We start from the raw sequence: 57,671 nt of genomic DNA, 5'->3' as shown, positions 1-57,671 counted from the left end.
AGCCGGACGAGCGGGTGAGGCCGGCCATGAAGCCGAACAGGGCCATCCACGCCCACTGGCGGCGTACGCACATCAGCACCGCCGCCACGCTGAGGCCGGTGAACAGCGACTCCGTCAGCCCCGCCTGCAGCAGGAACGCCGTCGGCGCGGCCAGCGTCAGCACGACCGCCATCCGGCCGGTCTCGGCGTCCCACAGCTCCTCGGCGAGCGCGGAGGTGGCCCACAGCAGCCCGACCAGCGCCAGGTTCGCCACGACCAGGACGGCGACGCGCGCGTCCCCCACCAGCGGCAGGAACACCTTGGCCAGCAGCGGCAGCATCGGGGTGAAGCTGAACCGGCTGACGGGCGGCTCGACCGACCCGTGGCCCTGCGGGCCGAGCATCATCCGCTCGTAGTCGTTGAGCGGCGCGAGGTAGTCGGTCTCGGTGAGCCATTGGTAGTGGAACGCGTCGTAGCGGAACCACATCACCACCGGGTCGAAGTCGGACAGCGAGCTCAGCGGGTGGCCGGCGGCCTTGCGCTGGCCCTCGTTGGCCAGCTCCGGCGAGAACGCGGCGAACGCGGTGATGACGGTGAAGCCGAGCAGCGTCAGGGCGAGCTTGGCGACGGTGTAGGAGCCGAGCACCAGCCACAGGCGGGACGGGACTCGGGCGAGCAGGTTCTTCACAGTGGGCGTCCCCAGACGTAGCGCGGCAGGTCGCGGCCGATGTCGCCCTCGTAGACCTGCATCTCGGTGAACTGGTCGATCATGATGGTCTTGACCCTCCGGTCGCTCGGCACGAGCTGGGCGAAGCAGGCCATGTCGAACCCGCTGTGGTCGGGGCCGCGGTCGCGCTCGAGCAGCAGGAACGTCCGCTTGGCCGGCCTGTCGAAGTCGGCGGAGTTGATCAGCCAGTCGTAGCGGGAGATGCGCGTCGGGAACCCGTCGGCCGCCTGGACGGGCTGGCAGGCCAGCGGCAGGCCGATGACCTCGCGGTTGGAGTACCAGCTGACCGGGTTCGCCGACCAGTACTGCAGGTAGCCCTTCGTCGCCCCCTCGGCGCGGGCCGCCGCCACGACCGCGCGGGTGGTCGCGTCGCTGGTCCGGGGGCCGTCGATGGCGGCCTTCGTCGCCGGCGCGTTGAGGGCGACGACCGCGGCCAGCCCCAGGCACAGCAGCGCGGCCAGGCGCGGGGCGCCGGCCAGCGTACGGACCAGCATCCACCCCGCCAGCGGCACCATGGCGACGGCGCCGACGTAGAGGTAGCGCGCGTTCACCGGCGCCCCGCCGGCCGGGGTGAGGGTCAGCGCGAGCGCGCTGAGCGGCACCAGCGCGGCCAGGTGCAGCTCCAGGACGCCGTGGTGGCGGAAGAACCGGCGTACGCCGAACACCGCCGCCGCGAGCAGGACCAGCGCGAAGACCGCGTTGACCCCCAGCGGGACGAGCTCGGGGTCGTGGATCAGCACGCCGCCCATGTCGCCGTGGGTCTGGGTGAACCAGCCGTTGACGGTGTGGTTGAGGTTGCCACCCAGCCGCTCGCGGGTGATGACCTGCTCCTCCACGATCGACACCGGCAGCAGCCCCCACGCCTTGACCAGCGGGGTGACGACCTTCATGGTCGCCATCGCCACCCCGAGGACGGCCAGCGCGGCCGCGGTGACGCCGTGACCGATGCGGCCGAGCGCCCACGCCAGCACGACCGCCAGCGCGTACGCCCCGCCGCCGATGTAGACGAACAGCGGGTCGGAGAAGAACAGCAGCCCCAGCGCGACGCCGACGCCGAGCAGCCCGGCGCCGCGCGCGGCGAGGGCGGCGTACGCGGGCCTGCCCTGCCCGCGGCGCGTCAAGAGGACGTGGACGGCGACGACGAGCACCAGCCAGAGCCCCGTCTCGAGGTGGCGCAGGTTGACGTTGAGCTGGTTCATGCTGCGGAAGTAGTCGCCGTGGAGCGGGTCGTTGACGCCGAACGGGACGAGGGTGAGCGCAGACCAGGCCAGGACGGGCGCATAGCCGGCCACGAGGCGCGCCACCGGCGTGCGGGCGTCGAAGCGAGCGAGGTGGCGCAGGGCGACGACCATGCCGACGATGACGACGAGGTTGCACACCACGGCCTGCCAGGCCACCCGCCGCCAAGGGTCGTCGATGCCGGCGGTCGCCCAGTACAGCGGGAAGTGCAGCAGGAAGTTGTCGCTGCCGACGTACGCCGCGTGCGGCTCACCGGCCGCCCACGAGGCGAGGACCCCCTGCAGGGCCACGTCGTCGGCATTGATGATCCGCGTACGCAGCCCGCCGACCATCGAGAACGCGCACAGCGCCAGTGCGAGCGCGGCGAGCACGAGCTCGAGCGGGCCCGGCAACCAGCGGGGCCAGGCGTCGAGCACGGGGGCGACGCCCGATGACCGCCTCTTCGACCCGCCCGCCCCCTCCGGGGGCGGGTCCGTGACGGGTACGTCCGGCGGGGTGGCGGCCTCGGCCTCCCTCATCGCACGGCGCGGGCCGGCCCCGTCGTCAGACGTGGACCGGCCCGCAGGGACCTGCTGACTCACTTCTCCTCGTGGTATTCCTGCTCGACGTTGACGTCCCACACGTTCGCCTTCTCGGAGCTGCCCGCGGCGATGTTGTCGACCGCGACCATGGCCGTCAGCATCGAGTGGTCGGCGTTGTTGTAGCGGTGCTGGCCGTTGCGGCCCAGCAGCCACAGGTTCGAGAAACGATCAGTGAAGTCCCGGATCTTGTCGAACTGGTTGTAGGTGCCGAAGTAGGCCGGGTAGGTCTTCTTCACCCGAATGACGCAGGAGTCGAGCACGTCGTCGGTGTCGACGATGCCGATCTTGGCGAGTTCATCGACGCCGAACTTCGCCATCTCCTCGTCGGGCTTGTTCCACAGCTCGTCGCCCTCGTCGACGAAGTACTCCATGCCCATCCAGACGTTGCGCTCGTCGGCGACCATCCACGGCGACCAGTTGTTGAAGATCTGCAGGCGGCCGACCTTCACGTCGGGCTCCTGGATGTAGATCCAGTTGTCGGGGACGATGTGGAAGCGCGTCTGGCGGTCGGTGGTGTTGCGGATCTTCAGTTGCTTGGCGAGGACGCCGACGGTGATGAAGTCGCGGTAGGGCAGGTTGGTCGCGGTCTCGACGACGTCGGCCGGGACGTCGACACCATCGAAGGCGGCGATGAGCTCGTTGATCGGCATCGTCGAGAAGAAGTGATCGGCCTCGACGCGTTCGGTGTTGCCCTCCCAGTCGGTGACGTCGACGGCGACGATGCGATCGCCCTCGGCGTGGATCTTGGTGATGCCCTTGCGCATGTGGACCTCGCCGCCGCGCTCGGTGATCTTGCGCGCCACGATCTCCCACATCTGGCCGGGGCCGAGCTTCGGGTAGAGGAACGCCTCGATCAGCGAGGTCTCGGTGCCCTTCTGGGCGAGGTCCTTCTCGATCTCGCGTCCCAGCTTCGGGGCCACCTTGTCCTCGTAGAGCTTTTTGCCCGCGTGCTTGAGCGTGCCGGTGATCGACAGGCCCTTGACGCGCTGTGCACCCCAGTCTGGGGCGATCTTGTTGACCTTCACGCCCCACACCTTCTCGGTGTAGTCGCGGAAGAACGTGTTGTAGAGCTCACGGCCGAATCGGTTGACGTAGAACTCCTCGAGCGACTTCTCGTCGAGCGGCTGGACGCGCGCACGAAGGTAGGAGAAGCCGATCTTGGCCATCTTGGTCAGGCCGAGGTTTTTGATGGTGTCGGCCTCGAGGGTGACCGGATAGTTGAAGAACTTGCGGTCGTAGTAGATGCGCGAAAGGCGGCTGCGCACCAGCATGACCTCGTCAGTCTTGTTGGGGTCGGCACCGCCCTCGGGCAGGTCGCGCTCCTGGCCCCGGTACTTCAGCGTGAACTTCTTGCCCTCGGCCGTCTGCTCGATCGGCATGATGGAGGTCCACCACTCCATGACACGGTCGGACTTCGAGAAGAAGCGGTGGCCGCCGATGTCGATGCGGTTGCCCTTGTAGTTCACCGTCTTGGAGATGCCGCCGATCTCGTCGGACACCTCGTAGACGATCGGCTTGATGTCTGTCTGCTCGAGGAGCTGGTAGGCGGCGGTGAGGCCGGCCGGACCGGCTCCGATGATGACGGCGGTCTTGTCAGACATTCTCTTCCTTGGGGTTGTAGATCAGGTGGCGGCGGAGCAGGAAGTTCCAGAAGAACACGATTGCGGTCGAGATCATCTTGGACACCATCGCCCAGATTCCCAACTTCTCGTGACAGAACCACACGATGAGGTCATTGAGCAGCAGCCCGGTGACCCCCACGAGCAGGAACAGGCCGACCTCGACGCTACGCCTTCGGGGGCTCTCTGGGAACACCCACAGGCTGCTGGTGATGAAGTTCACCACGATGCCGAGCGCGAAGCCGATCGTCGTCGACCACAGCACGGGCAGGTGGAAGCCGTGGATGCAGACGTACATCGTCCCGAAGTCGACCACCAGCGCCAGACCCGAGACGAACCCGTAACGGATCATCTGGGCCAGCACACTGTGATTGTCCGCGCGCATCGCGGAGCGGGCTTTGTCGGCCAAGCCCGTGGTCTGTGCGGTGGTCTTCATACGGCGGTCACACGATCATCCTTGTCCATGCAGACGTCCATGCCAACAGCAACACGCCCTGGAGCGCCGCCGACACGGTCATCGCGATCTGGCGTACGCGGTCGCGCAGCCAGTGGGCCGCGATCCAGGCCACGGGGAAGACCTCCACCGCGTACCTCCAGATCGACTGCTGCCAGTTGTCGCCGATCATCAGGGGCACGACCAGCAAGATCCAGCCGAGCACCTGATAGGAGGCCGGCAGGAGGCGTACGCCGGCCAGCAGGATGGCCGCCATCAGGACCACCGACCACGCCTTGACGAACGGGCGCCCGTAGTCGAAGAGCCCGTCGACGAGCCCGAGCGGCGGCCCGCTCGTCACGCCCCACCCGGCGTGCTGGAGATGGGGGTAGGCGAACCAGTCACCCGTCATCGCGAAGCAGTAGGCCATGAAGCCGCCCCAGGCGATCGCGGGTGCGGCCACGCCGGGGACCGCACGCAGAGTCAGCGCCCACTGCTCGCGCGACGTGGGCCACCAGCCGACCTGCCGGGCCCACACGAGCAGCAGCGGCAGGCACATGAGGAAGCCCGACGACCTCGTCAGCCCCAGCATCAGGCCGGGGATGATCGCCCACAACCACTGGCGGCGCTCGGCCAGCACGAAGGCACCCAGCACGCAGGCGACGAACAACGACTCCGTCAGCACGGCCTGCAGCAGGAACCCGCTGGGCAGGACGACCAACCACGTGATCGCCTCGGTGGGATCGAGCCCTTCGCCGAAGACCAGACGGGTCAGGTCGTACATCAGGGCGAGCGCCACGATCATCGCGGCCTGGGCGACAAGCCAGAGCGCGAGCGGGGCCCCGAGGACGGGCGCGAGGACCTTGCCGAGCAGCGGATACATCGGGCCGAAGGTGAACCGGTGCAGCGTCGAGCTGACGGAGAACTCCTCGCCCGCGCGGGCGCGCTCGATCGCCTGCCTCTCGTCGTCGTCGAGCGGCGCGAGGTAGTCCCGGTCGACCAAGGCGATGTAGTGCTCGGAATCGAAGTGGGTGACCGCGGTGACGGGGTTGAAGTTCTCCTCGTGGGTCTCGTCGGGCCACACCGAGCTGCCGAGCTGTTGCCGCGGGAGCTCCATGACAGGCACGGCCACTGCTGCGACCAGGAGCGCCGCCACCTTGGCGACCAGGAAGATCGCCAGGACACGACGCCACTTGACCCGGTCGAGACCCCTCACCCGTGCTCCCTCCACATTCGCGAGCCCGGGGAAGACTACTGCACCGAGGCGGTAGATTTGACCGCACCGACGTCCCAAGGAGCACCAGTGACCAATCCGAACGCCGAGCTCAGCAGCGCGTACCAGACGATCCTCAAGGTGATCGAGGGCGTAGAGCCCCGGATCGCCGACGCGACCCGACAGGAGCTGACCGACCAGCGCGCCTCGCTGAAGCTCATCGCGTCCGAGAACTACGCGTCGCTGCCCGTGCTCGCCACCATGGGAACCTGGTTCTCCGACAAGTACGCCGAGGGCACCGTCGGCCACCGCTTCTACGCCGGCTGCCAGAACGTCGACACCGTCGAGTCCGTCGCCGCCGAGCACGCCCGCGAGCTGTTCGGTGCCGAGTACGCGTACGTCCAGCCCCACTCGGGCATCGACGCCAACCTGACCGCGTTCTGGGCCATCCTCGCCCACCGCGTCGAGCAGCCGAAGCTCGCCGAGCTCGGCAAGAAGCAGGTCAACGAGCTCTCCGAGGACGAGTGGGAGACCCTCCGCAAGAGCTTCGGCGAGCAGCGCCTCATGGGCATGTCGCTCGACGCCGGCGGCCACTTGACCCACGGCTTCCGCCCGAACATCTCCGGCAAGATGTTCCACCAGCGCTCCTACGGCACCGACCCCAAGACCCAGCTGCTCGACTACGACCTCGTGCGTGAGCAGGTCAAGGAGTTCAAGCCGCTCGTGCTCGTGGCTGGCTACTCGGCGTACCCGCGTCGGGTGAACTTCGCGAAGATGCGCGAGATCGCCGACGAAGTCGGCGCGACCCTCATGGTCGACATGGCCCACTTCGCCGGTCTGGTGGCGGGCAAGGTCTTCACCGGCGACGAGGACCCCGTCCCCCACGCCCACGTCGTGACGACCACGACCCACAAGTCGCTGCGCGGCCCGCGCGGCGGCATGGTGCTGGCCACCGAGGAATACGCCCCCTCGGTCGACCGCGGCTGTCCGCTGGTCCTCGGCGGCCCGCTGTCGCACATGGTGGCGGCGAAGGCCGTGGCGCTGGCCGAGGCCCGCACCACGGAGTTCCAGGCATACGCCCAGAAGGTCGCCGACAACGCGAAGGCGCTGGCCGAGGGCCTGATGAAGCGTGGGGCCAAGCTGGTCACCGACGGCACCGACAACCACATCGTCCTGATCGACACCACCTCGTTCGGCCTCACGGGTCGCCAGAGTGAGTCGGCGCTGCTCGACTCGGGGGTCGTGACCAACCGCAACTCGGTGCCCAACGACCCGAACGGCGCCTGGTACACCTCGGGCGTCCGCATCGGCACCCCGGCGCTGACTTCGCGTGGCTTCGGTGCCGACGAGTTCGACAAGGTCGCCGAGCTCATCGTCGACGTGCTGTCGAACACCGAGCCCCAGACCGCGTCGACGGGCAAGCCGGGCAAGGCGAAGTACACGCTCGCGGACGGTGTCGCCGACCGTGTGAAGGCCCAGTCGGCCGAACTGCTCGACAAGCACCCGCTCTACCCCGGTCTCGATCTGGCCTGACCCGGCACCCGGAAAAACCGGACATCTGGGCGGGCCCCGGACGGTCCGACACCCCGAACGGCCCCGACGCCTCGCGTCGGGGCCGTTTCCTCGTTCCGCGGCGTGCTCGATCGTCCCCGACCGACACCCGGGGCTGGGCAGAATCAGGGGGTAGGACCAGAAAGGGACGATCGGGCACGCCGCAGTTGTCCACAGGCACACCGGAGCGTCTGTCCACAGTTGCGCCACCTCCGCGCCACCAACGAGGTCTCGGCAAGTAGCAGTGAGGGGTATGACTCTCGAAACCGTGCTGGGCGGCCGTGCCGCCGTGAGGATCTCCCCCGCCAACCGTGGCCGCATCCGACGGTTGGCCGCCGCCGGCCGGCTCGTCCGGGTGCTCCCCGGGACCTATGTCCGGGCCGGCACCCAGCGGCGACGGGAGGTGCTGGCGGAGGCGCTGTGCCTCTGCGACCCGCAGGCGGTGCTGACCGGGGCCGCAGCAGCCGCCCTCCACCTCAGGCGTGGGCGGTGGCCGGAGGTCATCACGTTCCGTTCACCGAGGCGATGGCGGCTCAAGGCGCCTTGGTTCCGCGCCACGCGTGGAGCGACAACTCCCGAGCTGGTGGTGGAACACCCCGTGCGTCACGTCGCCCCGGCGGCAGCGGTGCTGCAACTCACCGGTGACAGCAGCCGGGAGGTCGACCGTGCCCTGCGGAAGAAGAAGGTCACGCCGCAGCAGTTGCTCGATGCAGCCCAGGGCATGTCCCGCCAGTGGGGCAACGCGGTCCGACGCCGGATCGCCCGCGAGTCGCAGGACAACCCGTGGTCGGCGCCGGAACGCACGTTGCACCGCGAGTTCCGTGCCGCCGGGATCACCGGCTGGCGTGGCAACGCCCTGGTAATGATCCGCGGCCAGGCCTACTACCTCGACGCCGCGTTCGCTGCCACCAAGGTGGCCGTCGAGGTCGACTCCTGGGAGTACCACTCGGGCTACTCGGCGTTCCAGAAGGACCGCCGACGGCACAACGAGCTCGAGTCAGCCGGTTGGACGGTCCTCCACGTGACGCCCGAGATGTTGGACAACAGCCCCCAGGACGTCGTCCGCTGGGTGCGCCAGACGCTGCGGAGACGAGCCGCGTGCTCGATCGTCCCTTCCTGAGCCGCACCCGGGCCTGTGGGCCCGCCTGTGGCCGGGATCGGACGATCGGGCACGGGCTGTCAGTCCGGCACGTCGTAGCCCGCCTCGCGCATGAGCTCCTCGACCCGTCGGGTGACGCGCTGCCAGGCCGGGGAGGTCTGCGTGCCGTGCTGGTCGATCAAGCGGTAGGACGTGGCGTCGAGCTCGGTCCACCACTCGTTCGTCGCAAGATCGACCGGGTAGTGCTTCATGGTGATGGCCACCGAGCGCCGGGCGAGGTCCTCGATGCGCGGGTCGTCGGGGTCCCAGTCGTGGGCCTCGGCCGACAGCGTGTAGACCGCTCGCACCTCGGGATCCTGGAGCGCCTGGAGCTGCCAGCGCATCCACGCCTCGGACTTCTCGGGGTAGAGCACCGACATGAGCACCGCGGCCTCGCGCTCGATGTGTGTGAAGTCGTCCGGAAGCCCCCACTCGCGCAACTTTGCGAACAGCTCGATCGCCATGGGACCCAGCACGCCCGCGTCGGGGTCGGTCATCCGGGCCAGTCGGGCGCGGTGCGCCTCGAGCTCGGCGATGCGCGCCTCGAGCACTGCGTCCACCTCGGCCATGGCCGTGACGAACTCCTCCGGCTCGGCCTCGAGGAGCTCGCCGATCCGCGGGAGGGGTACGCCGGCCGCGACGAGCCCGCGGATGCGGACGAGCCGCACCACGTCGTCGGACCCGTAGCGGCGGTACCCGGACCCGTCTCGAGGCGGCTCGGGCATCAGGCCGATCTGGTGGTAGTGGCGCACCGTCCGCACGGTGACGCCCGCGTACTCAGCCAGCTGGGAGATGGTCAACAACGGCGACCTCCTCCTCCGGCTCGACGAAGGCCCGCAGCCCCGGCGCCACGACTCCGTAGACCGCGGCCGGCGCCCAGACGACCAAGAGTGCCCATGCTCCCACGTCCAGCGGCCAGCGGCTCAGCAGCAGCGCCACCAGTCCCAGACCGAGCGGCGCGGCCACGAGGGCGAGTGCGTTCAGCAGGCCGAACACCCGGCCGCGTTGGGCGTCCGGCACGTTCTCGGTCATGCCCACGGTGAAGATCGGTCCCATGAGGCCACCGGCGATGCCGGCGACGGCCATGCCCGCAGCCACGACCCAGAACCCCGACAGGGTGGCGATGAGGGCGAACGATGCCGTGTAGAGGGCGAGCGAGACCAACCACGTCGGCCACCGCCAGCGGGACAGGCCGACGGCGTACACGATCGAGCCGATGATCGACCCCACGGCGTAGCCGGAGGTGGCCGCGCCGAGCAGTCCGGGGGCGTCCATCCGCTGGAAGTGGGCGGGCAGCACGACCGACAGGAGCGGGGCCACCGGGAGGGTCGAGGCGAACGAGATGATCAGGACGGCGAGCAGCCCGGGGTTGGCACGCACGACCGCCAGGCCGGACAGGGGCGAGTCCTTCGTCCCGGGGTCGACGGCGGGAGCGGGCCGCAGGGGCATCAGTGCGGTCGCCAGCGCGGCGAGTGCCGAGCAGCCCGCGGTGATCCAGACGACGCGCACGGGGTCGAGCACCGACATCAGCACACCGGCGAGGGCCGGGCCGGCGAGGAAGCTCAACCCGAAGATGGTCTGGCGCAAGCCGGCGATCCTGTCGAGGCTGACACCCGAGGCCTCGGAGACGTTGGCCATGAGCGTCTCGCGGGCGGTCATGCCGGGCACGTCGAACAGCGCACCGGCGAGGCCGAGGACCACGAACCAGCCGACGTCGAGGCCCCAGAGGCGGTCGACGACGGCGAGGGCGGCGACGCTGAGCGCCGATCCGCAGTCGGCGAGGACCGCCATGCGGCGGCGACCCACGCGGTCGATGAGGTGTCCACCGACGAGGGCTGCGACGACGGCGGGCAGGCCGGTGACCATGGAGACGAATCCCGCGGTGGCGGGGTCGTGCGTGCGGGAGAGGATGAGCCAGGGCAGGACGATGGCGATGGCGGAGTTGCCGAACAGCGAGGCGCCCTCGGCGACCAGGAACAGGGGCAGAGACATCTTCACACCCATGATCCTGAAGGGTTGACGTTGCGTCAGGGCAAAGCGGGCACGGATCCGGAGACGACGAGGGCCCCCGGGGTTCCGGGGGCCCTCGTCGGTGAGTCGGTCAACCGCGCTTCACCGTGGTCGTCGGCACGCACGACAGCTCGTCGGCCTTCTCGGTCGGCTTGGCGAACCTGTCGAGCTTCAGCTCGGCGGTCTGGCCCTTCGCGACCTTCTGAACGATGTCTTTCGAGGCCACGACGGTCGAGCCCTGCTTCTTGATGACGCTGACCTTGACCGTGTATTCCGAGTCCTTGTCGGAGCTGTTGGTCACCTTGCCGGAGAAGTTCCACTCCCCCGAAGGCTCGGCGGCGCATTTCATGTCCTTGAGGTCCTTGGCGGCCCCCTCGGGCTGGTTGGCGGGCACCTGCTGGGGCTGCGCGGCCCCCGACGGGGTGGAGCCTGCCTTCTGGGTTTCCCCGCCCCCGCTGCAACCCGTCAGGGCCAGGCCTGCTGCGGCGAGCAGCGCGGTCGTGGTCGTGGCGATTCGATTCATGTCACACATTCCCTTCGAGGTCACTTCTGGCGTCGCTTGCCGAGCATCAGCGAACCCGCACCCGCGATCAGCGCACCCAGCGCCACCACGATACCCAGCAGGCCGACCGGCGAGCCGGTGTCGGCGACCGGGTGCGTCGCGGGCGGCTGCGTTGGCTGCGGGACCGGCGCGGGCTGCGTCGGCTGCGGGGCCGGAGGCGCCGGCGGTGCCGGCGGCAGAACGGCCGTGGAGGGCGTCGGGGTCGGCGTGACCGTGCGCGCGACTGTCGGCGTCGGGGTCGGAGTGACCGTGCGCGTCGGCGTCGGGCTCGGCGTCGGCTTCGGCGTCGGTGTCGGCTTCGGCTCGACCGTCACCACCGCGTCGTCCGGGTTGGACGTAACCAGATCCTCCCCAGGCGTCGGCGTGGCCGTGGGCGTCGGCGTCGCGGTCGGGGTGGCCGTCGGGCTCGGCGTACGCGTGGGCGTCGGCTTCGGGGCCACACCGGTCGCCGTGGCGACGTTGCGCACCTGGCCGGCGGTCACGTCGGCTGCGGTGACGGTGTAGGACGCGGAGGTGCACGACATGCTCTCCCCGGGCCTCAGCGTCGTACCCTCGCACGTCACGGCCACTCCCGCACGCTGCAGCATCGGGTCAGAGACCTTGACCCCGGTCAGGGTCACGTTGCCGGCGTTGGTCAGCGTGAAGCGGTACGCAATGGTGTCGCCCGCGCCGATGATCCCGTCGTCGTCGGTGTCGACGACCTTCGCCACGTCCTTGGCCAGGAGCAGGCCCGGCTTGGAGACGATCGGGGTGGAGGTCGACGACTCGCCGCCGGGGTTCGTCGTGCCCGGGTTCTGGTCGTCACCGGTCGCGGTCGCGGTGTTGCGCACCGAACCGTTGTCGACGTCGGCCTGGGTCACCGTGTGGGTGGCGGTGGCCGAGCAGCTCACGGTGGCACCCGGGGCGACCGGGCCGGCGGCGCAGGCGGTTCCGTTCAGCCCGACCATCGGGTCGGTGATCTTCACGTCGTACAGCGGCACGTTGCCGGTGTTGGTCACCTCGAACGAGTAGGTGATGACGTCGCCCTCCTTCGCCACACCGGTCTCGCCGACGGTGGCCTTCTTCAGCAGGGTCAGCGCGGGCTGGCCCTTGACCATCGGCACGTCGACGGTCGACGGCGGTGAGTCCACACCGCCACCGGGCACGTCACCCTTCACGGTGGCGGAGTTCGTAGCCTTGCCTGCGGCCTCGTCGGCCGACGTGAACGTGTACGCCGCGCTCGTGCAGGTCGTCGAGGCACCCGGCGCCAGCGTGGTGGTCGGGCAGCTGATCGCCACCCCGGCCGCCGCCAGCTTCGGGTCGTCGATGCGGACGTTCGAGGTCGGCACGTTGCCGGTGTTGGTCACCGCGAAGGTGAACGTCACCGTGTCACCGGCGCCGATGATGCCGTTGCGGTCGGCGTCCACCGGTGTCCCGGCCTTCTTGACCAGCGTCATCTTCGCCGAGGCCGGGACGACCGTGGTGGTCGTCGTCGACGGGGTCGACGAGACTTCGCCACCACCGGGGTTGGTGCCGTCCGCCGTGGCGGTGTTGGCGACCTTGCCGGCGGTCTGGTCGGCCGCGGTGATCGCGTACGCCGCGCTGGTGCACGTCGTCGACGCGCCCGGCGCCAGCGTGGTGGTCGGGCAGCTGATCGCCACGCCGGCCGCCGCGAGCATCGGGTCGTCGATGCGGACGCCGGTAAGCGTCTGCGACCCGGAGTTGGTCAGGTCGAAGGTGAACACGATGGTGTCCCCGGCGTCGACGAGGCCGTTGCCGTTGACGTCGACCGGCGTGCCGGCCTTCTTGACCAGGGTCAGCGTCGCGGTCGAGTCGGTCGGCGTCGTCGTCTCCGACCGCGGCGTCACGACGTCGTCGGTCGGGGTGCCCGGGTTGCCGCCCGGCTTCTCAGCCTTCGCGGTGGCGACGTTGTGGACCGATCCGGCGTCGATGTCGGCCTGGGTGACCGTGTAGGCGGCCGTGCAGGTCTTCTCGGCGCCGGCGGCAAGCGTGGCACCGGGGGGGCAGGTGATGGTCACCCCGGCGTCGGCCAGCATCGGGTCGACGACGGTGACGCCGGTGAGGCCCACGGTCCCGGTGTTCTTCACCAGGAACGAGTAGGTGAGCTGCTCACCCAGCTGTGCCTTGCCATCGCCCGAGGCGTCGGTGACCGACTTGGCGATGGTCATCGACGCCGTCTGGTCCTTCGGGGTCTCGGTCGAGTCGGGCGGCGACGTCAGGTCGGTGCCCGGCGTCGTCGCTGTCATGGGCGTGGTGCCCGTGGCGGTGGCCACGTTGGTGAGCATCGGCGAGGCGTTATCGATGTCGGCCTGCGTGACCGGGTAGGTCGCGGTGCAGGTGACGAACGCGCCCGGCGCGAGCGAGGTGACCTCGCAGTTGACGGCGACGCCGGCGCGAGCCAGCATGTCGTCGTCGACGCGGATGCCGGTCAGCGTGGTCTCACCGGTGTTGGTGACGACGAAGCTGTAGTCGATCCGCTCCCCCGCGTCGGCCTTGGCGTCGCCGTCGGCGTCGACGAGCCTCGCCGACTTGTCGAGCGTGATGCCCGGGTTCGGCGTGATGGGCGTGGTCGTCGTCGACGGGGTCGACTCCATCGGCGTGCTGCTGCCCGGCGGCGTGCCCGTCGCCACGGCCGTGTTGTTGATCGCGCCGGCGTCGACGTCGGCCTGCGTGGTCTGCACCGAGCAGGCGTAGGTCCACGTCTCGGCGAGGTCGAGGCGCTGGTCCCCGTTTGCGTCGCCGCCGGTGAAGGCGGGGACGCACGTCGGCATGATCTCGGTGAGCGCCACGTTCGTCAGCGGGACGTTGCCGGTATTGGTGACGGTGAACAGATAGTTCACGGTCTGGCCGGCGGCAGTCAGCGGCGAGGGATCGGTCGACGCGACCGACTTGGCCAAGGACAGGCCCGGGTTCGGCGCGACGACGGTGGTCGTCGTGTCGGACGGGTTGGACGGGATGTCGCCCCCGCCGGGGCCGGTGCCATGTGCGGTCGCCGTGTTGGCGACGATGCCCGCGGCCTGGTCGTCGACCGTGATCGTGTACGCCGCGCTGGTGCACGTCGTGGACGCCCCCGGGGCCAGCGGCCCGGCCGGGCAGGTGATGTCCACACCCGCCAGCTTCGGGTCGTCGATGCGGATGGCGTCGACGGTGGCCGTGCCGGTGTTGGTCACGGTGAAGGTGTACGCGATGGTGTCACCGGCGTCGGTGATGCCGTTGACGTTGGTGTCGAGCGGCGCTCCGGCCTTCTTCACCAGCGCGAGGTCGGTGCGGCGGTCGGCCTCCAGGCCGGCGCTCGACTCGTTCGACGGGACCGTGGTGCCGTCGGGGGCGGTGCCCGACGAGGCCGCGGTGTTCATCACGCCACCGGCGTCGACGTCGGCCTGGTTGGCGACGTAGGTCGCGGTGCAGGTCGTCTCGGCGCCCGGCGCGAGCTGGGTCGCCGCGCAGGTGATCGGCGACATGGTGCCGGTGCCACCGGTGGTGAACCGGTCGGTCACGGCGATGCCGGAAATGGTCACCGACCCGCCGTTGCGGACCGTAAAGGTGTAGGTCAGCGTCTCGCCGGCCTGGACGAGGGCGTCGCCGGAGGCGTCGGCCACCGTCTTGGTCAGCACGAGGTCGGCCGTGGTAGGCGTCGGGATGTCGGCCGTGTCGGGGGTCGAGGTCACCGGGGTCGACGGCGTGGTCTCACCCGCCGGCGTCGGCGGCTGCCCGGTCGCGGTTGCCGAGTTGGCGATCGTGCCGGCATCGACGTCGACCTGGGTGACCACGTACGTCGCGGTGCAGGTGGTCGACGCGCCCGGCGCCAGCGTCGTGGCGGGGCAGGTGATCGCCGACAGCGTGCCGGTGCCTCCGGTGCTGAAGGTGTCGTCCACCCGGATGCCGTTGAGGGTCACGTCACCGGTGTTGGTCACCACGAAGTTGTAGGTGAGTGTCTCGTTGACCTCGGCCACGGCGTTGCCGTTGGCGTCGGCGACTGTCTTGTCGACCGTGAGCGATGCGCCGTTCTGCGTCGGGATCTCGACGGTCGATGTGTTCGACGGGATCTCCCCACCGGTCGGCGGCGTCCCGTACGCCGTCGCCGTGTTGGCGAGCCTGCCGAGGTCGACGTCGGCCTGAGTCACCGTGTAGGTGGCCGTGCAGTCCAAGCGGGCCTGCGGGGCCAGCTCGGTGGCGGGGCACGTGGGCGTCAGCGGCGCGCCGCCGACGGTGAACGTGTCGGTGACGCGTACGCCGCTCATCGTCACGTCACCGGTGTTGACCACGGTGAACGTGTAGGTCAGGACCTCACCGACCGAGGCGACACCGTCGCCACCCGCGTCGGTGACCTCCTTGGTCAACGTGAGGCCGGTCGCCGACGGGGTCGGGATCGAGGCGGTCGAGCGGTTGGACACGACCGGTGTCGGGGTCTCCCCCGCAGCGGCCGGCGGCGTGGCCGTGGCCGTGGCGGTGTTGTCGAGCCCGCCGACGTTCACGTCACCCTGCGTGACCGTGTAGCTGGCGCGGCAGACGGTCGTCGCGCCCGGCGCGAGCATCGTGGCATCACAGGTGATGGCCGAGAGGGTGCCGGTCCCGCCACGGGTGAACGTGTCGGCGATCGTCAGGCCCTGGATCGTCACGGAGCCGGTGTTGCGGACGGTGAATTCGTAGGTCAGGATCTCACCGACCGTGGCCACCTGGTCCCCGCTGCTGTCGACGACGTTCTTGTCGAGCGCCAGCGAGGCGTCGGCGGGCGTCGGGAGGTCGACGGTGTCGGTCACCGGCGTGACCGGGGTGCCGCCGGGGCCGTTGCCGTTCGCGGTGGCCTGATTGTGGACGGTGCCCCGGTCCACGTCGGCCTGGGTCACCGTGTAGGTCGCCGTGCACGTCTCGTCCACCGCACCCGCGGTGAGCGTCGGGAGGACGCACACCAGGTTCGGGAACATCGGGTCGGTGACCCGGACCTCGGTCAGCGTCTGCGTACCGGTGTTGGTGACCTTGAACCCGTAGGTCAGGACCTCGCCGAGGGTGGCCACGCCGTCGGGCGTGGCCTCGGTGACGGTCTTGTTGAGGGCGAGCGTCGAGGTCGAGTCGGTCGGGGTGACCGTCTCCGACGGGCGCGTCGTGACGGGGGTGCCTTGCGTGGTCGGGGTGCCCGGCGTCAGGCCGGTCACGGTGGCACTGTTGGCCACCGAGCCGGCGTCGATGTCGTCCTGCGTGACCGTGTAGGGCGCGGTGCAGTCCACGTACGCCCCCGGTGCGAGGGTGGTCGTCGGGCAGGTGACGGCGACCGGGATCGCCAGACCGGCGAGCATCGGGTCGTCGACCTTGAGGTCGCTGAGCGTGACGGTGCCTGCGTTGGTCACCAGGAAGTGGAAGGTGACCTGCTGGCCGAACTCGAGCTTGCCGTCGCTGTCGGCGTCGACGAAGTCGATCGACTTCTTCAGGGTGAGCCCCGGCGCGACGTCCTTCGGCGTCTGCGTGGTGTCGGACGGCGAGGTGATCGGCGTGGGCGTGGTGCCCGGCGGGGTCGCCGTGGCGGTCGCCGTGTTGTCGATCGTCGTGCCGGCCGCGTCGATGTCGGCCTGCGTGACGGGGTAGGTCGACGTGCACGTCGTCGAGGCGCCCGGGGCCAGGATCAGCTCGGGGCATGTGATCGTCACGGTGGGCTGGGCCCCGGCGAGGCGGGGGTCGTCGACCGTGACGCCGGTCAGCGTCGTCGTGCCGGTGTTCGTCACGAGGAACGAGTACGCGATGGTCTCACCGACGTCGGCGAGGTTGTCGCCGTCACTGTCGTTCAAGACGGCGGTCTTCTCCAGCGAGATCCCGTCGCGCGGGGTGACCGGCTGGTCCTCCTCGTCCTTCAGGGGGGTGAGCGGGGTGCCGTCGGGGGTATGGGCCGACACCTGGGCGGTGTTGTGGACGTTCTTGGCGTCCACCTCGGGCTGGTCCACGGTGTGGGCACAGGTGAAGGTCCAGGTCTCGTCGACCTGCAGCAGGCCGTCGCCGTTCAGGTCGCCGGTGGCGTACGCCGGCGGCGTCGTGCAGCGGTCGTCGGTCACGGTGACCACACTGAGCGTGGTCTGGCCGGTGTTGTCGACGACGAACCGATAGTTCACCGTCTGGCCGGCCGACGTCAGCGGAGAGGGCACGGTCGAGGCGATCTGCTTGTCCAGAGACAGCGACGAGCCCGGGGTGATGGTGTTCGTCGTGGACGAGTCAGGCGAGTCGACCGGCGCGGTGCCGCCGACCGGGGTGCCGGTGGCGTGGGCGACGTTGGTGATGACGCCCGCGTCCACCTGGTCCTGAGTGGTCGTCGTCTGGCACGTGTAGACCCAGGTCTCGTCGAGATCCAGGATCTCGTCGCGGTTGAGGTCACCGACCTGAGCCCCGTCGACGAGGCTGGGGGCCGGGGTGCACAACGAGTCGACGATCGACACGTCGCGCATGGGGACGTTGCCGGTGGCGGTGACGGCGAACTGGTAGTCGACCGTCTGGCCGGCGCCGGTCAGCGACTGCGGGACCGAGCTGGTCTTCATCAGGGTGAGGACCGGGTTCGGCGCCTCGAGGGGCACGGTCACCGTCGACGGCCGAGTCGTCACCGGCGGCAGGTCCGTCGCCGCGGGCGGCGTGCCGGTCGCGGTGGCGGTGTTGGCGACCGCACCTGCGGTCACGTCTGCCTCGGTGATGGTGTAGCGCGCCGGGGCGAGGCACAGGGCCGAGCCACCGGGCGCCAGCGGCGTCGTGGTGCAGGTGAACGGCTGGCCGAGCATCGGGTCGTCAACGACGACCGGGGCGAGCGACGCGGTGCCGGGGTTGGTCACCACGAAGCGGTAGAGGATTGTGTCGCCGGCATCGGTGATGCCATTGCCGTTGACGTCGACGATATCGAGCGGGGCCGGTCCGACAGCGGTCTGGACCGGCTGGGGCGCGACCTCCTTGACCAGGGTGAGCCCGGTCGTGGGGGCGAGGTCGACGTGGACGGTGTCGGTCGACTCGACCGGCGTGGCGCCGGTCGGCGGCAGGCCCTTCACCGTGGCGGTGTTGTCGATTCCTGCGGCGTCCATCTCGGCCTGGGTGACCTCGTGACCGGCGGTGCAGGTGGCTGACTCGCCCGGAGCCAGCGTCGACTTCTCGCAGGTGACGTCGACGAAGCTGACCAGAGCGTCGCTCAGCCGCACGTCGTGCAGTGTGACGTTGCCGTTGTTGGTGACGACGAACGTGTAGTCCACGTTGTCACCGGCGTCCTGGACCCCGTTGCCGTTGGCGTCGGTGACGGCGCCCGCCGTCTTGTCCAGGACGATCGACGGGACAGCCGGGACGACCGTCGTCGTGGTGGCGTCGTCGGTCGGTGACGGACCTGTCGGCGGGGTGCCGGTGGCCGTGGCCACGTTGGTGACGCTGCCGAGGTCGATGTCGGCCTGCGTCAGACGGAAGTCGGAGCTCGTGGTGCAGGTGACCGAGGCACCCGGGGCGAGCGGCCCGGGCGGGCACGTCACGGTGATGCCAGCGGCCTCGAGCATCGGGTCACTGACGGTCACGTCGGTCAGGGTCACCTGTCCGCTGTTGGTGACCACGAACGTGTACGGCAGCGGGGTGCCGTCGTCGATGTTGCCGTCACCGTCGGCGTCGACCAGCGTGCCAGCAGTCTTCTCCAGCGTGATCGCCGACGCGGCGGTCGAGGTGAGAGTCGCTGCCGCGTTGTCGGTGACGGGATGGTTGTCGGGCGCCAGCGCGTCGGCGTGAGCGTCGTTGACCACACGGCCGGCGTCGACGTCGGGCTGCGTCAGCGTGTACGGATACGAGCAGACGGCCTGCTGGGTGGGTTCCAGCACGGTGAGTCCGTTGCAGGTCACTGCGGCGAGGCTCAGGCGCGGGTCGGTGAGCGTCACGTCGCGCAGGGTCACGTTGCCGGTGTTGGTGATCGTGAAGGTGTAGGTCACGACCTGGCCGGCCGCGGCGTACGTGGTCGGGTCGACGACCTTGTCGAGCTGGATGCCCTCCTGGTCGGGCAGGTCGGTCACGGTCGCCGACGTCGCCGGCGGGACGGTGCCCGAGGGCGGCGTGGCCGTGGCCGAGGCCGTGTTCTCCACCGTGCCGAGGTTCAGGTCGGCCTGGGTGAGCGTGTACGGGCTCGCGGTGCAGTCGACCGACGCACCCGGCGCGAGCTCGGTGACGGGGCAGGTGATGGTGATCCCCTGCTGGGTGAGCATCGGATCGCTCACCACGAGGCCGGTCAGCGTGGTGTTGCCCGTGTTGGTCACGCGGAACGCGTACGTGATCTGGTCACCGGCGTCGACGAGGGTCGCGCTGGAGCCCAGCGCCGTCGTCGGCACGCCCGCCGTCTTGACGAGGGTCAGGTGGTTGTTGGGCGGGAGCGGGACCTCGACGTCGGCGGTCCCGGTCGGCGGGGTGCCGTAGGGCGGCGTGCCCGTCGCCGAGGCGGTGTTGAGGACCCGGCCGGCGTCGATGTCGGCCTGGGTGACGACGTAGGGCGCAGCGGTGCACTCGAACGTCAGCCCCGGGGCGAGCGGTCGGTTCGGGCAGGTCACGGCGCCGATCTTGGGATCGGTGACGGTGATGGTGCTCAGCGAGACCGAACCGCTGTTGGTCACCAGGAAGCTGTACTCGATCACGTCACCGGCGTCGATGCCGTTGGCGTCCTGGTCGACGACGGCGGAAGCCGTCTTGGCCAGGGTGATCTTGGGGGTGCCAACGACGGGGACGTCGGCCGTGCCCGGGTCGGTGACGATGATGCCCTGCGGCGAGGTGCCGAAGCCGGATGCGTCGTTGTGGACGTTGCCAGCATTCAGGTCGGCGAGCGTCAGGGCGTACGCCGGGCTCTGGCAGGTCGTGCTCTCCCCCGGTGCAAGGACGCTCACGCCACACGTGGGGCCGCTGAGGCCGAGCTTGGCGTCGTCGACGCGGACGGCGCTGAGCGTCACGTTGCCCGTGTTGGTGAGGGTGAAGGTGTAGGTGATCGTGTCACCGACATCGGTGCGGCCGTTCCCGTTGGCGTCGATGACGGGACCGGCGACCTTCACCAGGTCGATCCTGGGCGCTGCGGCCAACGGCGTCGTGGTGGTCGACGGGGTCGACGTGACCGGCGTGCCGCCCGGCGTGGTGCCGGTCGTCGTGGCGGAGTTGTCGACCCGGCCCAGGTCGACGTCCGCCTGGGTCACCGTGTAGGGCTTGGTCGGCGCGCAGGTGACGGTGGCTCCCGGCTCGACCGGGCCGGCCGCGCACAAGAAGTCGCTCAGGCCGAGCTTCCCGTCGTTGATGACGATGTTCGACAGCGAGACCGTCGATTCGTTGGTCACGGCGAACGTGTACGCGATGGTGTCACCGGCGTCCGCGCCGTTGCCGTCGGTGTCGACGAGGGCGCCGGCCGACTTCACCAGGGTGATGCCGGTGGCGGGCTCGATGGTCACGGTGTTCTCGTCGGGCTGCGACGGGACGGTGCCACCACCGGGGGTGGTGCCCTGGGAGGTCGCGCTGTTGACGATGGTCCCGGCGTCCACGTCCGCCTGCGTGACCACGTACGCCGGGGCCGTGCAGGTGACCCGGGTGGCCGGATCGAGGGTCGGGGCGCAGACGAAGCCGGTGAGGCCGAGCCTGGCGTCGTCGACCGTCACGTTCGACAGGGTCACCGCACCGGTGTTGGTCACCGCGAACGAGTAGAGGACGGTGTCCCCGGCGTCCTGGCGGCCGTTGTTGTTGGTGTCGATGACCGCGGAGGCCGTCTTGTCGAGGGCGAGGCCCGGCGTGCCGGCGAGCGGCTTGTCGTAGGTGTCCTCGGCCGTGACCGGGGTGCCGGTGGGCGGCTGGGCGCTGGCGGTGGCCAGGTTGTGGACGTTGGAGGCGTTCAGGTCGGCCAGGGTCAGCGTGTAGTCGTAGGTGCACGAGTCGGACGTGCCGGGCGCGAGCGGGCCGGTGACGCACGGGTGGGCGGTCAGGCCGAGCTTGGCGTCGGTGATGGTCGCGTCGGACAGCGGGACGGTTCCGGTGTTGGTGATCGTGAACGTGTAGGTCAGGTGGTCACCGACGTTGGTGCCGTTGTCGTCGACATCGATGACCTCGCCGGCGACCTTCTCCAGCGTCATCGAGGCGACCTCGGTGTGCTGGACCGCGGTGTCCTTTTCAGTGACGGGATTTCCCACCGGCGTATCGGTGCCGTCGACGGGCTGTCCGGTGGCGGTGGCGATGTTCGGCACCGAGCCGGAGGCCGCCTCGGCGGGGGTGATCACGTGCGTGCCGGTGCAGACGGTGGTCCCACCCGGGTTGATCGAGGTGTCGGTGCAGGTGGCGTCAGGCGCCAGGTCGTCGGCGATGGTGACGCCGGTGACCCTCATCAGGCCGGTGTTGGTCACCGTGAACGTGTAGTTGATGACGTCGCCGGCGTCGACACGACCGTTGGAGTTGACGTCTCTGGTCGAGGCGATGGCCTTGTCGAGGGTGATGTGGGCGTCGGCGAGCTGCACGGTGGCCTCGGCCTCGTCGGTGACGACGGTGCCCACGGTGGGCTGGCCGGAGACGGTGGCCTCGTTGTGAAGGATGCCGTCGGCGGCGTCCTTCGCGGAGATCGTGATCGGCAGCATCGTGCACGTCGCCGTGGCACCGGCCGCGAGGCTGAGCTGACCGTTGGGAACGGTCGCACCGTTGGCGGGGTCGGTGCACGTGATGGCGCGGGCTTCGGGGTCGTTGTCGGTGATCGTGACCTTGCTGAGCGGCAGCTTGCCGGCGTTGGTGACGGTGAACACGAACTCGGCGGCGTCACCCTGGCCCAGACGGCCGTTGTTGTCGGTGTCGGTCACGTTCGCGACCTTGTCCAGCGTGATCGACGCGTACTGCACCGGCACATCGGCATCGTCGGTGGCACTGATCGGCTTCGTGGCCACACCGTTCCAGACGGGCCGACCCGTCGTGGTCGCGATGTTGTTGACAGCGCTGACACTCACGTCCGCGGCCGTGATCGCGTAGGGCAGCGCTGCGGTGCAGGTCATCGACGCGCCGACGGCGAGGTCGGGCTGCGGGCAGTTGACGGCCCCGATCTTCGGGTCGCTCACCTGTACGTCGATCATCGAGGTGTTCCCAGTGTTCCTCACCACGAAGGTGTAGAGCACGGTGTCGCCCGCATCGGTACGCTCGTTCTTGTTGGTGTCGGTCGGCGTACCGGCCGCCTTCTCCAGGGTCAGCGCGGGGGCCGCGACCGGCTGTAGAGCCGTGTCGGTGGCCTTCACCGGCATGCCGGCGTTCGTGCCGTCGGGGTTGATCGGCTGGCCAGTCGTCGTGGCCGTGTTGGAGATCGTGTAGTCCTTGGTCGAGATCGCGGCGAGGATCTCGGGGGTGATGGTGACGCTCACCGTGCAGGCGACCGTGGCGCCCGGCGCCAACGTGTCGGTGAGCGTCAGCACGGTCGGGCTCGTCAGGGTCGCGGGAACGGTGCAGATGAACCCGGCAATCGCCGACGCGGGGAGGTGCGGCTCGGACAGCGTGACGCCCCTCAGCGGGATCTTGCCGGTGTTGGTGATCGTGAGGTCGTAGTCCACGATGTCACCCTCGTCGGGTCGACCGTCGTTGTTGACGTCGTTCACGGTGCGGACGTTCTTGTCCAGACCGATGGACGCCGACTGGGCCGGGGTGTTGTTCGTGTCGACGGCGCTCACGATCTCACCGGCGTGGGTGCCGTCGGGGTTGAGCGGTTGGGCGTGGGCGGTCGCGATGTTGACCACCAGGCCGCCGTCGGACGACGCCTGGGTGATCGTCTTGGGCGCGGTCGCGACACAGGTCGTGGACGCACCCGGGGCGAGCGTCGTCTGCGGGCATGTGATCGCACCGCCGATCTTCGAGTCGATGACCGAGACGTTGCCCACGGTGAGGTTGCCGGTGTTGGTCACCTTGAACTGGAACCACAGGAGGTCATCGGTGTCGACGCGGCCGTTGCCGTTGACGTCCTGGTATCGGCTCATGTCGGTGGTCTTGTCGACCGTGATCGCCGCGCTGGAGGCGGGCGTGGTCGCGCTGTCCGTGGCCGTGACCGACAACCCGGCCGGATTGCCGGTCGCATCGTACGGGTCGCCCGTCACCTTGGCGGTGTTGTCGACCTTCAGGTCTGTCGTGTCCTCGGCAGTCACGACGTGGCTTCCGGTGCAGGTCATCTGCGTGCCGATCGCGAGGGTCGTCGACTCACAGACGATGTTGGTCAGCATCGGGTCGGTGAGCACGATGTTACGGAGTTCGGTGGCACCGTCGTTGGACACGGTGAACGAGTAGTTGATCGTGTCGCCCGGGTCGGTGCGGCCGTCGGCGTTGAGATCGGTGATGGAAGCGATCTTCTTGTCGAGGCTGATCTTCGCGTCGACGAGCTGCTGGGTCTCGGAGTCCGTCGCGGTCACGTCGGTGCCGACCGGCGGCCTGCCTGTGGCGGTGGCGGTGTTTTTCACCACGCCAGCGGCCTCGTCGGCTGCGGTGATGGTGTACGGGGCGGCGGTGCAGGTGACCGAGGCCCTCGGGTCGAGGGAGGTCTGAGGGCAGGTGATCGCGACACCGGCAGCGGCCAGCATCGGGTCGTTGATCGTTATCGGGTTGAGGACGGTGTTGCCCGTGTTGGTGACGACGAACCGGTAGACGATCGTGTCTCCCAGGTCCGTGCGGCCGTCGCCGTCCACATCGGTCACCGAGGCGATCGACTTGACCAGGCTCATGCGTGCGTCCTGGGTGGGCACGGTGTTGGTGTCGGTGGTCGAGACCGGGTCACCGCCGTTGGCGCCGTTTGGTTGGACCGGCTGGCCGGAGGCGGTGGCGGTGTTGACCGCCGCGCCACCCAACGAGGACGTCTCGGAGACCAGCTTCGAGCCGGTGCAGGTCATCGTGGCGCCGGAGGCCAGCGTCGTGGCGGGGCACGACATGTCGTTGATCTTGGGGTCGGCCACGACGACGCCGTTGAGCGCCAGGGTGCCGGTGTTGGTGACCACGAACTGATAGTGGATGCGGTCGCCGACGTCGATGCGGCCGTTGCGGTTGAGGTCGTCGGTCGAGACGTCGCGCTTGTCGAGCGTGATCGACGCCGAGCTCGTCGTCGTCTGGGTCGACGAGGTGTCCTTGACCGGCGTACCGGCCGGGTTGCCGGCCTTGTCGAGCGGCTGGCCGCTGGCCGTCGCGGTGTTCGGCACGGACCCGGCGGTGACATCAGCCGCCGTGATGGCGTACCCCGCGGTGCACGTCATCGTCTCGTTCGGCACGAGCGTCGTCCTCGGGCAGGTCAGACCGGTCACCTTGGTGTCGGTCACGGCGACGGACGCCAGCGGCGACGTGCCGGTGTTGGTCACGGTGAACGTGTAGTTGATGACGTCGCCGACGTCGTTGCGACCGTTCTTGTTGGCGTCGGTGATCGACGCGACGGTCTTCGTCAGGTCGATGGTGCCCGTGACCGTCTCGACGGCGTTCTTGTCGGTGTCCTGGACCGGCGTACCGGCGTTGGTGCCGTCGGCGCTGGTCGGCTGGGCCGTCACCGTGGCGGTGTTGTTGACCACGTTGTCGGCAGACGCCGCGTCGGTGATCGTGTACGGAGCAGTGGTCTGACAGGTGGTGGTCGCACCGGGGGCCAGCGTCGTCACGGGGCAGGTGACGCCACCGACCTTGTTGTCGGCGATCGCGATGGTGGTGAGCGTGGTGGTGCCGGTGTTGGTCAGGTCGAAGTAGTAGGCGATCGTGTCACCGGCGTCGACGCGGCCGTCGTTGTTGACGTCGACGGGGGTGTCGTGGCGCTTGACCAAGTCGATGGACGCGGTCTGCGTCGGCGTGGTCTCTGTATCGGTGGCTGTCAGCGCGGTGCCGGTCGGCGGCTGGGCGGTCGCGCTCGCGGGGTTGACGACGCTCCCGGAGGCCTGGTCGGCCGTGGTCACGGTGTAGGGGGCTGCGGTGCAGGTCATGCTCACGCCCACGGCCAGCGTGGTGAGCGGGCAGGTGACCGCGCCGACCTTGGCGTCGCTGACGCCCACGCCGGTCAGTGGCGTGTTGCCGGTGTTGGTCACCACGAAGCTGTAGGTCAGGGTGTCGCCGGCGTCGATGCGGCCGTCGGTGTTGGCGTCGTTCCAGCCGGTGCGTCGCTTGTCGAGCGTGAACGCGGGCGCGACGGCGGGCTGGGTGTCGGTGTCGGATGCGGTGACCGGTGTCCCGCGCGGCGGCGTACCCGTGGCCGTGGCCGTGTTGTCGACGCGGCCGGCGGCGGCGTCGGTGTCGGTGATGGTGTACAGAGCGGTGCAGGTGACGCTCTGCCCCGCGACCAGGCTGGTCGCCGGGCAGGCCACGGTGCCGACCTTGGTGTCGGACACGGCGACGGCGTTCAGCGTCACGTTGCCGGTGTTCGTCACCAGGAACGAGTAGGCGATGGTGTCGCCCGCGTCGACGCGGCCGTTGCCGTTGGCGTCGGTCGGGGCGGCGTGGGACTTGTCGAGCGTGATGCTGGCGCGCTCGACGGGCACGGTGTCGCTGTCGGTGCCGGTGACGTTCGTGCCGGTCGGGGGCGTGCCCACCACGTTGGCGGTGTTGTTGACCGCACCCGTCGCGGCGTCGGCCGCGGTGATGGTGTAGGGCGTCGCGGCGCACGTCATGGTGGCGCCGGCGGCGAGGGTCGTGGTGGGGCAGGTGATGGTGCTACCCGCGCCGGTGACCTTGGCGTCGGTGAGGCCCACGTTGGTCAGCGCCGTGTTGCCCGTGTTGGTGACGACGAACGAGTAGGCGACGGTGTCACCGGCGTCGACGCGGTCGTTGCCGTTCATGTCGGTCGGCGTGGCGTGCTGCTTGTCGACGGCGAGCGACGGGTCGCTTGCCGCGGTGACGGCCGTGGACGTGTCGGTCACGGGCGTGCCGGTGGGCGGGTTGCCCGTCACCGAGGCCGTGTTGGTGATCGAGCCGGCGTTCGCGTCGGCCGTGGTCACGGTGTAGGAACCGGTGCAGGTCATGGGCTGCCCCGCGGCGAGCTGCGTGGCCGGGCAGGTCAGGCCCGGCACCCGTGGGTCGGAGACGGCGACGCCGGTCAGCGCGGTGTTGCCGGTGTTGGTCACCACGAACTGATAGTTGATGACGTCGCCTGCGTCGACGCGCATGTTGCCGTTCAGATCGGTGGTCGAGGCCACGGACTTCACGATGTCGATGGCGGGGGCCACGACCGGGACGTTCTCGGTGTCGGTGTTCGTGACCGTGGTCCCGTTCGGCGCGGTGCCGGTGGTGGAGGCCGTGTTGGTCACCACGCGGTTCGTCGAGTCGGCCGCGGTGATCGTGTAGGGGGCCGACGCGGTGCAGGTGATCCGCTCGAGCGGCGCCAAGGTCGTCTTCGGGCAGGTGAGGGTGATGCCGGCGGCGGCGAGCATCGGGTCGCTGACCGACACGTTGTTCAGCGTCACGTTGCCGGTGTTGGTCACCTCGAAGGTGTAGGCGACGGCGTCGCCCGCGGTCGTGCGGCCGTCGGCGCCCTGGTCGACGGCGGCGATCTTGTTGAGGGTGATGGCCGGGCCCTGGGCGAGCGGGGTCGAGGTCGACGAGGTGTCGGTGGGAGGCGTGCCGACCGGCGGCGTGCCGGTGGCGGTCGCGGTGTTGTTCACCGTCGCTGCGTCCACGTCGGCCTGCGTGAGGCGGTAGGGCGCGGCGGTGCAGGTGGTGCGGGCTCCCGGCGCGAGCGTCGTCGCCGCACAGGTCACGGTGCCGACCTTCGGGTCGGTGACGGTCACGTTGGTCAGCTGCGACGTGCCGGTGTTGGTGACGGTGAACGTGTAGTCGATGATGTCGCCCTGAGACGGGCGGCCGTCACCGTTGACATCGGTGAGGGCGCCCGCGCGCTTGACCAGGTCGACGCCGTTCGTCAGCGGCGCCGGCGGCGGTGCACACACGGAGTTGTCGGCGGTCGTGCCGTCCTCGTTGGGGATGGCGACGGAGTTGAACAGCCCGGTGCCCGGTCCGGCGCAGGCGGCGGCCGGGTTGTTGTCGGCGTACTGCACGACGAAGACGAGGTTGTAGGTCAACGTCTGGCCACCGCCGATCGCGGTGCCGGCGGGCGCGAGGGTGTAGGGACCAGCCGTGGTCGAGGAACCGGTCGACGCACCGGTCCAGCTGACGGAGTGCACACGCAGGTTCGGCGCGAACGCGGGGGTGTCGGTCAGCGGTCCCAACGTGGTCGGCGTCTGGCCGGTGTTGGCCACGGTGATCGAGTACGCGACCTGGAAGCGGCCCGTCGTCGGGTTGGTCGTGTCGGTGACGGCCGCGACGGTCTTGGTGACGTTGAGGCTCGGCGGGGTGGCGACCGGTGTCGTCGTCGACGACAGCGGCGACGTGACCGGCGGGAGGCCCGGAGGCGTACCCGTCGCAGTGGCGGTGTTCTGCACGCTGCCAGCGGTCACGTCGGCGGTCGTGATCGTGTAGGCTGTCGGCGCATTGCAGGTGACCGTGACGCCGCGGGCGAGCGACGCGGCGCAGGTGAAGTTGGTGAGGCCGAGCTTGGCGTCGTTCACGACGACGGGGGCGAGGGTGACGTTGCCCTGGCTGGTCACGGTGAACGAGTACGCGACGGTGTCACCGGCGTCGGTGACACCGTTGCGGTTGACGTCGTTCACGGAGACGACGTTCTTGGTCAACCCCAGCCTCGGGGCTGGCGGCGCAGGCGGGGTGGTGCAGGCACTGTTGTCGGTGGCGCTGCCGGTCTCTTGCCCGGTCGGCAGCGAGACGGAGTTGAACAACCCCGTCCCCGGCCCGGCGCAGCCCGCCACGGTTGCGGTGCTCGTATAGCGGTAGGTGACCGTCAGGTTGTAGGTCTGGGTCGCCCCCGGGGCGATCGTCGTGCCGCCGGCGCCCAGCGTGTAGGGGCCCGCGCCCGTGGCGCTGCCGGTGGCCTGGCCGGTCCATCTGGCACCGGTCGGGGTCAGGTTCGGCGCGAACTGCGGGATGTCGGTGAGGGGCCCGTAGGTGCCCGCGCCGTTGCCGGAGTTGGTGACGTTGATCGCGTACGTGACCGTGTAATTGCCGTTGGCGTCCGGCCCGGTGGTCGTGCCAGCGGTCTTGGTCACGTTGATGTTGGGGTTGGTCACCGTGACGGTCGCGTTGGCTGTCGAGGAGACGGGCAGCGTGGAGGCGTTGCCCGTGCCGGAGACGGTCGCGGTGTTCGTCGTGGTCGAGGAGAGCGTCTGGGTGCAGGTGTAGATCCAGGTCTCCCTCTGGTTGAGCAGGTTGTCACCGTTCAGGTCGCCGGAGCCCGCGGTCGTGTTCACCGGCTGACGGGTGGGGTTGGCGCACTTGTCGTCGGTCAGGGCGACTGCCTTGAGGTCCTCGGTGCCGGTGTTGGTCACGGTGTAGGTGTAGGTGACCGGTCCGGAGATGTTGACCGTCGGCACGCTGGCCGACTTGGCGACGGCGATGCCCGGCTTGGGGATCGACACGCAGGTCGCATCCGGGCTCGCGGTGGTCGCGGGGTCGTCGGTGAGGATGCCGCCGGTGGCCCCACCGACGAAGTTGGTCGAGCCCTGGTTGCAGACGTTCGTGCCGGCGGTGCTGGCCGCCTTGACCGTGATGGTGATGGTGGCAGTCTGTCCGGGCGCGATCTGACCCGGGAGGGTGGAGGACGGGTCGCTGACGGGCTTCGCGGTGGCCCAGTAGTTGGTGCCCGCGGTGCCGACGGCGTTGCCGTTCAGCGTCGACGACTGGTAGGTGCCGCCGGTGGTGTTGGTGTCGGTGAAGGTGACACCGGTCGCCGTGAGGCTGCCGACGTTCTTGATCGTGACCGTGTAGGTGATGTTGCCGTTGGCGGCGACCGTCGAGGTGGGGGCGGTCTTCGTCACCTGGAGCTCGGGCTTGGGCAGCGCGCAGGAGCCGAGGTCGCTGGCCTGCCCGTAAGTGCTGTTGACGCCGGCGATGGGCGTCGTGGAGCCGTCCTCCTTGTTGACGAGGTACATCTGGGAGGAGCCGCCGGCCGAGGCGGTGGCGTACAACTTTCCGGTCGTGTCGAAGGCCAGGCCGTTGAACGTGCCCGACCCCATCGAGCCGACGTAGTTGAGCGCGGTAGTGCCCGCGGCTAGGGCCGCGGCGGAGATCGTGTAGAGGTAGGCCTCACCGGTCGCGCTGTTCGAACCGATGAGCCACAGGTTGCCCAGCCCGTCGAACACGATGTCGCCGGAAGCGAGGCTGGAGGGGTTCGACGCTCCCGAGGGGACAGTGAGACCGGTCGGCGCAGTCACCCGGTTGAAGGTCGACACCGTCGTCCACGTGGTGCCGACCAGCTTGTAGAGCGTGCCGCTGCTGGCCCAGCTGTGGACCGTGCCGCCGGGATCGGTGGCGAGGCGGTTGGTGACGGTGGCGGCCGAGGGCTGGGTGACGCGCGAGGTCGTGCCGGTGCTCAGGTCATAGACCCACAAGCCGTTGTTGTCGAGCATCGAGTTGTATCTAGTCGTGTTGTGACGGAGGATGAAGTAGATGAGGTTGGGGTTGGACGACGAGCGGGCCAGGGCGGTCGACTCGTTGAACCAGTTTTCCACCGAGACGCCCGTCGACGACTGGGAGCCGTTGTAGTAATAGGTCACACCGTCGGCGGCGGGGGTGTCGGTTAGGTTCACCATCAGCGTGGAGACGCCCGTCGTCGGGTCCACGCGGTAGATGCTATTGGCCGCGACGATCTGTGAGTCGCAGGAGATGGGCGGCTGGGCGACGTTGACGGTCACGTCCGCCGTGGCCGAGGTGGCGTTGGAGTAGTAGTCGGAGAAGGTCGCCGTTGCGATGTTCGTGGTGGTCGCGGTCAGGGTCGACGTACACGTGAAGGTGGCCGTGCCGCCCGCAGGGATGTACTGGCCTCCCCAGAAATCGGTCGTCAGGCCCGACACGTAATTCACGTTCGCGCACTTGTCGTCGGACATGGACCTGAGCCACATGGCGCCCGGGAGGCCCGTCGTGGTGCGGTTGTTCTTGACCCTGTAGGTGTAGGTCACCGGCCCGCCGCCGATGGGCAAAGAGGTGGTCGACGCCGTCTTGGTCAGCGTGATGTAGCCGTTCGGGGACGACCCGGTGCTGGCGGCGTGCGCCTGCGGTGCACGCACGGCCTCGGGACCGACGAGCGGCATCCCCGACACGAACCCGACGACGACGCCGATCACAGCGACCGACGCGACCCGTCGGCGCCATCGGTCTCGAAGGGGGATCGACCGGGAACCACGCATTACTTTTCTCCAAACACGGCGTCGGGCACGGCACACCGACGCCCAAGTCAAACCCATGCGATCGGAAAATTCCACTCGCGATGGTGAGAGCCTCCTCGGACAAGGCCGCGATGTGGCTCTCCCCCAAGGAGACCCGGCCTGACACGCAAACGCTCATCGGTCCGGAGCGATCCCGCCGCAGATGTGCGTCAGCGCGCGAACAGGTTGCCCGAGACGGTCGTGATGAAGTTGCGCAGCGAGTCGGGCAGGTCCCGCAGGTGCCAGTTCTGGGGACCGTGGTACCAGTACAGGTCCGTCGGGTCGGGGACGTTCGCATCGTCGTCGGCCGCCACGAGCGCCTCGAGCCAGCGCTCGGAACCGCCGAGCACGATCGCGTACGGCAGCACCTGGGAGAGCTCGCGGTATTCGTGCCCCTTCGGCATCTCGTCGGTGGGGTGCGTCATGAGCTGCTGGCGCAGCTCGCCCAGACCCGCCAGCAGGCGGGCGCCCTTGCTCGTGCGCGCGGGCATCTCCTGGGCGACGAACGCCAGCCCGAGGGCCAGGGCGATCGCCGCGACGCCCACGAGGCCGAACGAGGTGAAGGCCGCGAGGAGGCCGGTGAGCACGATGGCCAGGATGAGCGCGATGATCGCCCCCTGGTTCCACACGTTGCGCGTCGAGTCGGGACGGCGCTCGTACCAGCCGTGGTCGACCATCTCGGTGTAGAGCTTGTCCTGCACCGACGGGATGTGCGCCGAGATCGTCGGCCCGATCTCGGAGACGCGTACCTGCTTGCCGTCGGCCGGAACGAGCGCGTCGAGCAGTTCCTCCTCGAAGGGGCGCAGCGCCGCGCGGTCGCCGCCGTCGCCCGGCTCGAACGTCCAGTCGGTCGGCGCGAACTCGCTGCGCCGCGGCATCTCGGCGATGCGGAGGTGGCGGCGTACGGCCAGGTCGACAATGGTGGCTGTCACGTCGATGGGGTCGACCCGCTCGTCGGCCACGGTTCCGATCTGACCAGGGAGGACCGAGTCGCCGACCTTGAAGACCGAGACACCGTCGGTGCGCTCGAACCTCGCGATGGGGGTCGGGTCGCCCTCGGGGTGAGCATCGCGGCCCGCGCGCCGGTGCAACAGCCACAGCCCCAGGCCGCCGAGCGCCAGCAGGCCGAGGGACAGGCCCAGCGGCAGCGGGGCCGACGAGAACGCACGGCCCACTGTCCACAGCTCCTCGACCACCTGGTTGGGCGGGAGGACCGTGGACGGGAAGGCCATGCGCAGGCCCACGACCTCACCCTCGCCGCGGGGACCGTCGGAGAACTTCGGGTTCGCCCCGGAGTGCGGCGTGCCCTCGGAGCTCGCGCACGACTGCTCGGTCGCGGGAGGCCCGGCCACGCACTTGAAGTCGCTGAACTGGCCGGGGACCAGGATGTCTGCGGTCACGTTGTCTGCCTGAGCGTTGAGGCCCTGCAGGACCTCCCACCGGACCGTGGACGTGTCTCCGGGCGTGGGGTGGGCGGCTCCCCTCACGGTGTAGGAGATCACGACCTCCTTGGCACCGCTGGTCGGGACCGAGAACGTGATGGTGTCCTTGTCGGTCTTGACCTCACCGGCCCGGCCGTCGGCGGCGACCTTGGTGTCCGACACGTCGAAGACATATTCGGTCTGGTCCATCGCCGCCTCGCGGGTGGCGATCTTCTGCACCAGCGTCGCCGGGGCGGCCTGGCCGAGCGTGATCGTGGTCTGGACCTTCAACGCGCCGTCACGCTCGATGGTGATGGTGGAGGCGTGGTTCTCGACCTTGCCCTCCGCGTGGGCGGCCGGTGCGGTGATGCCGAACCACACGGCCATCACCATCAGCACGGCGCCGATCCTGAGCTTGCCCACCATTCCCCCTCGTTGTGCCGATGCCCGGCGAGTCTGGACGTCGAATTCCGCGGTCAGTGAACCATAGTCGGCGACCACTTCGCCGCCCCGCGCCGCCACTGCCTAGGGTGTGGTCGTGAGCAGCCAGCAGCCCGTCCCCCTCCCCCTCCCCCGCACCGGCCTCGGGACCGATGTCCACCGTCTGGTCGACGGCCGCCCCATGATGGTCGCCGGCGTCCACTTCGAGGGTGAGCCGCAGGGCCCCGAGGGGCACTCCGACGGTGACGTCGCCTGTCACGCGGCCTGCGACGCGCTCCTGTCCGCCGCCGGCATCGGGGACCTCGGCTCCAACTACGGCACGTCCGACCCGCGCTGGACGGGCGCCTCCGGCACCGAGTTCCTCGTCGAGACCGCGCGCCGCGTACGCGAGGCCGGGTTCGACATCGGCAACGTCGCCGTGCAGGTCGTCGGCAACCGTCCCCGCGTCGGCCCCCGCCGCGCCGAGTGCGAGCGCGTGATGGCCGAGGCCCTCGGCGCCCCGGTCTCCGTGGCGGCGACGACCACCGACGGGCTGGGTCTGACCGGCCGTGGGGAGGGGCTGGCGGCGATCGCCACCGCGCTGGTCGTCCCCGTGCGCTGACCCTTCCTCGTGGTCCCCGGTCACATAGGGTGACCCTCGTGACGCAGAATTGGGGGAACCAGTGGCCCGCACCCGGTGCGGGGGGCCAGCAGCCTGGTTGGGGCGGCCAGCAGCCCGGGTGGGGCGGCCAGCAGCCCGGCTTCGGTCAGGGCAACTTCGGCCAGCAGTACGGCCAGCAGCAGTGGGGCGCGCCCCAGCAGGGCTGGCACCGGCCCGGGCCAGCCCCCCAGCAGCCGTACGCCGGGCAGCACCCGGGCGCGTACTCCCCGCAGGGGTCGGCGTACGCCCCCGGCCAGCCGGCGTACCCCACGGCGAGGAGGGGCGGCCCGGCCAAGGCGATCCTGATCACGCTCGGTGTGGTGCTCGCCGCGTTCGCAGCGCTCGCGCTCATCTCGGCGCTGTCGCAGCCGAGCTACAAGAACGACGACTACCGCGTGCCCCCCGCAGACCCGTCGGCCGGCATGGTCGACATCCCGGCGACGAGCGCCGAGGCCAAGCAGACGCTCGAGAAGAATGCGGCCTACAACGTGAAGGTCGCCTCGCCGGTGCGCTGCGAGATGCCCGAGATCGACGCGCGCACGGCGTCTGACGCCCAGATCAAGGCCTACTTCGACCAGCAGATGGCGTGCCTGATGCGCGTGTGGGACCCGGCGCTGTCGCAGACGAAGAAATACACGATCCACCGCCCCACCGTGACGGTCTACGGCGACTCGGTCTCGTCGCCGTGCGGCCAGATCAAGGGCGTGAACGCCGTGTTCTGCGCCGCCAACCAGCAGCTCTACTATTCGCGCGACATGGCCCGCACCGACGAGCTGAAGCCGCTGCAGCGCCCCCGTGGCGTCGAGCTGGTCATGGCCCACGAGTTCGGCCACCTCATCCAGGGCCGCATCGGCGTCGTCGGCTCCCGCGTCCGGATCATGGAGTCGGAGAACCCGTCCACCGAGGAGGCGCTGTGGATGTCGCGCCGCTCGGAGGTCCAAGCCGACTGCCTGTCGGGCATGTACGTGCGCGCCGTACGCCAGTCGCGCGGTTACACCGACGCCGACATCCAGACGTTCTTCGACGCGCTGCACGCCATCGGCGACGACAGCCTCGGCGCCCCCGCCGGCAAGGGCAACCACGGCTCGGCGGCCTCCCGGCGCTACTGGGGCCAGCTGGGCATGAGCACCGACGAGGTCGGCAAGTGCAACACGTGGATCGTGCCGAAGGAACAGGTGCGCTGACCCCTGCGCCGACCCCGACACTGCCTATGGTGTCCGCGTGAGTCAGTACGGGGGTGGCTGGCAGGCGCCACAGTGGGGGCCGCAGCGCTGGCCCCAGCAGCAGTGGGCCCAACGGGCGCCCCATCCGGGCGACTACGGCGCGTGGCGGCAGGCGCCGCGTTCCCGCGGCAACGGTTGTGCAGCCGGGTGCGGCGTGGTGGCCCTCGTCGGCGCCATCGTGATCGTCGCGGGCCTGTTCGTGCTCGGCATCGTCGTCTCCGCCTTGGACGAGACCTTCGCCGGCACGACGGCGACGACCTCGTCCCCGCGTACGCCGACCTCGTCCGCGTCGCGCCCGACCCGCTCGCCGTCACCGAGGCCGACGCCCACCAACACCTACTCCCCCACGCCGACCCGCACCACGCCGACCCGCACCACGCCGGCGCCCACCCCGCCGCCGTCGAAGAACGTGGCCTACAAGAACGAGGGCTACAAGGTGCCCGCGGCCAACGAGGCACCCCCGCAGATCCCGATGGTGTCGGAGTCCGAGGCGCGGGCGGTGCTGCAGAGGAACGCGCTGTACTCCGTCTCGCTCGCCGAGCCCGTCCGGTGCGACCTGGGCGAGATCACCCCGTACGGGGCCAGCGACGCCGAACTGAAGCGGTACTTCGAGAACCAGATGGCCTGCTCGATGCGCGTATGGGCCCCCGCTCTCGCCGAGACCGGCACCTACAAGGCCTACCGGCCGACCGTGACGATCTACGGCCGCCGGATCGCCACGCCGTGCGGCGAGTTCACCTACGCCAACGCCTTCTACTGCGCTGCCAACCAGCAGTTATACCTGTCACGTGAGATGGCCCGTCTGCAGCTGTTCAACCGGCGCGGCGCGCTCGAGATCTTGATGGCCCACGAGTACGCCCACCACGTGCAGGGTCGCATCGCGATCTGGGGGGCGATGACGCAGTACTACAACAATGAGTCGAACCTGTCGGAGCGCAACGAACTCAAGCGTCGCTCCGAGCTGCAGGCCGACTGCTTCGCCGGCATGTACGCCAGGTCGGTCTCGGTGTCGCGCGGCTACAGCGACGAGGACGCCCAGACGCTGGTTGACAGCCTCGCCGCCCTGGCCGACGACGTCAACAAGATCCCCGAGAACGAGTGGGAGCACGGCACGGCCGCGGCACGCCGCGCGTGGACCGGGCAGGGCCTCAAGGGCAGCAGCGTCGGCCGGTGCAACACGTGGACCGCGCCCAGCAACCAGGTGCGGTGACGTTCGGCGGATGCGCCGGGGCGGATCAACCCGCGACGAGCGCCTCGGCGACGACCAGATCGAACGGCTCGGTGACCTTCATCGCGTGACGCGAGCCGGGCACGAGGTGGACGCGGTGGCCCAGCGCCTCGCAGGCGGCGGCGTCGTCGGTCACCACCAGCCCGCGCTCGGCGCACACACGATGGGCCTCCGCCAGCGAGGCCAGGTCGAAGCCCTGCGGCGTCTGCACGCCGAAGAGCCCAGTCCTGTCGACGACGCTCGAACCCTCCCCATCCACGCGGCGTACGGAGTCGACGACGGGCATGGCCGGGACGACCGCCACGTGTCCGTCGGCGACGGCGTCGATCACCGCGCGTACGACGGCGACCGGCACCAGCGGCCGGGCCGCGTCATGGACCAGGACGATCCGGGCGCCCGCGCAGGCCGCCAGGCCCCGGCGTACGCTCTCCTGCCGCTCGGCCCCGCCCACGACCAGCGTGACCTCGGCGGCGGTGCCGTCGAGGGCCGCGGTGAACTCGGCGTCGAGACCCTGGGGGATGGTCACGACGACGCGCTGCACACCCGCGTCGGCGAGCTGGTCGACCGATCGCCGGACCAGCGGGACCCCGGCGAGCTCGACGAGGGCCTTGGGGACGGCTGCCCCGAGCCGGGAACCAGAACCGGCCGCCGCCACGAGGGCGACGACCGGTGGTGTGTCGGTGTTCACGGGCGGAAACCTGTCAGGAGGCGAGGACCTCGTCAAGCCGGGTCTCGGCCAGCGACTTCTCGACCTTCTCGGCGAGCGCGAGCTCGGAGACGAGGATCTCGCGGGCCTTGGCGAGCATGCGCTTCTCGCCGGCGGACAGGCCGCGGTCCTTCTCACGGCGCCACAGGTCGCGGACGACCTCGGACACCTTCATGACGTTGCCGGAGTGGAGCTTCTCGAGGTTCGCCTTGTAGCGGCGGGACCAGTTCGTGGGCTCCTCGGTGTGGGGAGCGCGCAGGACCGAGAACACCTTCTCGAGCCCGTCGGCATCCACGACGTCGCGGACACCCACGAGGTCGAGGTTGCAGGCAGGGACCCGGACGACGAGGTCGTTCTGTCCGACGATGCGGAGAACCAGGTAGAGCCGGTCCTCACCCTTGATCTTTCGAGTCTCGATATCTTCGATGACGGCCGCCCCATGATTGGGATAGACCACCGTTTCGCCGACTGTGAAGGTCATAAGTTGTAACCCCTTTCCCGCACACCAGTTTAGCACGCCCTCAGGATCACCCCGGGGCGTCCCTGCTTGTCAGCCCACAGTTGGCCTCTCCGGACCCCCTTGACATCCGTCGCTCGACGTGCCCTCCACGCCCGTCAACGGTCCTCGACGGCAGGTGGCAGTTGCTCGGTCGCGACGGGGCACGACCGGCCTCTGACAGGCGCCGTCGCGCAGAAGTCGCTAGGCTGCACGTGACTATCCGTACGCCCGAGGAGACTACGAACCGTGCTCACGTCCAAGCCTGTCCGTGCTGTTGCCGCCGCTGCCCTTTCCCTCGGCCTGGCGGCTGGCCTGAGCGCCTGCGGAACCCCTCAGACGCTGCAGCCCTACACGCCCGCCGAGGGCGCACAGATCGATGCCCGCGTCCAGGGCACCGTGCCGCTGAAGCTGCGCAACGTGATGCTCCTGGCCAAGGAGTCGGGCAAGGCCACGCTCATCGGCTCGGTGATCTCCCCCGAGGCCGACACCCTCAAGGGCGCCACCGGTCGCGTCATCACCTTCAAGGGCGACAACGGCTCGACGTTCCCGGCGGCCACGGCCGACATCAAGGTCAACGCCAACGAGGCCGTGAACCTCCTCGACCAGCCGGCCATCGAGCTGGCCGCGTCCGACCTGGCCCCCGGCCAGACCGCCGAGGTCACGCTGATGTTCGAGAAGGCCGGCGCCGTCTCCCTGCGCGTGCCCGTCGTCGACGGCAAGAAGGCCGACTACAAGACCGCCTCGCCGAAGCCGGGCGCAGGCGCCGCGACGCCGACCGCCACGCCGAGCTGACGCGGGCCACATCCAGCCACGACACGACGAAGGGCCGCCCGGAGAACCGGGCGGCCCTTCGCGTGCGTCGACGGCTCAGGAACGGCTGTTCTGGTCGAACAGCGACGACACCGACTCGCCGGAGTTGTGGCGGCGTACGGCCTCAGCGAACAGCGGCGCCACCGAACGCGTCTCGAGCTTGGCGGGCGTCCGGTCCTCGGTCAGCGGCACTGTGTTGGTGGTGACGATCTCGGACACGTCGCCCTGGGCGTTGAGCCGCTCCACGGCCTTGCCGGTGAACAGGCCGTGAGTGCAGGCGATCGAGATCTTCTTGACGTTCTCCTCGCGGAGGCGGTCAATCAGCTCGATCATCGAGCCGGCGGTCGCGACCTCGTCGTCGATGATGATGACGTCCTTGCCCTCGACGTCACCGACGATGCGGTCGATGACGACCTTGTCGTCGGCCATGCGGCGCTTCGAGCCGGCGGCGACGGGTCGGTCGAGCAGGCGGGCGAACTGGGAGGCGACCTTGGCGTAGCCGAAGTCGGGCGAGACGACGACCGTGTTCGACAGGTCCTTCTGGCGGTAGTGGTCAGCGAGCTCGTGGACCGCCGTCAGGTGGTCGACGGGGATACCGAAGAATCCGTGGACCTGCTCCGAGTGCAGCGCCATGGTGATGACGCGCGTGGCGCCGGCGGTCTGGAGCAGATCGGCGACGAGGCGGCCGCCGATCGAGATGCGCGAGGCGTCCTTCTTGTCCGAGCGCGCGTACGAGTAGTGCGGGATGACCGCCGTGATATGGCTGGCCGAGGCCCCACGCGCCGCATCGAGCATGAGCATCAGCTCGACGAGGTTCTCCTGCACCGGCGGCACGAGCGGCTGGACGATGTAGACGTCCTTGCGGCGGCAGTTGGCCTGCAGCTGGACCTGGAGGCAGTCGTTGGAGAAGCGCGTGATGTCGGCCGGGGATAGCTCGACACCGAGGATGTCGCACATCTCCTTGGCGAATTCAGGGGCAGCAGATCCGGAGAAAACGGTGATGTCGTCGGTCACGTGGCTCAGACTAGCGTCCACGATGCGTTGATGCAGGGCGCACGCCGCACGCCGGGTCAGCCCTCGAACTTGTAGCCGAGGCCGCGGACCGTGATCAGGTAGCGCGGGTTGGCCGGGTCGGGCTCGATCTTGGAGCGCAGGCGCTTGATGTGGACGTCGAGGGTCTTCGTGTCACCCACGTAGTCGGCGCCCCAGATGCGGTCGATGAGCTGGCCGCGGGTCATCACGCGCCCGGCATTGCGCAGCAGCATCTCCAGCAGCTCGAACTCCTTCAGGGCGAGCTTCACGCTCTCGCCGTCGACCGAGACGGTGTGGCGCTCGACGTCCATGCGTACGCCTGCGCTCTCGACGACGTCGGGGACGAGCTCGACGTCCTGGCCGCGGCGCAGCACCGCGCGGATGCGCGCCACGAGCTCGCGGTGGGAGAAGGGCTTGGTGACGTAGTCGTCGGCGCCGAGCTCGAGGCCGACCACCTTGTCGACCTCGGAGTCGCGCGCGGTGACCATGATCACCGGGACGCTGCCGCGGGCGCGCAGCTGGCGGCAGACCTCCGTGCCTGGCAGGCCAGGCATCATCAGGTCGAGCAGGACGATATCGGCGCCAGCACGGTCATACTCGGCCAGGCCCTCGGTGCCGTCGGCGGCCTCGACGACCTCGAATCCCTCCTTGCGGAGCATGTACGCGAGGGTCTCTCGGTAGGAGGCCTCGTCCTCGACGACCAGCACTCGGGTCATTGCTCAAACTCCTCAACTATTGGGGGGAACGTCTCCCCCGCCTCGTCCTTCGCGTGCTCGGGGATCCGGATGGTGAACGTCGACCCCTGACCGGGCTGGGACCACACGTTCACGGTGCCGCCGTGGGCGGCGGCGATGTGCTTCACGATCGACAGGCCGAGCCCGGTGCCGCCGTTGGCGCGGCTGCGGGCGTAGTCGACGCGATAGAAGCGTTCGAAGATGCGTGGCATGTCGTCGGCCGAGATGCCGATGCCGGAGTCGGAGACAGAGACCTCGACATAGTCGTCGTCCTCGACGACCCGGCGTGCGGCGACGGCGACGCGCGCGCGGTCGTCGGAGTAGATGATGGCGTTCTCGACGAGGTTCCCCACGGCCGTGATGAGCTGTTCCTGGTCGCCCATCACGCGGCACCCGCGCTCGCCGGCGACGGTGAGGTTGATCGACTTGCTGGCTGCGGCCTCGCGGGACCGGTCGACGGCCAGCGCGATGACGTCGTCGACCTCCACCTCCTCGGCCGCGAGGAGCGGGTCGTCGCTCTGCAGGCGCGACAGGTCGATGATCTGGCCGACGAGCGCGCCGAGCCGCTCGGACTCCTTATGCATGCGGCTGGCGAAGTTGCGGACCGCGTCTGGGTCGTCGGCGGCGGCGCCCACGGCCTCGCTGAGCAGCGAGATCGCACCGATGGGCGTCTTGAGCTCGTGGGAGACGTTGGCGACGAAGTCGCGGCGGGTCTCCTCGACGCGTCGGGCGGCGGTGCGGTCCTCGGCGAGGATCAGGACGAGGTCGTCGAGCGGGGCGACGCGCGCCGACAGGAACAGCGTCGGGTTGCCTGAGCCGCGGCGCAGCTGGAGCTCGGTGGAGCGGATCTCGTCATGGGCACGCACCTCGCGTACGAGCTCCAGGAGCGCCGGGACCGCGATCCGCGTGCCACGGACGATGCCGAACGTGCGCGCCTGGGACGTCGACTGGAGGACCTGGTCGTGGGGGCCGACGACGACCGCGGACGAGCGCAGGACCTTGATCACGTCGGACACACCCGGCGGCACCGTCGGCTCGGGCGTGGCCGCCAGCTCAACCGGCTCGGAGGTCGCCTCGGCGGCCGCGGAGGTCCCGCGTCGGACGCCCAGCAGCACGCCGAGGCCGACGCCGATCACCAGCGCGAGGGCCGCGACGACGTAGATGAGCACGTCTCGCATCCTAGGCGTACGGCACCCGGCGATCGTCCCGGAAGACCCCCCGGCGGGGCGCAGGAGGACCGCAATTGGTACGTTGTTCACTTGTCGTTAACTTGAATGAGGGGCCGTACGCGCGTCCGTTGCGTACGTTGACTGTTCCCTGCGTGCCGGTCCGGGCGCAGAACCGCTAAAGGAGGCACCCGACCCATGCGCGATTCTTACCGTGAAGAGCTCGATTCCGTCGTCGACGACCTCGTGGAGATGTCCCAGCTCGTGTCGGTGGCCGTGAGCACCGCGACGAAGTCACTGCTCAACGCCGACCTGCAGCTCGCCGAGCAGGTCATCTCGAACGATGCCAAGATCGACGAGGCACACAACGACATCGAGCACCGATGCTACTCGCTGCTGGCCCGTCAGGCGCCCGTCGCCGGCGAGCTGCGCACCGTGGTCGCCGCACTGCGCATGGTCGCCGAAATGGCTCGCATGGGCGACCTGTCGGCCCACGTCGCCAAGATCGCCCGCATGCGCTTCCCCGAGCGCGCTGTTCCCGCAGGTCTCGAGCCCAGCTTCGCCCGCATGGCCGAGGTCGCCGAGCACATGGTCACCCAGGCCGGCGAGACGCTGAAGTCCCGTGACGTCGAGGTCGCCCGCAAGCTGTCGGTGCACGACGAGGAGATGGACGAGCTGCGCCGCAGCCAGTTCCGCATCCTCCTCGGCGACGACTGGGACCACGGTGTCGAGGCAGCGGTCGACGTGGCCCTGCTTGGCCGCTACTACGAGCGCATCGCCGACCACGCCGTGTCGATGGGCCGCCGTCTGATCTACGTGGTCACCGGCGAGACCGCCGCCGACCAGACGTGGACCGAGGCCTGAGCCTCCCCCGACGCCTCCCACACCAGAGCACGCCCCTCTCGTCCCCGGACGGGAGGGGCTTGTTCGTCCCGTCTTCGGCATGGACGCGCCATGGCGAGGACGCGGCTGCGTGCCCGATTGTCCGTTCCCGACCACGCGCGGCCCCATGGACGCCGGGTTCGACCCGCCAGGGGACGATCGAGCACGCGGCACCCGGAGCATCGCCCGGACATGCAGGACGGCCCGCCCCGAGGGGCGGGCCGTGCCAGGCGCAGAGGTCAGGGCGTCACTTCTTCCCCTGGTTCTTGACGGCCTCGATGGACGCCTTCGCCGCCTCGGGGTCGAGGTAGCGTCCGCCCTTCTCGAGGGGCTTCATGTCGGCGTCCAGCTCGTAGTACAACGGGATGCCCGTCGGGATGTTGAGGCCCGCGATGTCGGCGTCGGAGATGCCGTCGAGGTGCTTGACGAGCGCGCGCAGCGAGTTGCCGTGCGCGGTCACCAGGACGGTCTTACCGGCCTTGAGGTCGGGGACGATGTCAGACTCCCAGTAGGGCAGCATGCGCGCCACGACGTCCTTGAGGCACTCGGTCTGGGGACGGTCGGCCTCAGGGACGTCGGCGTAGCGCGGGTCGTTGAACTGGGAGAACTCGGCGTCCTTCTCCAGCACGGGCGGCGGCGTGTCGTAGGAACGACGCCACTGCATGAACTGCTCCTCGCCGTACTTGGCGAGGGTGTCGGCCTTGTTGAGGCCCTGCAGCGCGCCATAGTGGCGCTCGTTGAGGCGCCACGAGCGCTTGACAGGGATCCAGTGGCGGTCGCAGCCGTCGAGGGCGAGGTACGCCGTGTGGATGGCGCGGCGCAGAAGCGACGTGTGGAGCACGTCGGGCAGCAGGCCCTCCGACGACAGCAGCTCGGCGGCCTTCTTGGCCTCGCCGACGCCCTTGTCGTTGATGTCTACGTCCACCCAGCCTGTGAACAGGTTCTTCTGGTTCCACTCGGACTCGCCGTGGCGCAGCAGGATCAGCTTTGCGTTCTCGCTCATGGGTCGACTCTATTGCGCGCACCCCTGCGCCCACCCACGGGGGTGCTGGCACAATCGCCCTATGGCAGACAACCAGATCGCAGTCGTCACGGGAGCCAGCAGCGGGATCGGTGAGGCCACGGCCCGCCATCTCGCGGCCGCAGGGTTCACGGTGGTGTGCGCGGCCCGGCGCACCGACCGCATCGAGGCGCTCGCCGCCGAGATCGGCGGGCGCGCGGTGGAATGCGACATCACCGACCAGGCCTCGGTCGACGCGCTGGCCGCGGCGGTCGGCGAGAAGGTCGACGTGCTGGTCAACAACGCCGGCGGGGCGATCGGCCAAGAGCCGCTGCTCGAGACCGACCTGGCCGACTGGGAGCACATGCTGCTCCTCAACGTCGTCGGCACCGCCCGGGTGACCAAGGCACTCCTGCCCGCGCTGGAGCGCGCCGAGGGCATCGCCGTGTTCGTGACCTCGACGGCGGCCGAGGCCCCCTACGAGGGTGGCGGTGGCTACTGCGGCGCGAAGTCGGCGGAGCGTTCGATGGTCGGCGCGCTGCGGCTCGAGATCGTCGACCGGCCCGTACGCATCGCCGAGATCTCCCCGGGCATGGTCCACACCGACGAGTTCTCCGTGGTCCGGTTCCGCGGCGACGCCGACAAGGCCGCCAAGGTGTACGCAGGGGTGGCCGAGCCGCTGGTGGCCGACGACATCGCCGACTGCATCACCTGGATGGCCACGCGCCCGGCCCACGTCAACATCGACCGTCTGGTCGTACGCCCCCGCGCGCAGGCGGCCAACCACAAGGTCCACCGGGAGGGCTCATGAGCCAACCCACATCGACCGTGCGCGACCGCGCGCTCGCGGTCATCCGCGGGTGCCTCGCCGACCTCGGCATCGAGTGGGAGGAGACGCAGCCGGGCACGTTCTCGGCGGTCCTGCCCGGCGTACGCAAGCTGCGCACCGACTGCGCGCTGGTCGTCGGCAACCACTCGGTGGAGGTACGCGCGTTCGTGGCGCGCAACCCCGACGAGAACCATGGCGCGGTCTATCGGTGGCTGCTGGAGCGCAACCTGCGTACCCACGGCGTGGCCTTCGTCGTCGACCGCGTGGGCGACATCTATCTGTTCGGGCGGATGTCGCTCGAATCGGTGACCGCCGCCGAGGTCGACCGCGTGCTGGGGTCGGTGGCCGAGACGTCCGACGAGTCCTTCAACACGATCCTCGAGCTGGGTTTCTCCGAGTCGATCAAGAAGGAGTGGAAGTGGCGGGTCTCGCGCGGTGAGTCGACGGCCAACCTCGAGTCGTTCCGCCATCTCGCCGATCCCGACGACCTCGCGAGGCTCGATGCGCGTACGGAGGCAACCCCCGACCGGGGGGAGGGCGCCGATGACATCACCCACAGTTCCGGCTCCGCCGACTGAGAAATCCCGACATTTCGCCGGTTGACCACAGGTTCTCCGCCCCCGCGTCACCACCACTCTCCTACACGGCGTAGTATCCAGCTTGTTCAACAATCTGAACCCAAGGGAGAGCACAGCATGACTGCGTTCAGGACTGAGGAAGACCTCCTCGGCACACGCGAAGTCCCGGCAGACGCCTACTACGGCGTCCACACGCTAAGGGCCATGGAGAACTTCACCATCTCCGATCGCACCATCAACGACGTCCCCGACTTCATCCGGGGCATGGTGCAGGTGAAGAAGGCGACAGCACTCGCGAACGAGGAGCTGGGCGCTCTTCCCACCGACATCAAGGACGCCATCGTCCGGGCCTGCGACCAGGTCCTAGAGGCAGGCCGCTGCATGGACCAGTTCCCCGTGGACGTCTTCCAGGGCGGCGCCGGCACCTCGGTCAACATGAACACCAACGAGGTGATCGCCAACCTTGCCCTCGAGCACATCGGCAAGGAGAAGGGCGAGTACGACGTCATCAACCCCAACGACCACGTCAACCGGTCGCAGTCGACCAACGACGCCTACCCGTCGGGCTTCCGCATCGGCCTGTACGCCCACCTGCAGAACCTCGTCGTCGCACTGGAGAAGCTCGTCGACTCGATCGACGACAAGGCCAACGAGTTCGAGAACGTCCTGAAGATGGGCCGCACCCAGCTCCAGGACGCCGTCCCGATGACGCTGGGCCAGGAGTTCGGCGGCTGGGCCGCCACCCTGCGCGAGGAGATCGACAAGATCAAGGAGTTCTCGAAGCTCCTCCTCGAGGTCAACCTCGGCGCCACGGCCATCGGCACCGGCGTGAACACCCCCAAGGGGTACGCCGAGCTGGCCGTCAAGAAGCTGTCTGAGGTCACCGGCTACGAGTGCGTACCCTCCCCCAACCTGATCGAGGCCACGAGCGACTGCGGCGCGTACGTGCTCGTCCACGCAGCGCTGAAGCGCTTCGCCATGAAGATCTCGAAGATCTGCAACGACCTGCGCCTGCTGAGCTCCGGCCCGCGCGCCGGCCTGAAGGAGATCAACCTGCCCGAGCTGCAGGCCGGCTCGTCGATCATGCCCGCGAAGGTCAACCCGGTCATCCCGGAGGTCGTCAACCAGGTCTGCTTCAAGGTCATGGGCAACGACGTCACCGTCACCTGGGCGGCCGAGGCCGGCCAGCTCCAGCTGAACGTGATGGAGCCCGTCATCGGCCAGGCCATGTTCGAGTCGGTCTCGCTGCTGACCAACGCCTGCGACAACCTCCGCACGCGCTGCATCACCGGCATCACGGCCAACGAGGAGCGCTGCCGCGACTACGTGCTCAACTCGATCGGCATCGTCACCTACCTCAACGACATCATCGGCCATCACAACGGTGACCTGGTCGGCAAGGAGTGCGCGGCGACGGGCAAGTCCGTCCGCGAGGTCGTCCTCGAGAAGGGCCTCATGTCGGCCGAGCAGCTCGACGAGATCTTCTCCGTGGAGAACCTGATGCACCCCAAGGACGTCACGGCCACCACCCAGCAGCCCGACCCGCAGGCAGCACGGTGACATCATGATGATCTGGATCCACCTGCTGGTGGTGCTCGCCGCCATCTACATCGGCGCCCGCATCGGCGGCATCGGCGTCGGCTATGCCGGGGGCATCGGTGTGCTCGTCCTCGGTCTCCTCGGCGCGAAGGTCCAGACGTTCTGGATCGACAAGTCGAACCCGGCCAGCCCGAGCCTGAAGCTCGACATCCCCGTCGACGTCATCACGATCATCATGGCGGTGATCGCGGCGATCGCGGCCATGCAGGTGGCGGGAGGCCTTGACTATCTCGTGCACCTGGCAGACGTGATCCTGCGCAAGAACCCGAAGGGTCTGATGTTTCTGGCCCCGGCCATCACCTACCTGATGACGTGGATGGCCGGCACCGGCCACACCGCGTTCTCGACCATGCCGGTCATCACGGAGGTCGCGAAGGAGAACGACATGAAACCTTCGCGGCCACTGGCCGTGGCGGTGGTCGCCTCCCAGATCGCCATCACGGCGTCGCCGATCTCGGCGGCCGTGGTCTACATGTCGTCGCTGCTGTCGAAGCCCCACGGGGACCAGCCGGCCGTCGACTACCTGATGATCCTGCTGGTGACGTTCCTGTCGACGTTCCCGGCGTGCATGATCGGCGCGGCGCTCGTCATGCTGTGGGGCAAGCTCCGCGGCGACGACAAGCTCTCGGGCGACAAGGTCTACGAGGAGCGCAAGGCTGCCGGCCTGGTCCACGTGGCCGACCGCAAGGAGTACGTCGCCCCCAAGGGCGCCAAGTTGTCGGTGGGCCTGTTCTGCCTCGGCCTGGTCGCGGTCATGGCGTACGCCACGGCCATCTCCGACAAGCTGAAGCTCATCAAGAACCCGCCCATGCCGCGCGATGCTGCCATCATCGCGTTCATGCTGGCGACGGCGACGCTCATCGTGCTGCTCTGCAAGGTGAACCCGCCCGAGATCCTCAGCGCGCCGACGTTCAAGGGCGGCATGTCCGCCGCCGTCTGCGTGCTGGGCGTGGCCTGGCTGGGGACGACCTTCGTCAACACCCACATGGCGACGATCATGCGGGTCGCCGGTGACGCGCTGAAGAGCAACTCGTGGCTGCTGGCGGTCGTGATCTTCTTCGCTGCGACGCTGCTGTACTCGCAGGCAGCCACGGCCAAGGCCCTCATGCCGGTCGCCGTGACGCTGGGTGTGAGCAACGTCGGCATCCTGGCCTCGTTCGCGGCCGTGTCAGCGCTGTTCGTCCTCCCGACCTACCCGACGCTGCTCGCGGCGGTCGAGATGGACGACACGGGGTCGACCCGCATCGGCAAGGCGGTGTTCAACCACTCCTTCATCGTCCCGGGCATCCTGATCATCGGGATCGCCGTGCTGCTCGGTTATGCCTTCGGAGCGGTCCTGCTGTAACCCCCACCCGAAGCCCGATCTCCGCACAATCCTTCACACATCGGTCCCGGATCCTCCGATCCGGGACCGATGTCTTCTCCCAGGACATGTACGCCGGCGGCGCCCCGTTGCTTTCCCGCCCGCCGCCGGATCAGGCGGTCGCCCTCACTCCCCCGCGGGACCTCCGGAGAGCGACTGGTTCTCCGGGCCCTCCTGGGCATCTTCCTCGGCGTCCTTGCGCTCGCCGCGGCGCTTGATCGCGCCCATGCCCGGCAGGCCCTGCAGGGCATGGGACAGGTCGGTCACGGCGTCGAGGATGTTGTGGACGTCGGGGCCCACGGTGTCGAGCTGGTCGACGAGCGAGGGCAGTCGGTCGACCAGGTCCTTCATCGCCCTGATCTCCTCGGGCGAGACGCTCGAGACCAGCTCGTCGACGAGCGGGAGCGCCTTGGGCCCCAGGCTCTCGACGGGCACCATCAGCGCCTCGGTGCGGCCGACCAGCTTCTCTGCACGGGCGACGACCTTGTCGGTGCGTACGCGGGTGCGGTCGGCTGCCTCGGCCACGGCGTCGGCGCGCTCGGCGGCGAGCTCGGCCCTGTCGAGGAGGCCCTCGGCGCGGCTCAACAGGTCCTCGGCACGATCGACCATGCCGATGACGCGGGGCACGAGGTCGACAAGGTCGCGGACCTGGTCGGTGCCGTCGGCGAAGCCCTGGCGTACGGTCGTGGCGGCGGCGAGCAGGTCCGTGGGTCCAAGGATGCGCATGTCGACATCCTTCCATCGCCTACGCCTGGGCGACAGGGGCGCGTATCTCCATCCCTCATGAAACTCTGCCGGAGGACATCGACGAGTCGTACGAGCACCCGAAGGACCTGAACCGCCAGCGCGAGGAACTACGCCTGAGGCCGTCGGCGGGGCGTGCCAGATCATCGAAAAGTTCGCTCCTGCGGACCCGATCGGGAGGGCCAGGGGCAATTTTCGGATGATTCGGCACGGTCACCCTGCTCGAGCGATGACCAGGGCCTCGCGGATCCACCGGATCACCCGGTTCGGCTGGGAGTGAATCATGTCGGGCGTGACCCGCAGGATCTGCCAGCCCTGGGCGGCCAGCTCGTTGTGGCGGTGACGGTCCTTCTCGAAGGCAGGACGTGGAGGTCCCGTTCCGGCATCGACCACGGGTTGTTGCGCACCTCCCGTGCGATCCGCCGCATGGTCTGGACACCCCAGCTCCCGTTGAGCGCAGCAGCGGCCTCCTCGAGCTCTCGTGGCTGCACGCGCCGTCGAAACAGCGCGCGGCAGGCGAAGTCGGGCCCCTCGGCCCCGGCGACCTGGAGCACCGCCAGCGCAGGGCTGCAGTGCGGGAAGGGCACTCGCCGCACGAGGTCTGGCGGGAAGGCGGTCTGGGTCACGGAGAGCCAGGAGCGGGACAGCTGCCACCTCCGGCTCGAGGCGATCGTGAGTGTGGAAGGCCACTGTCCTCTTGTCACGTGGAGTGCGGCTGCGGACCTTCCCGTGACGACTGCCCGGGGGTCATAGGCGCAGACGGCCTGTGCGCGGATGACCGGGTCCTCCTCGGCGCCCGCCCGGGCGAAGACGCCGGGGAGCACGGCGACGAGGTTGCCCGCTCTGACCTGACGGGTGATGCGTCCACGGTTCTTGTCGTTGCGGCGGATGACCGGCGCACCAGCCATGAGCATGTCGAGGTCCATGCCTTCACAGATGCCTGCGGGCGCCCGCGAACGGTCACCGAACGATGCGTCCTGTGGAGGGATTTGCCCACGCTGTGTCACCGGGTGTGTGGACAGCGGCCTGCCGAATCAGCGGAAGTCCGTGCCGAATCAGCAGGAAGTTGCCTTCAGATGCTCTGGAGCGGCGCGCCGGGCAGAACTTTTCGCTGATTCGGCACGCTCGCCGTCACTTGAGCGCCGACTTGGACTTCCACTCATCGTAGGAGATGTCCCACTCGCTCCAGCCGTTGCCGAACTCGAGCTTGCGGTCGGAGCCGGTGAACACCACGGGGTCGCCGATCTGGGCCGACTCGTACAGCGCGTACATCTGGCCCTCGCTGAGGCCGACGCAGCCGTGGGAGGCGTTGCGCTTGCCGAAGTTGCCCTCGTTCCACGGCGCGGAGTGGATGAACTCGCCCGACTGGGTGACTCGCAGCGCGTACGCCACCTTCACCGAGTAGCCCTCGGACGAGTCGCGGCTGATGCCGGTCGTCTCGGACTCCATCTTGATGTTCTCGGCCTTCTCCATGACGACCTTGGTTCCGGAGCGGGTGGTGAACCCCTCCTTGCCGGCGGTCATCGGATAGGTCCTCGGCGACTGGTTCTCGATCTCCCACGAGATGGTGTGGTTGGCGATGTCGACCTTGCCCACCTGCTTGCGGCCGATCTTGAGCTTCAGGGTGCGCGACTCCTGGCCGTAGAGACCGTCGCCGGCGTTGACGCCGTTGAGGTTGGCGTCGAGCGAGACCTCCGTGCCCGGCTGCCAGTAGTCCTTGGGGCGCCAGTGGACGGTCTTGTCGTCCATCCAGCCCCACGAGCCCTCCTGTGCGGGGACGGAGGTGACCTTCATGTTGCGCTCGAACTCGGCCTTGTTGGAGACGGGGTGGTCGAACTGGACCACCACGGGCTGGGCGACACCGAACGGACCGCCCTGGACGGGGGTCAGCGTCGGGAAGACCTCCTTCGACCGGGGCAGCGACATCGTCGTGAACTGGACCTTCTCGGTCTTCTGGGAGCCGTCGGCGCCCTTTCCGGACGCCGTCACGGTGTAGGTCGCTCCGGGGTCGAGGCGCGTGCCGGCCACCCAGGCCCCCTTGTCGTTGACGCCACCGGTGATGTTGGGCACCGTGCTCTTGCCCGACGCCGTCGACGTCACCTTCACGTCGCCGATCGTGCCGAACTGGGGCGTGACGGTGATCTGGGTGTCGACGGGAACGTTCTTGGCGCCGTTCGCGACGTTCATCGTGATCGCGAACGGGCCCGACGGCGCGGGGGTCGGGGTGGGTGTTGGCGTCGGGGTCTCAGCCGCTGGCGTGACGCTGGCCTCGGGGGCCTGGACCGCGGGACTCTCGCCCGCAGTCGGCGTGGTCGGGCTGGCCCCGCACGCCGTCAGCGCCAACGCGGCTCCGGCCGCGGCCCACCTCGAGATCTTCGCCATTAGTCCCCCCGTCGCTCAAGTCCTCGTTCAAGGGTGCCATGCAGGAGCCACAGTTCCCGTGCGCTCGCCGTCACGATCGTGTTCCAACCGCGCACGACCGCCCCTGAGCGGGCGGGGACCCCGGTCCTGGTCGGGGCACGCCCCGAATGCTCAGGCGGGCGTACGCGGGAACGACGCGGCCCCGGATCTGTGACGGATCCGGGGCCGAGGTCGGTCAGTCGATCACTCAGGGTCGAGCTCGAGCAGGGCCTGGCCGCCCTGGACGGCTTCGCCGGCCTCGACGTGGATGACCTTGACCTTGCCGGCCTTGGGCGCGGTGATCTCGGTCTCCATCTTCATGGCCTCGAGGACGACCAGCACCTGGCCGGACTGGATCTCGGCGCCCTCCTCGACGAGGATGCGGGCCACCGAGCCGGCGAGCGGGGCGACGACGGCGTTGGCGGTGGCGGCCGGCACAGCGGCGGTGGTCGGCGCGGCCGGGGTCTGTCCCCCGCCGGCGAACCCGCCGAGGACGATCGACCCGAGGCCGGGCTTCGTCTCCTCCTCGACCTCGACGTCGACCGTGTAGGCCTTGCCGTTGACGGTCACTTTGAGCTTCATCTGTGGGTCTCCTGGGTCAGCGCGAGTGCGGAACGGTACGGCTCTGGACGGCGGCGCGACCCTGCTGGGTCCACGGGCTCGACGTACGGCGGAAGTGGACGGCCTTCACCTTGGCGCGGTGGCCGAGGTATGCCGACACGGCCGCCGAGATCGCCATGATGACGTCCTCGTCGATCTCCGCGTCGGAGCGCGCCTTGATGTCGGCCAGCTCGGTCTCGACGGACTCGAGCCTGGCCGACAGCTGCTTGACCAGCGCCAGCAGCTCCTGCGTCGTGGTTCCGGACTCGCTCATGCCGGCCCCAGACCGTGCTTCTTGGTCGGGCGGACCTCACGCTTGGCCGCAAGGATCTCGAGCGCCATCGCGACCTCGCGCCGCGTGTCGGCCGGGTCGATGATGTCGTCGACCAGACCGCGGGAGGCGGCCATGAACGGCGTCGAGAAGGTCTCGCGGTAGAGGTCGACGAGCTCGGCACGCTTGGCGTCCTTGTCGTCGGCGGCCTCGATCTCCTTCTTGAACACGATGTTCGCGGCGCCGTCGGCACCCATCACCGCGATCTCGGCCGTCGGCCACGCGAACACCCGGTCGGCGCCGAGGTCCTTGGAGCACATGGCGAGGTAGGCGCCGCCGTAAGACTTGCGGAGCACGACGGTGATCTTCGGGACGGTGGCCGCGGAGTACGCGTACAGCATCTTCGCGCCGTGGCGGATGATGCCGCCGTGCTCCTGGGCCACGCCCGGCAGGAACCCGGGCACGTCGACGAGCGTCAGCAGCGGGATGTTGAACGCGTTGCAGAAGCGGACGAACTTCGAGCCCTTGTCGGAGGAGTTGATGTCGAGCACGCCCGACATGACCTGCGGCTGGTTCGCCACGACGCCGACGGTGCGTCCGGTGATGCGGGCGAAGCCGACGACGAGGTTCTGGGCGTAGCCCGCCTGGACCTCCAAGAAGTCGCCGTGGTCGACGATGCCGGCGATGACCTCGCGTACGTCGTAGCCCTTCTTGCCGTCGACGGGGACGATGTCGCGCAGCGACTCGTTGGGTTCGACGACGTCGTCGGGCTCGACGATGGGCGGGTCCTCGGTGTTGTTCTGGGGCAGGAACGACAGCAGCTTCTTGGCGATGAGCGCGGCCTGCTCGTCGTCGTCGGCCACGAAGTGGACGACACCCGACTTGGTCATGTGGGCGTCGGCGCCGCCGAGGTCGTCGGCGGTGACCTGCTCGCCCGTGACCGACTTGATCACGTTCGGGCCGGTGATGAACATCTGGGCCCGGCGGGTCTGGATGATGAAGTCGGTGAGCGCCGGGGAGTACGCGGCGCCACCGGCGCACGGGCCGGCGATGATCGACACCTGCGGGACGACGCCCGACAGCAGCACGTTGTTGTAGAACACGCGGCCGTAGCCGGACAGCGAGTCGATGCCCTCCTGGACGCGCGCGCCGCCGGAGTCGTTGATGAACACGAACGGCGTGCCCGTGGTCAGCGACGCCTTCATCATGGCGACGACCTTGTTGGACTGGGTCTCGCCTGCCGAGCCGCCCATGACGGTGAAGTCCTGTGAGGCGACGTGGACCGGGCGGCCGAGGACCGCACCGGAGCCGGTGACGACGCCGTCGGCGGGGGCGACGGCCTTGTCCATGCCGAAGTGGGTCGTGCGGTGCTTGGAGAACATGCCGGTCTCTTGGAACGTGCCCTCGTCCAGGAGGTCGGCGACGCGTTCGCGCGCGGTGCGCTTGCCCTGCTCGTGCTGCTTCTCGATGCGCTTCTCGCCGCCACCGAGCTCAACGGACTTCTTGGCCTCGGCGAGCTGCTCGAGGCGCTGCTTCATGGAAGGAAGTTCAGTCATCGGGTCTCTCCTCAGGCCGGCTCGACCGAGACGGTGGACGTGCGGTCACCGACGGTGACCTTGTATTTGATCGGTTCGCGGACGGCCTTGTCCTCGCCGGCGGCGCGGGCGCGGTCGGCCTCGACCTGCTCGGGCGTCTTGCCGACGTTCATCGGGCCCTCGGAGCGGGTGGCGAAGAACTTCGGGGCGACGCCGGGGAACATGGCGTTGGTGAGGACGTCCTCGTCGGAGCCGTTGAAGCCCTCGAGCTTGGCTGCCTCGTCCTTCAGGCCCCCCCACTCGGGTTCGAGCAGGTCGGCAGGACGCTGGGAGATCGGCTCCTTCTTCGTCTGCTCCTGGGCCTTGGCGATGACCTCGGCGTTGCGCTCGCCGGGGCACTCGCCGTAGTAGCCGAGCATCAGGTCGGCGAACTCGCCGGTGAGGACCTTGTAGCGGCCCATGAGCACGTTGAACACGGCCTGAGTGCCGACGATCTGGGACGACGGGGTGACCAGCGGCGGGAAGCCGGCGTCCTCGCGTACGCGCGGCACCTCCTCCATGACCTCCTTGACGCGGTCGCCCGCGCCCTGGGCCTTGAGCTGGGACTCCATGTTCGTGATCATGCCGCCGGGGATCTGCGACTTGAAGATGTCGGTGTCGACGCCGGTGATGGCCGACTCGAACTGCTTGTAGCGCGGGCGGATCTCGGCGAAGTGGTCGCGGATCTTCTCGAGGCGGTCCATCTCGAGGTCGGTCTCGTAGCCGGTGCCCTCGAGCATCTCGACGAGCGACTCGGTGGGGTTGTGGCCCGGACCGAGCGACATGGACGAGATGGCGGTGTCGACGACGTCGGCGCCGGCCTCGATGGCCTTCATCAGCGACACCAGCGTCACGCCGGTGGTGGCGTGGCAGTGCACGTTGACCTGGACGTCGCCGTAGGTGTCCTTGATCGCCTTGACGATGTCGTACGCCGGCTGGGGCTTCAACAGCGCGGCCATGTCCTTGAGCGCGAGCGACTCCGCACCCATGTCGAGGAGCTGGCCGGCAAGCTTCACGTAGCCCTCGGTGGTGTGCAGCGGCGAGACAGTGTAGCAGATCGTGCCCTGTGCGTGCTTGCCGGTCTTCTTGACTGCCTGCATGGCCTGGGCCATGTTGCGCGGGTCGTTGAGGGCGTCGAACACGCGGAAGACGTCCATGCCGTTCTCGGCGGACTTCTCGACGAAGCGCTCGACAACGCCGTCCTCGTAGTGGCGATAGCCGAGCAGGTTTTGGCCGCGCAGCAGCATCTGCAGGCGGCTGTTCGGCAGCAGCTCACGGAACGTCCGCAGGCGCTCCCACGGGTCCTCGTTCAGGAAGCGGATGCACGCGTCGAACGTCGCACCACCCCAGCACTCGACGCTCCAATATCCGGCCTGGTCGATCTCTTCACAGATGCCGACCATGTCCTCCATCGCCATGCGGGTGGCCATGAGGGACTGGTGGGCGTCGCGCAAGGCGACCTCGGTGACACCAATCTTGCGTGGGCTCATGGCTCTATCCAAGCAAAGGGGCGCAGCGGTCACGCGGGGCCCCCACCCCCCATGTCTGACCAATTGGTTTGGGCGTAGGCTCCCATCGGACCACAGCACCCGTGCCGCCCCGGCGAGCCCCGGGGGTCACTCAGCCGCCGAGGTGGAGGCGTACGAACTCGTCATAGGGCACGGGCCGACCGATGCCGTACCCCTGACCGAAGTCGACGCCGAGGTCACGGACGACCTCCAGCGCGGCGCGGTCGACGATGTGCTCGGCCATGGTCGTCTTGTCGAGCTCGCGCGCGACGCCGACCAACGAACGCACGATGGCCCGGTCGACGGGCGAGCTGACGATGTCTGTGATGAATTGGCCGTCGATCTTGATGTGGGAGAACGGGAGCTGTTTGAGGTAGTCGAAGGACGCGGCGCCCGACCCGAAGTCGTCCAGGGCGATGTCGACGCCCCGGCGCAGCAGGCACGTGGCCAGAGCGCGCGCCTGGTCCATGTCGGCGACGACCATGGTCTCGGTGAGCTCGAGGACGAACCGGCCGGGGGCCGGGGGCGCGCGTCGAGGAGGTCGGACAGGAGCGACTCGAAATCCGGGCTGCTGACCGACGGCCCGGAGACGTTGGCGGCGAGGACGAAGCCGGGCGACAGGGCGACGAACTGCTCGAGCAGGCGCAGTGCCTCCGCGGATGACCTCGGTGTCGAGGGCGTCCTCCAGGCGGCACTGCATGGTGAGGCGCTGCCCCATGCGAGGTCTGGACCCACAGGTCGGGTCGTGCAGCGCGAAGCGGTTCCGGCCGCCCTCCTTGGCGTCGTACATCAGCATGTCGGCGAGCACCAGCGGGTCCGTGCCGTCCCTGCGCGCGCCGGCCAGGGTCACCGCGCCGACGCTGGCGGTGACGCGGCGCTGCTCGGCGCCCAGGCGCGACGTGGTCTCGCGTGCGCTCGCGACGAGCCCAGGTAGAACAGGCCGGTACCCGCCCAGTCGGCCATCGCGTCGCCACCTAGACTCCCTCCTGTTCCGTGGCGGCCGACCGCGGCCCGTCACCGAGGAGGACCATGCGTGGACTGTTCGACCTCGTCGACCTTCAGGACTTCAACCGGCAGGTCGCCGAAGGCCTCAAGCCTGAGGACCCCGTGAACCACATAGAGGTTGTGGTCGCCTCCCAGCGCACCAAGCTGTCGTTCGTCGCACGTCCCAACCCGGAGCGGCGGGGCGACGCGGCCTACCACGGGATCCACCCCCGCATCAGCCACAAGACCATCCAGGACTTCCTCCTGCTCGGCGCAGCTCGTGACGCCGAGGCCTTCTGGCACGGAGTCCAACGTCTCGCCGCGCAGGATCCCCGGTGGTGGCCCGGGAGTCTCGAGGGCAAGCCCTGCAACATGGACATCGGAGTCAAGAGTCCCGGGAGCACCCCGGACACGCTCGAGGTCGACTTCCTCGGCCGCGCACTGCTGCGGATGGCCTCGAGGTTCGGCTGGAAACTGGCCTGCAGCGCCGGAGCTGAAGCACTCGAAGCCTGTTTCGCCCACTATCCGGAGATCTATCCTCGCCGGGACTCGAGCTACGCCTTTCGCCACGACGGCCAGCACGTGACACTCCTGGGCTTCGCCGACGCGCGTGCTCAGGATCTTCTGGACGAACACTTCCGCCTCCACGTGACCCCCGACGGCACGCTCCGCCTCGCCCCCGCCGACGAGACCGGCTACCTGCCTTCCCTGTTGTGGGACTGGACCGCAGCCAAGCAGGTCTCGGACGGGCTCGCCGGAGCAATCCGGGGAGGTTTCGCACTCCAGCACGGATCGATCTACTACTCCGGCGTGATGACCCGGATGGAGGAGATCAAGCTGGACAATGACCATCCCGAGTCCCACGACGTCGAGTACGTCATCTGCAGGGTCGGTCGCACCACGTACGCCACCGTCGACGCCTTCGACAACCCGGACATCCTGAACCACCCCTACTTCTCGCACGGCGACCCGGACGACACCGTGGCCGTACGCCAGCTCGCCTTCGACCGGCACGAGGACGAGGTCCAGGCGGCCCACCTCTACGGATCGCCCCGCACCTACCCGAACCAGTCGGCGTTCGAGCACGGCAGGGTGGAGGAGATAAACGAGTATCTGAAGAACAGCTGGAACAGCCACACGATCGCGGTGTCAGGCAATCTCGAGACGCGCGACGGCCACCTGCTGATCGGCCGACGGGCGGCCGGGTCGATCGACGGCGGCACTCTCTACTGCTCGGTGAATGGCCAGACGGAGTTCCGCGATCCGCACGTCGACTTCTACTACGACTCCGTGTACGAGGACTACCCCACCATGGAGTTCCACAGCAACCTTCGCGTGGACTTCACCGAGGAGCTCAGCCGCGAGTGCCAGGCAGAACTCGGGTTCGCGACCTTCCGAGCGAACTGGGACTACCTCGGCATGTCGTTCCTCGGCCGAAACAATGGCGACGCGACCCCGTCCCAGATCGCCAATCGACGGATGCACTTCAACGTGCTGGCCCACAACAGGCTGGACACGACGTTCGAGGAGATCCAGGAGTCGCATCTCCAGGCCACCGAGTCGTTCGAAAACCACAGCATCGAGGGCCTGAGGATCCTCCCCTACGACACCCGCCGCGACCTCGCCCTCGCACGCCTGCACAAGGTCGTCGACTGGGGCTCGAAAAACCTCGACCTGATCGCCACCATCACCCTCCTTGGGACGATCGTTGCGTCAGCTGCCACGAAGAAGAACGCCCCGACCGTGGACCTTCACCCTCGAACGGTGGCGGTCATCCTCTCGCTCGCGCTGCTGTTCAAGTTCGCAGGCTGGTTCAAGCGGCGCCATATGCGGAGGCTGGTCCGACACGCAGTCCTCGTGAAGTCTCACCTTCCAGGCGAGAGCATGATCCATGTCATTCTTCGGCGAGCGTCCCGCGCTCGCTCCGGCGCCACCGATCAAGTCCATGCCATTGGGCAGATCATGATCCCGCTCCATGCCCTCGCACGCTTCGCAGCCCAAGTCCCCCTCCCCAACCCCTCGGCGCAGCAACGGCAAGGCGCCGCGCCCTAACCAAGGCGAAGCCATGAAGCGATGCCTCGCGGTCGCGGTGACGACTGCCGTGCTTGTTGCACTGACGGCATGGTGGATCCTTACCCCTGGTCGCGCCCCACCGCGACCCACGGACGCGAACCTCGTACTCGCCTCCTCTGGAGGAATGGTCGCATCTCCCTCATCCGCCCCCACCCCTCAGGCTCTTCTACCCAACGTGCGGATGCTATCGCGCATCTTGCGACCACAGACTCGACGCCGCCTCAGATCGTGATCCACCCATGGGAGGGCCTGACAACCGGATCCCTGCTGACGCTGCTGGGCGGCAAGCCTCCGCGAGTCCTTCCTCGCTCCCTCGCAACTGCTCTCGTTCGGTCAGCGCATATGGCTAGCAAGGTGCGTCCGGCATTGGCAGCCAATGCCCGCCGCGTCGAGATGGTTTGAATGGGGCAGAGACAGGCAAGTTCATGGCTGACCACCCAAGGGTGGTACCTCCGGCGTCCTGCGACGTGCTCATCAATCAACCTCAGCGGGAACGCTCTCGCACGCTGGTTGTGACATCAACGGCGTCGATGATCGACCAATTCAATCGGGATTAATTTACGGCAGCGGCCACAGACCATCTATACGACTCATGGATTCCACTTCTACCAAGGCGCCCCCTTGGGGAACTGGGTCGCACAGTTCCCCGCTGAGTTCCTTCTCGGTTTCGTGACCGACATACTTATCACCATCAACAACGAAGACGCCCGGACTGCTCGTCGATTCATCCCCACTAAAGAGCAGCGGCATGTGCACGGGGTAGGCGTGGACCTCGAGCGGTTCGCCGTTCCATCTTCTGAAGAGAAAAAGGCCCTCAAGGATTCCTTGGGCATGACTGGCTGTCAGATCATAATTTGCGTCGCCGAATTGAACGAGAACAAGAACCAACCCATCTCATCGCGGCCATGCCCGCCATCATCTCCAAAGTGCCACACGCGCGGCTCCTATTGGTCGGGCGCGGCGACCGTCTGCCGCAGTTGCGCGCCCATGCGGAGGAAACCAGAGTCGCTAATCATGTTCATTTCCCGGGGTATCGCGCAGATGTCCCGGATTTGATGGCTCTTCACAGATGACGGTGTAGTTCGGTTCTGAATCCTCCGGTGTCCAGTAGGGCGCGGATGACG

The 57,671-nt window shown here is 68.9% G+C and carries 37 protein-coding genes (1 of these 37 running past the window's edge); 13 read left to right on the top strand and 24 right to left on the bottom strand.

The window, feature by feature from the left end; translation table 11 throughout:
• The 5 genes in view from ACYVGD_RS04850 to ACYVGD_RS04830 are tightly spaced (at most 7 nt apart) and all read right to left on the bottom strand, a layout consistent with a single transcriptional unit that may run on beyond the window.
• Positions 1 to 667: the 5' portion of a hypothetical protein gene (locus ACYVGD_RS04850; RefSeq protein WP_460741863.1), read on the bottom strand. It extends 569 nt beyond the left edge of the window; the window shows 667 of its 1,236 coding nt (coding positions 1-667); the start codon lies at positions 665 to 667; its stop codon lies beyond the left edge, outside the window.
• Positions 664 to 2,526 carry a hypothetical protein gene (locus ACYVGD_RS04845; protein WP_460741862.1) on the bottom strand — a complete coding sequence of 621 codons (1,863 nt, stop codon included), beginning with the start codon at positions 2,524 to 2,526 and terminating at the stop codon, positions 664 to 666. Before ACYVGD_RS04845 ends, ACYVGD_RS04850 begins: the two co-directional genes overlap by 4 nt.
• The gene (locus ACYVGD_RS04840; RefSeq protein ID WP_460741861.1) at positions 2,523 to 4,127 is read right to left on the bottom strand and encodes an NAD(P)/FAD-dependent oxidoreductase; all 1,605 of its coding nucleotides are present in this window, start codon (positions 4,125 to 4,127) and stop codon (positions 2,523 to 2,525) included. The genes ACYVGD_RS04845 and ACYVGD_RS04840 overlap by 4 nt, the downstream gene beginning before the upstream one ends.
• The gene (locus ACYVGD_RS04835) at positions 4,120 to 4,581 is read right to left on the bottom strand and encodes a GtrA family protein (RefSeq protein ID WP_460741860.1); all 462 of its coding nucleotides are present in this window, start codon (positions 4,579 to 4,581) and stop codon (positions 4,120 to 4,122) included. Before ACYVGD_RS04835 ends, ACYVGD_RS04840 begins: the two co-directional genes overlap by 8 nt.
• A 7-nt stretch (positions 4,582 to 4,588) precedes the next feature.
• Positions 4,589 to 5,794, bottom strand: a complete 1,206-nt coding sequence (locus ACYVGD_RS04830; RefSeq protein ID WP_460741859.1) for a hypothetical protein — start codon at positions 5,792 to 5,794, stop codon at positions 4,589 to 4,591.
• Positions 5,795 to 5,881: 87 nt separating this feature from the next.
• Between ACYVGD_RS04830 and ACYVGD_RS04825 the strand changes: the two genes are divergently transcribed.
• Together ACYVGD_RS04825 and ACYVGD_RS04820 are read left to right on the top strand one after the other, a co-directional pair.
• A complete protein-coding gene (locus ACYVGD_RS04825; RefSeq protein ID WP_460741858.1) occupies positions 5,882 to 7,324 on the top strand; it encodes a glycine hydroxymethyltransferase in 1,443 nt (480 codons plus the stop codon).
• Between the two features lie 271 nt (positions 7,325 to 7,595).
• On the top strand, positions 7,596 to 8,462 hold the full coding sequence (locus ACYVGD_RS04820) for an endonuclease domain-containing protein (protein ID WP_460741857.1): 867 nt from the start codon (positions 7,596 to 7,598) through the stop codon (positions 8,460 to 8,462).
• Positions 8,463 to 8,521: 59 nt separating this feature from the next.
• On the opposite strand, the gene ACYVGD_RS04815 is transcribed toward ACYVGD_RS04820, so the two are convergent.
• From ACYVGD_RS04815 to ACYVGD_RS04795, 5 genes are all read right to left on the bottom strand, one after another.
• Complete coding sequence (locus ACYVGD_RS04815) at positions 8,522 to 9,280, bottom strand: MerR family transcriptional regulator (RefSeq protein ID WP_460741856.1); 759 nt, start codon at positions 9,278 to 9,280, stop codon at positions 8,522 to 8,524.
• On the bottom strand, positions 9,258 to 10,472 hold the full coding sequence (locus ACYVGD_RS04810) for an MFS transporter (protein ID WP_460741945.1): 1,215 nt from the start codon (positions 10,470 to 10,472) through the stop codon (positions 9,258 to 9,260). Before ACYVGD_RS04810 ends, ACYVGD_RS04815 begins: the two co-directional genes overlap by 23 nt.
• Before the next feature lie 109 nt (positions 10,473 to 10,581).
• The gene (locus ACYVGD_RS04805) at positions 10,582 to 11,013 is read right to left on the bottom strand and encodes a hypothetical protein (protein WP_460741855.1); all 432 of its coding nucleotides are present in this window, start codon (positions 11,011 to 11,013) and stop codon (positions 10,582 to 10,584) included.
• 20 nt (positions 11,014 to 11,033) lie between these two features.
• Positions 11,034 to 30,161 carry a DUF7507 domain-containing protein gene (locus ACYVGD_RS04800; RefSeq protein WP_460741854.1) on the bottom strand — a complete coding sequence of 6,376 codons (19,128 nt, stop codon included), beginning with the start codon at positions 30,159 to 30,161 and terminating at the stop codon, positions 11,034 to 11,036.
• A gap of 251 nt (positions 30,162 to 30,412) precedes the next feature.
• Positions 30,413 to 32,086: a DUF2207 family protein gene (locus tag ACYVGD_RS04795; protein ID WP_460741853.1), complete on the bottom strand. Its 1,674-nt coding sequence runs from the start codon at positions 32,084 to 32,086 to the stop codon at positions 30,413 to 30,415.
• A 115-nt stretch (positions 32,087 to 32,201) separates the two neighbouring features.
• Between ACYVGD_RS04795 and ispF the strand changes: the two genes are divergently transcribed.
• From ispF to ACYVGD_RS04780, 3 genes are read left to right on the top strand one after another with little or no spacing between them, the layout of a single operon-like run.
• Positions 32,202 to 32,705 carry a 2-C-methyl-D-erythritol 2,4-cyclodiphosphate synthase gene (gene ispF, locus ACYVGD_RS04790; protein WP_460741852.1) on the top strand — a complete coding sequence of 168 codons (504 nt, stop codon included), beginning with the start codon at positions 32,202 to 32,204 and terminating at the stop codon, positions 32,703 to 32,705.
• A 38-nt stretch (positions 32,706 to 32,743) separates the two neighbouring features.
• The gene (locus tag ACYVGD_RS04785; RefSeq protein ID WP_460741851.1) at positions 32,744 to 33,928 is read left to right on the top strand and encodes a neutral zinc metallopeptidase; all 1,185 of its coding nucleotides are present in this window, start codon (positions 32,744 to 32,746) and stop codon (positions 33,926 to 33,928) included.
• Positions 33,929 to 33,965: 37 nt separating this feature from the next.
• Positions 33,966 to 35,177 carry a neutral zinc metallopeptidase gene (locus ACYVGD_RS04780; RefSeq protein WP_460741850.1) on the top strand — a complete coding sequence of 404 codons (1,212 nt, stop codon included), beginning with the start codon at positions 33,966 to 33,968 and terminating at the stop codon, positions 35,175 to 35,177.
• A gap of 25 nt (positions 35,178 to 35,202) precedes the next feature.
• Here ACYVGD_RS04780 and ispD read toward each other — a convergent pair whose 3' ends face one another.
• Both ispD and ACYVGD_RS04770 read right to left on the bottom strand, forming a co-directional pair.
• Entirely contained in the window at positions 35,203 to 35,883 is a 681-nt protein-coding gene (ispD, locus tag ACYVGD_RS04775; RefSeq protein WP_460741849.1) for a 2-C-methyl-D-erythritol 4-phosphate cytidylyltransferase, read from the bottom strand.
• Positions 35,884 to 35,896: 13 nt separating this feature from the next.
• Positions 35,897 to 36,382, bottom strand: a complete 486-nt coding sequence (locus ACYVGD_RS04770) for a CarD family transcriptional regulator (protein WP_460741848.1) — start codon at positions 36,380 to 36,382, stop codon at positions 35,897 to 35,899.
• A 264-nt stretch (positions 36,383 to 36,646) separates the two neighbouring features.
• Here ACYVGD_RS04770 and ACYVGD_RS04765 point away from each other — a divergent pair, with 264 nt between their 5' ends.
• Positions 36,647 to 37,192, top strand: a complete 546-nt coding sequence (locus ACYVGD_RS04765; protein ID WP_460741847.1) for a hypothetical protein — start codon at positions 36,647 to 36,649, stop codon at positions 37,190 to 37,192.
• A gap of 75 nt (positions 37,193 to 37,267) precedes the next feature.
• On the opposite strand, the gene ACYVGD_RS04760 is transcribed toward ACYVGD_RS04765, so the two are convergent.
• From ACYVGD_RS04760 to ACYVGD_RS04750, 3 genes are read right to left on the bottom strand one after another with little or no spacing between them, the layout of a single operon-like run.
• Positions 37,268 to 38,224 carry a ribose-phosphate diphosphokinase gene (locus tag ACYVGD_RS04760; protein WP_460741846.1) on the bottom strand — a complete coding sequence of 319 codons (957 nt, stop codon included), beginning with the start codon at positions 38,222 to 38,224 and terminating at the stop codon, positions 37,268 to 37,270.
• A 56-nt stretch (positions 38,225 to 38,280) separates the two neighbouring features.
• Positions 38,281 to 38,958 carry a response regulator transcription factor gene (locus ACYVGD_RS04755; protein ID WP_460741845.1) on the bottom strand — a complete coding sequence of 226 codons (678 nt, stop codon included), beginning with the start codon at positions 38,956 to 38,958 and terminating at the stop codon, positions 38,281 to 38,283.
• A complete protein-coding gene (locus tag ACYVGD_RS04750) occupies positions 38,955 to 40,154 on the bottom strand; it encodes a sensor histidine kinase (RefSeq protein ID WP_460741844.1) in 1,200 nt (399 codons plus the stop codon). The genes ACYVGD_RS04755 and ACYVGD_RS04750 overlap by 4 nt, the downstream gene beginning before the upstream one ends.
• A 186-nt stretch (positions 40,155 to 40,340) precedes the next feature.
• Between ACYVGD_RS04750 and phoU the strand changes: the two genes are divergently transcribed.
• Entirely contained in the window at positions 40,341 to 41,006 is a 666-nt protein-coding gene (gene phoU / locus ACYVGD_RS04745) for a phosphate signaling complex protein PhoU (protein WP_460741843.1), read from the top strand.
• A gap of 265 nt (positions 41,007 to 41,271) precedes the next feature.
• On the opposite strand, the gene ACYVGD_RS04740 is transcribed toward phoU, so the two are convergent.
• Complete coding sequence (locus tag ACYVGD_RS04740) at positions 41,272 to 42,027, bottom strand: phosphoglyceromutase (protein WP_460741842.1); 756 nt, start codon at positions 42,025 to 42,027, stop codon at positions 41,272 to 41,274.
• Between the two features lie 61 nt (positions 42,028 to 42,088).
• Here ACYVGD_RS04740 and ACYVGD_RS04735 point away from each other — a divergent pair, with 61 nt between their 5' ends.
• The 4 genes from ACYVGD_RS04735 (at position 42,089) to ACYVGD_RS04720 (ending at position 46,375) form a co-directional block, all read left to right on the top strand.
• Complete coding sequence (locus ACYVGD_RS04735) at positions 42,089 to 42,835, top strand: SDR family NAD(P)-dependent oxidoreductase (RefSeq protein ID WP_460741841.1); 747 nt, start codon at positions 42,089 to 42,091, stop codon at positions 42,833 to 42,835.
• Positions 42,832 to 43,431, top strand: coding sequence for a type III secretion system chaperone family protein (locus tag ACYVGD_RS04730; protein WP_460741840.1), 600 nt, complete (start codon positions 42,832 to 42,834; stop codon positions 43,429 to 43,431). Before ACYVGD_RS04735 ends, ACYVGD_RS04730 begins: the two co-directional genes overlap by 4 nt.
• 117 nt (positions 43,432 to 43,548) lie before the next feature.
• The gene (gene aspA / locus ACYVGD_RS04725; RefSeq protein ID WP_460741839.1) at positions 43,549 to 44,991 is read left to right on the top strand and encodes an aspartate ammonia-lyase; all 1,443 of its coding nucleotides are present in this window, start codon (positions 43,549 to 43,551) and stop codon (positions 44,989 to 44,991) included.
• A gap of 4 nt (positions 44,992 to 44,995) precedes the next feature.
• The gene (locus ACYVGD_RS04720; protein ID WP_460741838.1) at positions 44,996 to 46,375 is read left to right on the top strand and encodes an anaerobic C4-dicarboxylate transporter; all 1,380 of its coding nucleotides are present in this window, start codon (positions 44,996 to 44,998) and stop codon (positions 46,373 to 46,375) included.
• A 144-nt stretch (positions 46,376 to 46,519) separates the two neighbouring features.
• On the opposite strand, the gene ACYVGD_RS04715 is transcribed toward ACYVGD_RS04720, so the two are convergent.
• The 8 genes from ACYVGD_RS04715 to ACYVGD_RS04680 all read right to left on the bottom strand — a co-directional run bounded on the left by ACYVGD_RS04715 (position 46,520) and on the right by ACYVGD_RS04680 (position 54,340).
• Positions 46,520 to 47,119 (bottom strand): hypothetical protein, encoded by a 600-nt coding sequence (locus tag ACYVGD_RS04715; RefSeq protein ID WP_460741837.1) that lies wholly within the window; start codon positions 47,117 to 47,119, stop codon positions 46,520 to 46,522.
• A gap of 299 nt (positions 47,120 to 47,418) precedes the next feature.
• Positions 47,419 to 48,063 carry a hypothetical protein gene (locus ACYVGD_RS04710; RefSeq protein WP_460741836.1) on the bottom strand — a complete coding sequence of 215 codons (645 nt, stop codon included), beginning with the start codon at positions 48,061 to 48,063 and terminating at the stop codon, positions 47,419 to 47,421.
• Positions 48,064 to 48,268: 205 nt separating this feature from the next.
• Positions 48,269 to 49,519, bottom strand: coding sequence for a L,D-transpeptidase (locus tag ACYVGD_RS04705; RefSeq protein WP_460741835.1), 1,251 nt, complete (start codon positions 49,517 to 49,519; stop codon positions 48,269 to 48,271).
• Between the two features lie 222 nt (positions 49,520 to 49,741).
• Complete coding sequence (locus tag ACYVGD_RS04700; protein ID WP_460741834.1) at positions 49,742 to 50,119, bottom strand: biotin/lipoyl-containing protein; 378 nt, start codon at positions 50,117 to 50,119, stop codon at positions 49,742 to 49,744.
• A 16-nt stretch (positions 50,120 to 50,135) separates the two neighbouring features.
• Positions 50,136 to 50,411 (bottom strand): hypothetical protein, encoded by a 276-nt coding sequence (locus ACYVGD_RS04695; RefSeq protein WP_460741833.1) that lies wholly within the window; start codon positions 50,409 to 50,411, stop codon positions 50,136 to 50,138.
• Entirely contained in the window at positions 50,408 to 51,964 is a 1,557-nt protein-coding gene (locus ACYVGD_RS04690; protein WP_460741832.1) for an acyl-CoA carboxylase subunit beta, read from the bottom strand. Before ACYVGD_RS04690 ends, ACYVGD_RS04695 begins: the two co-directional genes overlap by 4 nt.
• Before the next feature lie 11 nt (positions 51,965 to 51,975).
• The gene (locus tag ACYVGD_RS04685) at positions 51,976 to 53,472 is read right to left on the bottom strand and encodes a methylmalonyl-CoA carboxytransferase subunit 5S (protein ID WP_460741831.1); all 1,497 of its coding nucleotides are present in this window, start codon (positions 53,470 to 53,472) and stop codon (positions 51,976 to 51,978) included.
• A 130-nt stretch (positions 53,473 to 53,602) separates the two neighbouring features.
• Complete coding sequence (locus tag ACYVGD_RS04680; protein ID WP_460741830.1) at positions 53,603 to 54,340, bottom strand: EAL domain-containing protein; 738 nt, start codon at positions 54,338 to 54,340, stop codon at positions 53,603 to 53,605.
• Positions 54,341 to 54,519: 179 nt separating this feature from the next.
• Here ACYVGD_RS04680 and ACYVGD_RS04675 point away from each other — a divergent pair, with 179 nt between their 5' ends.
• Both ACYVGD_RS04675 and ACYVGD_RS04670 read left to right on the top strand, forming a co-directional pair.
• The gene (locus ACYVGD_RS04675) at positions 54,520 to 56,526 is read left to right on the top strand and encodes a hypothetical protein (RefSeq protein WP_460741829.1); all 2,007 of its coding nucleotides are present in this window, start codon (positions 54,520 to 54,522) and stop codon (positions 56,524 to 56,526) included.
• 875 nt (positions 56,527 to 57,401) lie between these two features.
• A complete protein-coding gene (locus tag ACYVGD_RS04670; RefSeq protein WP_460741828.1) occupies positions 57,402 to 57,620 on the top strand; it encodes a glycosyltransferase family 4 protein in 219 nt (72 codons plus the stop codon).
• The last annotated feature ends 51 nt before the right edge of the window (positions 57,621 to 57,671 follow it).

This window comes from Mariniluteicoccus endophyticus, assembly GCF_054780035.1.
Note: the sequence above shows the minus strand (reverse complement) of the source record. Positions and strands in the feature narration are given on the sequence as shown.

Coding starts and splice junctions, on each gene's coding strand:
- ACYVGD_RS04705 (WP_460741835.1), bottom strand. CDS start 49,519: ATGGCGAAGATCTCGAGGTGGGCCGCGGCCGGAGCCGCGTTGGCGCTG.
- ACYVGD_RS04720 (WP_460741838.1), top strand. CDS start 44,996: ATGATGATCTGGATCCACCTGCTGGTGGTGCTCGCCGCCATCTACATC.
- ACYVGD_RS04675 (WP_460741829.1), top strand. CDS start 54,520: ATGCGTGGACTGTTCGACCTCGTCGACCTTCAGGACTTCAACCGGCAG.
- ACYVGD_RS04685 (WP_460741831.1), bottom strand. CDS start 53,472: ATGAGCCCACGCAAGATTGGTGTCACCGAGGTCGCCTTGCGCGACGCC.
- ACYVGD_RS04820 (WP_460741857.1), top strand. CDS start 7,596: ATGACTCTCGAAACCGTGCTGGGCGGCCGTGCCGCCGTGAGGATCTCC.
- phoU (WP_460741843.1), top strand. CDS start 40,341: ATGCGCGATTCTTACCGTGAAGAGCTCGATTCCGTCGTCGACGACCTC.
- ACYVGD_RS04735 (WP_460741841.1), top strand. CDS start 42,089: ATGGCAGACAACCAGATCGCAGTCGTCACGGGAGCCAGCAGCGGGATC.
- ACYVGD_RS04715 (WP_460741837.1), bottom strand. CDS start 47,119: ATGCGCATCCTTGGACCCACGGACCTGCTCGCCGCCGCCACGACCGTA.
- ACYVGD_RS04695 (WP_460741833.1), bottom strand. CDS start 50,411: ATGAGCGAGTCCGGAACCACGACGCAGGAGCTGCTGGCGCTGGTCAAG.
- ACYVGD_RS04840 (WP_460741861.1), bottom strand. CDS start 4,127: ATGTCTGACAAGACCGCCGTCATCATCGGAGCCGGTCCGGCCGGCCTC.
- ACYVGD_RS04835 (WP_460741860.1), bottom strand. CDS start 4,581: ATGAAGACCACCGCACAGACCACGGGCTTGGCCGACAAAGCCCGCTCC.
- ACYVGD_RS04750 (WP_460741844.1), bottom strand. CDS start 40,154: ATGCGAGACGTGCTCATCTACGTCGTCGCGGCCCTCGCGCTGGTGATC.
- ACYVGD_RS04770 (WP_460741848.1), bottom strand. CDS start 36,382: ATGACCTTCACAGTCGGCGAAACGGTGGTCTATCCCAATCATGGGGCG.
- ACYVGD_RS04730 (WP_460741840.1), top strand. CDS start 42,832: ATGAGCCAACCCACATCGACCGTGCGCGACCGCGCGCTCGCGGTCATC.
- ACYVGD_RS04805 (WP_460741855.1), bottom strand. CDS start 11,013: ATGAATCGAATCGCCACGACCACGACCGCGCTGCTCGCCGCAGCAGGC.
- ACYVGD_RS04740 (WP_460741842.1), bottom strand. CDS start 42,027: ATGAGCGAGAACGCAAAGCTGATCCTGCTGCGCCACGGCGAGTCCGAG.
- ACYVGD_RS04810 (WP_460741945.1), bottom strand. CDS start 10,472: ATGTCTCTGCCCCTGTTCCTGGTCGCCGAGGGCGCCTCGCTGTTCGGC.
- aspA (WP_460741839.1), top strand. CDS start 43,549: ATGACTGCGTTCAGGACTGAGGAAGACCTCCTCGGCACACGCGAAGTC.
- ACYVGD_RS04700 (WP_460741834.1), bottom strand. CDS start 50,119: ATGAAGCTCAAAGTGACCGTCAACGGCAAGGCCTACACGGTCGACGTC.
- ACYVGD_RS04755 (WP_460741845.1), bottom strand. CDS start 38,958: ATGACCCGAGTGCTGGTCGTCGAGGACGAGGCCTCCTACCGAGAGACC.
- ACYVGD_RS04690 (WP_460741832.1), bottom strand. CDS start 51,964: ATGACTGAACTTCCTTCCATGAAGCAGCGCCTCGAGCAGCTCGCCGAG.
- ACYVGD_RS04710 (WP_460741836.1), bottom strand. CDS start 48,063: ATGGACCTCGACATGCTCATGGCTGGTGCGCCGGTCATCCGCCGCAAC.